Raw genomic sequence first — 55,565 nt, forward strand, 5'->3', positions numbered from 1 at the left:
CATTTCATCATACATCGGCCCCTCCCCATACTTAGACATATCCTCCATTGCGTTTTCAAAGCTTAGACCAACCTGAAGCATGCTTGAAAGCTGCCTTAGGAAGTCCGGTGCAGTCCGCTCTATTTCCTGAGCCCGTTTCTCCTGCTGTACAATGACATATGTGAAAAGTCCAGGAATTATGAAAAAAGGCAATATCAATATGGACAATGGAAGGTTTAGGAGAGTCATTTCTATTGCTAAAGCAATTTCTGAAATTATTAAAAAAATTATCAGAATAGCTAAAACTTTACTTGCATCCGTAAAAATAGCTCCACTCAACAAAAATTCCTGGAACTTGGACAAATACCTTTCAGGAACAATATTGTCAATGAAAACTACTAGATTGTCAATTATTTTAAAATTCATGAAATAATATTAATTTTTAATAAATATAAAGACTTGGTTACCTATTAAATCAATTTTATTATAGGAAAACAATATTTATTCTTGAGAGATTATGCTTACCATCATTAAATCATCTTTTAAATATCTCAAAGAATGCCCTTAATGTAATCAATACAGGATAAATCTCCAATCTGCCAGTCAACATGTTAAATATGCCAACAACTTTCAATGGCCATTCCAATGCTTGTGAAATCTGCCCTATTTCAAGGCCAACATTACCCTGCATCGAAACTGCAAAAAATAGCGAATCGAATGTGTCGTGACCGTACAGGCACAATAATGACCATGTAATGAGAATGAACAGCAGGTAAATTGTTATGTAGTTTCCGCTTTGCTCCACAACATCGTCGGAAAGCTTTTTTCCCTCATGGTGAACATGAACAACGCTTCCTGCGGGAGACCATATCTCACGAAGGTTTCTGTATATCCCCTTAAAAAACGCAATGATTCTCATCAATTTTATTGCACCGACCGTGGATCCGTTGGAACCTCCCATGAGCATCAACACTATTAATATGAATATTGTAAACGGAGGCCATCCCCCCATCACGGTTGAGCTTTGAATGCTTGCTCCGGTTGTGGTGATAGCCGAAACCACAACAAAGAGATTGTCCATTGGAACTATATAAGATGTGAAATAAATCAACAATGATGCAGCCGCTATCAGACAAATCATCACCTTAAATTGCATATCCCTAATTAAAGATCTTCCACGTGTCTTTATAAGATTATAATGAACCAAGAAGCTTGTTGCACCCAGTATCATCAGGATTATGGTAATGAAATAGATGATGTCGCTTTGATAATATCCCATATTCGCATTCTTTACGCTCATTCCACCTGTTGAAATTATGCTGAACGTATTGCAGATGGAATCAAAAAGAGGCATTCCCGCAAGACAATACAAAACAATGCCGAAAACTGTGAAAATGGAATATATCTTGAGTGTCTGTTTTATTGTGGCCTTGGTGGATGGCTTAATGCGGTCCTCACGGGCTTCGGACCGATATAATTTTGAAGAAGCCGCACTGGATTTTGTTAGAACAGATATGATCATGACAATGATTCCCAAACCACCAATCCATTGCTGGAAGCCCCTAAAAAATAGCACACTGTGAGGCAGACTCTCCACATCTGGATAAATTGTAATTCCACTTCCAGTCAATGCTGATACGCTTTCAAAAAGGGCATCGATGAAGCTTATGCCAGTTATAAAGTAAAGAATCAAACCGCAAACCAAACCTGCCCATAACCATGAGAGAGTGGATACAATCATTGCATGCTTCAAACGCATTTTCTTGATGTTTCGCCCCTCCAAAAGCATTATGCATATCAGGCCGAGTATAATTGACATCAATGAAGGAATCAGATAATATGGAGCATTGAATTCCAGATAAATCAAGTCTATGATTATTGGAACCAGACACAACACCCCTATTCCAACCATTAGTCGACCCATATTCTTAGCAACAATCAACAAATCCTTTCTGTTAATGTACTTCACGGCATCACCCGATTCATCAATTATGTAACTATTGAATAAATCAGTATATAAATGTTAAAGTAAAGAAAATATTACTATAATTATTAGAAAAAATAAATAAAAATATAAAATATGCCTAAATTAATATACAAAATAGCATATAAAAACAATCTTTTAAAATTAGCAGATAAAACAATGAAAAAATAGTTATACAACCTTATCCAGACAAATCAAAAATAATTTCGAGCAGGGTCATGAAATAATATAAATGAACATCATCGGAAAACACACCACTGCCCAATACTTGTGAGGTCACATAAAGTAAACGAATGCTACAATTATATAGATTGGCCAAAACTTGAAGAACTTTTTCTTGTCTTTGGCTCTAATGAAATATTGTCCCCAAACAAATCCTGCAACTGGAAAAATGAACCAAATGAACAATGGGAAAGCGCCAAATCCTCCAGCAGAACCTATAAAATCAGCGAAGAATAAATTTGAAATTGGCAACCCAAAATCAAAACCTCTTGTAAATGTTCCGATTAAGGACATTACAACTGCAATCACGATCATCCATTTGTTTGAAAGTTTAAATTTATTTAATACCCCCATTAAAACAAATGCTAAACCGGCAAACGCAAAAATGTCAACACAAAACAATAATAATCCATCATCAGTTGGGAAAACACACCATCTGCCTAAAAGAGCTCCGCAAATGAAATTAGGTATGAAAAATTCAAATACATTTACCAAAAGGCATAGGAGATATAATATTACACCTCTTCGCATCATAGTATTCCATTGGCTGTGTCTCGAATATACTATCCCAACACCCATACAGAACATAAAAACTGGAGCGGCACAAGGCCTACCTAAAACATTACCAAATACAAAATTATAATCATAACTTAAAGAATTGTTGAATCCCTTAACTACCATTAAAGTATGGAGAAAAATCATGAATATGATGGATAATCCCTTTGCAATATCTAGCTCCACCTGCCTTCCTGTATTGACCTTCTCCTCAGAAAACAAATCCAACAACCAACACTTATTCTATCAGAGTCAAATACAAATAACATTGTATAGTTAATATTGAATATGGTGGTTTCTCTTGTTTCAATTGCCAAGTTATTATAAACTGGTTTTGAAATTCTTGAAAAATCAGATTTTATCCAACGAATAATTTTCACAAAATGCCAATAAAAAAAATGTTACTGATAGGATTATATGCAAATAAATAGAAAGATATCTATATGACAGGCAAAGAGATTTCAGAATACACAACATTTCCAAGAACTTTCGAAAAATACAGATGGTACAAGCCCATACTTGTTTTCATAATAGGTGCAATAATATTCTTAATACTCAGTTTAATATTAACTGCCGTTTTCTCTGCAATATACGGAGATAACATTATGTACCAACTCATGCATGGCGGATATGAAATCATGAACACCGAAATAGGCGAAATCTATTCCCATTTGGGAGTGGCCATCATGATTCCATCTTTGTACCTTGCAACTAGAATTGTTAAGGACAGACCGTTTTCCTCATACTCATCTTCACGTGGAGGATGGAACAGAAACCTATACCTCAAGGCATTTATAATCCCATTTATTTTATTCCTTATCGTGGGAGTTATTGAAGCCGCAATACTGGGCAATACTGGAGATTATCATTTCTCAATACTGTTTTTTATAATCCTTCTAATTGTAGTGCCGCTACAATGTATTGCTGAAGAATACGTGTTCCGTGGACTTATTATGCAAACATTCGGGTCATGGTTTAACATACCGATTTTGGCAGTGATTCTCCAAGCCATAACCTTTGGATTAACCCACGGATACAATGGCATAGGAAACATTGGAATAATAATTTCAGGTCTAGTGATGGGATTTTTAGCATGGAAATCCAATGGTCTGGAAGTCAGTTCCGCATTCCATACTGCAAATAACCTATCCCTCAGCTTACTGGTCATGTTTGGAATTCAATCCACAACATCAACCATACAAATGTCTGATTTAATAATTTCAACCACTGGCACTGTAATTTTCGGCATATTACTTTATTACATCGGAAAGAGAAGCAACTGGTTTGGTGAAATTCCAGAAAACCTTCAGGAAGACGATTCTTAAATAATAAGTGATAATATGAACAATTTTTATAGATTTGAAAACGAAAATATGGACTTCCCATTTTATAACGGAATTCCAATGCTTTCATCAAAGGACTGGCTGTTCCTATTGGCAGGAGTTTTAGTGTTTATCGCAACCCTTATTATTCCAGCAAACATTGATGACAATACCACATCATTGATTTTATGTCTGTCAGTGCTCCTCCCATTAGCTTACGTATGCCGGGGAAGATTTGAACTGTTGTTCAGAAAGCCTGAAAGAAAAGACATCAAAATAATCATTGCATGTTTGATTGCCTATTTCATATATTCCATAGTAATGGGCATCTTACTTGAAAATTTGGGATTGGCTCCAACCACAAACGCTGCAGTAGAATCAAACATGGATCTTGTTTTCTGGATTATGACATTCATACAGCTGCTTGGCGAGGAATTGTTTAGGGTATCCATATTCTTAATCATGATGCATGCACTCTTCAACATAGCATCCAGAAAACTTTCCATCATATTAAGTACAATCGTAGCACTCCTGATATTCGGTTTGATGCATGTCAATACCTATGGTGGAGCATTAGCGCATATAATATTGATTATAGGACTGGGAGGCATCTTCTATTTCTACGCTTACCTGAAAACAAAAAACGTGATTTTGAGCTACATCATTCATATTTTAATCGATGTAATAGCTTTAACTCTACCAATTTAACATTTATGTTTAAAAAAAAAAGAAAGATTAGGAGAAATTATTTTCTCCTTATTTGATTTTGATTTTTACTTTTTTGGTAACTGCCTTGTAGTATTTGTTGCCTTTGAATTTGATTTTAGCTTTGAATTTACCCTTTTTGGATAATTTCTTGATTTTAAATACCGCTTTTCCTTTGGCATTTGTTTTCGCCTTGAACTTTTTGCCTTTGACTTTCAAGGTAACTTTAACATTCTTGATAGCCTTCTTACCAGATTTGAGTTTTATTTTGTATTTTTTAATCTTTTTAGCTTTCTTGAATGTTTTCTTTTTGGCAGTTAACTTGGATGCAGCTTTACCCACAACCACTTTAGCAGCAACACTTGATTTAGCATATGTTCCGTCACCCTTGAATACAATGTTGGCAGTGTATGTTTTCGGATCCAAACCGTTTGTTGACAATTTGGCAACACCATAGGCATTTGTTTTAACAACTTTTGTTTTTCCGTTGATTATGATACTGAGACTTCTTGACTTGACCAGTTTACCGTTTTCATCCTTAACTGTTATTGTCAAGTAACCGTTACCATTGTAGGTTGTGGTCACTTGCGGTGCAAAAATGACTGTTTTCAATAAGGACGGATCTACAGGAGTGTTTTCAACCACACTAAATTCTTTAGTTGTCTTATTGGAATTAAATTCCTTATCACCAAGGTAAATTACAGACATATTATAATTTCCGATAGGCAATGAAGATTCATATACTACTTTACCGTTGTTGACTGGAAGGTAGACAGTACTGTTATTCAATTCAATCGCAACCAAACCATCAGCGGTTTCGTTAACATTAACAGTTACAATAACATTGTTTCCATTAACAGAAACGTTTACATCAACAGTAGTGTTTTTCAATGATACATTTTGACTAGTGATGCTAAATGAGCAAGTAGCATTTGCAGCATTGAATTTATCATCACCAAGGTAAGTCACATTAGCTACATAAGTTCCGGCTAAATATTGGTTTTTGAATACAGCCACACCATCGACAACAGGAGCATAGAATTTATTTCCAGAAATAGCAATTTCAACGTAACCTGTTGCATTTTTATTGACATTAACAGTGATAATTACATTGTTTTCAACAACTTGTGAAGTTACCTCAAGATTTGCATCAAGTTTAGTGGTATTTTCAACCACATCTACTGATCTAGTTGTCTGATTAGCATTGAACTCACCATCACCAATATAAGTAATAGTCATATCATAATGACCAACAGGCAATACATACTCTTGAGTTACTTGACCGTTGTTTATTGGTAGATAAATGATATCGCCATCCAATTCAAATGCAACCAAACCAGTGGCATTCTCATTGACTTTAACAGTTACAGCAACATCATTTCCATTAATTGAAATATCAACATTCAGGGTAGTGTTTTTCAATGATTCCTCTTGCTCAATCACAACAAAGGTAGTTGTTGTAGTATTGGAATTGAACAAATCATCACCAAGATAAGTCACATTTGCAACATATTGTCCTGGAATGTATTTGTTTTCAAATTTAGCAACACCGTCAACGACAGGCACGTAGAACTTCTTGCCTGCAACTGCAATCTCTACAAAACCTGTAGCTTGACTATCAACTTCAACAGATATGGTTACTGTGGTCTCATTGACATCAGATTTTGCATCAATTGTAGTGTTAAAACTGCGGGAAAGTTCAATTGTTTCATTGTCCATACTAAAGTCATAATTATCATCACCAGAATACATGGCAGTTACATTATATGTGCCAAGTGGCAAGATGGCAGAATAACTAATGAATTCATTATCGCCAGTCAAATCATAATAAGTGTATGTATCGTTGATGGATAACAATACGAATCCTGTAGCGTCAGAAGGAACATTTATGATGACGAAAATCTTATTGCCATCAACATAAACATCCAATGTGATGTTTGAATCTTTTATTTCAGGCTGTTCGATAGTGATTGATTTTGTTGCCTCGGCAGGATTGAATTTTTCATCACCAATATATTTAACATTAACACTATAATTTCCAGGGCTTAAGACTGTTTTATAGTAAGCAAAACCATAATCCACTTTAACATATGCTTCAGTTCCATTAATGTCAATTAAGGCAAACCCGTTGGTTTCAGCATCGAGACTGATGAAGAGTTCAACTGTTCCTTCATTGATTCTGCTTGTCACATCAACAGTAGTGTTTTTAAGAGCAGGTTTTTCAATTGTAAAGCTTACAGAAGTTGAATTTGATTCAAACTCATCGTCACCTAAGTATTCAACATCAATTACATGATAACCTTCATTGAAATAACCGTTAAATACAGCTTTTCCGAAGAAAACATCAACCTTGTAGGTGTTTCCATCAATTGTGAATGCAACTTCACCGGTTGCATATTCATCGACCTCAACAGTGATTCCGGCATTGTTTCCGTCAATGCTGACGTTTTGAGTGATTGTAGTGTTCTTCTTAACCTTATCGGTTACATTGATTGTTGTGCGTGTGCTGTTTGCATTGAATCTGGAATCTCCTGTGTATGTTACCAATACATTGTGTGTTCCTGCTTCCAAAACAGTGAAGTGCACAGCTTCACCATTAACGATTGGCACTAAAACTGATTCACCATCTATAATAAACGCAACAACACCTGTTGCACTTGGATTGACTTTAGCGGTTAAGAACACGTTATTGTTTGCCATTTCAGGAATGATTTCAATTGAAGTGTTCTGCAATGCATCATCATTTGACTTTGTAGTGTAGAATGAAACTGTTCTGTTAACGGAAGTAAAGATATCTGGCTTGTCGGTTTGGTAAGTAACATTTACAACATGATATCCTGGTTCAAACTGACCTATGAAAGTTGCAATACCGTTTTCAATAGGGACGATGTTGCTGCCGAATAAGATGCTACCAGTTACATTGGAATCCATTTTAACAGTGATGTTCACATGAGATTCGACAACAGCACAGTTGACTTCCATTTTTGGAATAATCTTCTCAACAGTGAATGTTTCAACAATACGGCTTTCATAAACAGTATCGTTTTCTTTGTTGACAATGATTAAAGTGTAATCTCCACAATCTAAACCATTAACGATCAATTCCCCATTATCAATTGTTCCGTTTTCAACAGACACATTATTAGCATCTAAAACACTGTATGTAACAATGGTTTTATTGGAGATGTTCAATTTAACTTTGAAATCCTCACCATAAGTAATGCTTTCTGGAGCTTCCACGTCGATTTTTGAGTCATATTTGAGCACAAGATAATATACCTCATCCTCATAGCTTCTCAGATAATGTGAAGTAGGAATATACTCTGCGATTACCGGATAATGACCAACAGGATTACTTACTTCAACTGTGTAAACCCTCTCACCAGCAACATCTACTTTAAGAACTCTCAAACCATTAATAGCCACTATTAAAGTACCTTCAGTCACACCACCATAAATTGAATCAAGAACAACAGTGACGTTTCTGCTTTCACCAATATGATAATTTTCAACAATCACATTCAAAGAGGTTTTTACTGGAAGGATAGTGAAACTGCCATTTATTTTAGGATATACATGATCATTCTCGATGTAAATAGTGTAATTATATGTTCCAGGTTCAGAGACATTTAAAAGAGTGTTCAGTTTTAAATTAGAATATCCATTAGGATCAGGATTCAAAACCATACTCTTACCATTGGACAACTCAAAGATGATATATTTCATTTTATCCAGATAAATTACATTGCCGAAGGTGTCAACTAACCTTACAGAATAGTCACTGACATTGCCATATACCATTTGATCAGGCAATCCTTCAAGGTGCAATCCAGCAACGAATTTAACAGTTTTAGTGAAAGACTTGTCGGCATACTTGAGGGTTATTCCAATAGGATTTTCATAGTCATAACCTTTTTCGGGAACAACATATGTAAGCTGATTATCCGGGACAATATAAATATTTCCAGTTACATTTTCCTTGATTTTAATATTGCTTGTGGTATTGAATGCAAACTCAATCCCTGGCAAGCCATAATGATTCTCATCAACAGTGATAACTTCATTTTTAGAATTGACGTATTCATTATTTAATGACATTGAAATGCTTGATGTAGTCACGGTTACATTCAGGAAGTACCATCTGTCCGCTTCAAGGTCACCAAGGACACTAGGTTTTTCATTGTAATTGGTCCAGTCGTTTCCAAACCAGTTGTCATTGAAATCAAAACCGAATCCTCCCCCTATGTAAAATACAGGTCCAGGATTATTTGTTAGGATACAGTCATTTACTTTAATATCCCCCTTATTAAATTCGGCCACACTTCCTAAAATATTTGCTCCATTTTCAAATACTATTCCACTCATTGAGAAATGAGCTGCATTAACCTTGAACATTCTTGTTTGGCCTTTTGCATCGATAATATGGCCTTGACCTAGGATAGTGATTTTTTTGTTAATGAGGATACCGCCATTATCTTTAATATTTGCATCGGTCGCTTCAGTGTAAACATAATCTTTTTCGAGAATTAATTCTCCTCCTTCAGGAGTATTGTCGATTAACCTTTGCAAGTCCGCAAATGTAGCATTTTTAACTGAAATGGAAGTCATCTTTTGAGCAAATGTATACTGCAAATCATTAGCATGTTGTAAAACCACAATAGGATAATATCCTGTGTGTGCATCACCATAACTAAATGTGGCAATACCATTAACATCACTTACCTCAGAAGAAGTGAAAACTCTGTTTTTAGTGCTTAAAGCATACAAATCAATTTTCACAAAAGGAGCATACTCTGATTTAAGGGAATTTGTTTTTTTAGCCCAATATCCATTTCCCCAAAAGGAAACATTATCAAAGTCGACTGTTGCGTTATCTTCAGCATATACCGCATTGACATAATTATTTCCGCCTTTCAAGGCAACCTGCAATTCCTGATTATCCCTATCATCCTTTACAATGACTATTTCAGTTGCATTTGCCTTGTTGTCCATGAAATAAGAATCGCTAATACTCATACTCTTTGTGTCAAGATTACCATCACGGTCCTTATTACTGAGATAAATTGCACCACCCCTTTCAGCGACATTTAATGTGAAATTAGATGAAAGAATATTCATTGGATTTACTTCAAAGTAAATGGCGCCCCCCATCTTTGCCTCATTGGCTGAAAAGTAAGAGTTATTAATTACATTATTATAACTTAAACGGTTGTATATTGCACCACCCAATGTTGCCCTATTGTAAATAAACTTGTTCCCCGTCAAGGTTACATCACGACAATCGAAGCTGTATATTGCACCCCCATTTTCAGCAGTGTTATTTATGAAAACACTATCTTGCAGAGTTGTCTTTTCACCAATTATGCCGAAATTATGGAAGTATAATGCACCGGCATCCTTATCAGCACGATTTGATTCGAATGTACAATTGACTATTTTACCTTGGTAATTACTGAAGTCAACTGCACCACCACGATAAGCGTGATTGTTTCTAAATTCTACATTTTCAATAGTACCATAGCTGCCCTTGAACTCTATCGCTCCACCATAGTTCTCATGGTTTCCGTTAATGAGAATCATGTTTTTAAGTGTAACATCACGAACACGATCGCCAAACTGGAATATTCTTGAGAATCCTTTTGCATCAATTGTATGGCCCTGACCATCAATGGTCAAATTATCTTTATTGATTAAAATACCCTGAACAATGTTTGTGTCATAGACTTCAGAGTAGACAAAGTCACGGGTCAAGTTTATGACACCATTAGCAGATGCATTGTTGACTAAACTTTGCAAGTAGTTGAATGCACCGAATGTTTCGAATTCACCAGGGACACTGAACGGCAAGGTATAACTGTCCCCATCAAAACTACAGATGAATGTATTGTAACCTTCATTACTCCATGACCATAATTTTTGATCATGCCTATAATCATATTTGACTTGGCCATTCTTATCAGTGCGGAATGTTGGAGTATAAGTGTCTAAAGTATATTTCGGATTCTCAAATTTAATTAAAAGCTTAATTTCTTTGTTTATTAATGGATTCTGGCAAATGTTTACATCATTGGTTTTTACAAAATTTGTACCGTTCCAGAATTCGCAGTTTGTAAACTTAACATTTCCTTGGGATGTGACCGCACCTACATAATTTGTAATAGGTTTTAATGATATGGTTAAAACACCCTCAGCACTGTTGGTCACCTCGCATTCCACTTTGGATTTGATGTTGGTGAACTTACAGTTTTCAAATACTATATTGGTACCTTCCACAGCCTTGACAGCACCATACTCACCAGTGATATCTTCAAAATTACAGTTTTTAAATGTGATATTACATTTATAATTGGCAATTACGGCACCTCCGGTGATGTTTCTGAAGTTACAGTTTTCAAACACCACTACAGGAGTCCTGTTATACTTTCTCATAAAAGTATCATCGAAGTCATCAAGGATAAATCCCCCGTTGATTGCATTTATGAAATCACAATCCCTAAAACAAGCAAGAGTCTGTGTGTGAGTAATCTTACCTAGTGATGACAAACCTTTCGCATCAAATATTCCATTCGGACCTCCTTTAAAGTTACCTAAAATATAGACATTATAAAAAGCTTCAGGATTTCCTGAAAAAAGAGTTCCTCCATTTTTTATCGCATCCATTTTAGATGCAGGTCCACCTTTAAGAATCATAGGTTGTCCTGTTGAAATGGTATGGATCTGTCCACTATGATCAGGAAAGTCCATAAGGAATAAAAACCATGTATGATAACGGAATTGACCAAGTTGGGACTTAAAAGTCACAGAATCAAAAGTCGGACCAATATTTAAAGTCTCCGTACTTTTGAGATATTTATATTTAATTGGATAACCATAGTTAATGAAATAATCCTCATTTGAAGACAAAACATCCTCATCATCACTAGCTCCAAGCACATCTCCATTGCTTTGAGCTACACTATCACCATCAATTTCAATGCTTCCATTACTTTCCGCCTGACTACCAATAACCTCCTCGCCATCAGCTTCAAGCACTTCTTCAATATCATTTTCCGGTTCGGCTTCCGTAGCCTGAACCTCTATATCCTCCATGTCTTGTGAAGAGATTACCCCCACAAGGTTTGAATCATCAGTTTGTAATGTGGAATTATTGTCCGGGGCCTGTGTTGCGCTTACACAAGTAACGCTCAATAATATAAGCATTATCAAACCGATGAACATTACATTATTCTTAATTTGCATTTTTACACCAAATAAATATAAAAATTTATACAATATTATTTATTATTTTTATACTATTTATAAATAATTCAATATTTTAGTGTATAAAATGGCAAAATAATATACGAAAATCGGTAAATTGGATAAATAGATAAAAAAAACTAAACTAGAAAAATCATTGAAAAAAAAAATAAAAAAGTAGAAGTGGCCCAAGCCACATCAAATAACTTTAAGGATTTAGACAATCACTTTGGAAATGACATCCTTGTCCGCTGTAACTTGAGCGCATTTTCCGTCTTGAACGTAGATAAACATTGCAACGCCATCTGATTCGCTGTACATTCCCTCTTTACCATTGATTGTTTTTTTGACCATTCCATCCTCTGATTTCAATTTGTCTGCAGACAAGTTCTTGTCTCCGGTAAACATCACCTGAAGATTAAGCAAGTCCCCATCCTCATTCAGGTATTGATGATTGCTCAATGTAATCTTTGAATTACCAATGGAGTAAGTGTCGTCATCTTTTGCTATGTCCTTTTGTTCGCCGTAACCTTTTGGAACGTTGAATGTGATTCCATCGATTGTCACATTAGTATCTGCATCGAATGGAGTTATGTCCAATGCATCCAACATTCCCACATCATCGTCTGCTGCTGACAATGGAGCCAAGGTCATTATTGCAATGACCAATCCCATCACTAAAAAATTTTTTATATTCATAATACCACAATCAAATATTTATAATGTCAAATATTAAAGTTTTCTTATTTTACAGGATTTTATTTGAATTAAAAAATATTGAACAAAAAATTTATATTTACGTATGCCTAAACCTTAATATAATTAAAGGAGGTGACTTGATGGTAGAAAGTGATGCAGTGATAAATGGAGTTTTCTCATTCATCATTCCGGGATTAGGCCAGGCAATCGAAGGTTACAAGGCAAGAGGTTTGATCATATTCATAGTTGGAGTGATAATTGCAGCAATAATCATTTATTTAAATTTTGGCCCAATAGTACAGTATACCGTGTCTGGAATTTACGGACTTATTGCAGCATATGATGCATACAGATTATACTAATTTGAGTAATTAAATATTACTCACCACTTTTTTTAAAAAAAAATTAACAATATCACATAAATTTTACAAAAAAGTATTCAATTTACAATCTTACCATTAAAACATTTATATTCCACTTAATAAACTATTACATATCACATTTAAAGGTAATGATTATGATTAAATTTATGAGAGATTATGTTAATCCTTATTGGAAATATCTTCTTTTAGTCATACTGGTGGTTATACTGCAAGTATATTTCCAGATAAACATCATGCAGGAGACAAAAAACATAATCGATACAGGCATTTACAACAGAAACCTCAGTTTTATTGACAACACCGGAATCTACATGATGACTCTTACAGTGCTTTATGGAGTGAGCATGATAGCTTCATCATACTTGAGCTCATTCATTAGCGCAAGCGTAACCTGCGACGTTCGTGAAGGATTATTTGATAAGATTGTTTCATTATCCTCTTATGACTTCAACAAGTTTGGAGGCTCAAGTTTAATGACACGTGCAACAGCGGACACAACAAGAATCCAAATTTTCATGATAAATTTCCTGAGAAATGCACTTATCATTCCCGCCGTGATAATTGGAGTCATAATAGCTGCTGCAGAGATCGACTTGACCCTGTGCGGAATACTTGTAGTCGCTTTCATATTGACAATCGTATTTATGGAAGTGAAAAGTAGACAGAGCATTCCCCTATTCAACAAACTGCAGAAAAAGTTGGATTTCCTGAATTTGAAGTTCAAGGAAAAGATAGAGGGAGTTAGAACAATAAGGGCATTCGGAAAACAGAAATATGAAATTGAAACATTCAACGAATTGAATGATGAATTTAATGAAGATTCAGTAGAGGCTGAATTAAAGCTATACTACCTGACACCAGTTGCCCTGATTATAATGAACTTAGCCGTTTTATTGATTTACTATTTGGGGTCTGTCCAACTTAAGACAAAGATAGTTACAATATCCGACTTAATCCTATTTTTCCAATATGTGACCTATTTCATCACATCACTTGGAATTCTCCCATTCATTGTGGACACATTACCTAAAACAATTGTGGCAACCGAACGTATTGAAGACGTCTTGTATATGGATGAAAGCGTAATCAACCACCCCTCCGACGACATTTCCAGTGAAGACGAAGATGCGCCAGAGGTCGAATACAAAGAAGTCATTTTCGGATATAGCGGAGCAAAAAGCGTTATTGCAGACATCAGCTTTAAAGCCAAAAAAGGAACCACTACCGCATTAATAGGACCTACCGGTTCTGGAAAAAGTACCATAATGTATCTTTTAAACAGATTATATGACCCAACCTTTGGAGAAATACTTTACAAGGGAATTGACACCAAACAGCTGGACATTACCTACCTACGGGACAAAATTTCATATGCAAACCAGAAAACGCTTGTACTGAATGATACAGTCTATGCAAACATTGCCATGAACAACCAAAACCTGTCAAGGGAAAAAGCAATTGAAATGTGTGAATTGAGCAGATTCTCAGAGGTGTTTGAATTTTTACCAGATGGTTTAGACAGCATTATGGCACAAGGAGGAATGAACGTTTCAGGAGGACAGAAACAAAGACTGTCCATAGCAAGAACACTAGCCAAGGATGCTGAAATCTACATATTTGACGACTGTTTCTCTGCACTGGACTCAAAAACTGAATATATCGTCAGACAAAACGTCAAGGAATATCTTAAAGGCAAGACCATTCTGATGGTTGCCCAAAAGATCAGCACAATCATGGATGCGGACAACATCATCGTTTTGGACAAGGGACGAATTGTAGGTCAGGGAACTCATGAACATCTTTTAGAAACATGTGAACTATACCAAGAGATTTATGCCACCCAAGCATATTTGAAGGAGGATGAATAATATGGCCAAACACAAAAAGTATTCATATATTGAGCTTTTCAAGAGATTAAGCAATTACCTCCACAAGGACAGGAAAAAATTCATATTTGCAATTGCAATATTGGTTGTTGGTAATTTCTTGTTGGCCGTTACTCCAAAGCTAGTGGGAAACATCCTTGATTACCTATCACAATATGTATCTAGAGGATATGTTGGACTGAATGAGACCTATTTGATATTGTATATACTTGGAATTGCTGGATTGTACATCATGGGAAACGGAGCTACAATCATAGCAAGCAAAATCACTCTAATCATATCCCGCGACGTTTCAAAAGAGTTTAGAAAGGAACTTTATGAAAAGCTCAACAAGGTGCCTATAAATTATCTGGACACCCATTCGTCAGGAGACATCATGGCACGCCTAACAAATGACCTGATAACCTTTGAATCATTCATATCAAATGACCTGACAGATTTCCTTGTTCAGATATTGATTATAATTCTGGTATTCATCATGATGATTGTTGTAGACCCTTATCTGACAACAATATATGCTGTTCTGCTTCCAGTATCATTTGTCATTACAGGAATTATTACAAAAATCACCAAGAAGAACTTCAAACTCCAGCAGTCATCAGTCGGAGAACTGAACGGATTTATGGGAGACATTTTCTCAAACCATACTCTAATCAAGTCTTATAATATGGAAGAACAAACCAAAGAAAATTTCGACAAAATCAACCAGAAATTCCACAAGTCATATGTGAAAGCCAAATTCTATTCAGGTTTTATTTTCCCTATGACTCTTCTAATCAGCAAAGTAGGATACATCCTCATTAGTATGATTGGTGCGATTTTCATTCTCAAAGGCACATTGACCATCGGAGAGTTCTTGGCATTCATGCTATACGGACAGCTTCTGAACGGACCGCTTTCCCAGTTCTCAACTTCAATGAATCAAGTGCAATCAGGACTTTCATCCCTTGAAAGAATTTTCGAAATTATTGACGAGGAAGAGGAAACAGATGAAACACAACTTGCAAAACTTGATTTGGATAACGTTAAGGGGGAAATTGAATTTCAAAACGTTGAATTCGGTTATGTCCCCGAAAAACAGTTGTTCTATGATGTTTCATTGAAATCAGAACCTGGAATGGTGATGGCCATTGTTGGTCCATCAGGTGCCGGAAAGACCACATTAATCAATGTGCTGATGAGGTTCTATGACATTAACGGTGGAAAAATCTTGCTGGACGGCAAGGACATTAGAGAAATAAACCGGGAAGAATTAAGAAATGCATTTGGAATGGTGTTGCAGGACTCATGGGTTTTCAACGGAACAATAGCTGAGAACATCTCCTACGGAAAAGAGTGTGCCACCATGGAAGAGATTGTTGAAGTGTCTAAATTAATAGGCTGCGATTCATTCATTAACCTGCTGCCTAATGGTTACGATACGGTGATAAGCGAAGAGGATTCCCAATTGTCAGTTGGTGAAAAACAGCTTTTGGTGCTTGCAAGAACAGTATTGTCCAATCCAAAAATATTGATTTTGGATGAAGCTACTTCAAACATGGATACAAGAACTGAAAACATGGTAACATCAGCAATGGAACATATGATGGAAGGAAAAACCACATTCATAATAGCGCATCGCCTATTTACAATCAAGAATGCAGATAAGATTATCTTCATGAAGGATGGAGACATAAAAGAAGTCGGATCCCATGAAGAATTATTGAAATTAGATGGATTGTATGCGGAGATGTATAAAAAGGCATCATCCTAATCGGCTTCACATCATGTGAAGCCACAACCATCATTCAATTGTAATTACTATGTTGTTCAATCCCAATATCTGAGAATAACCTATTTTTTGTGAAACGCTATAAAAATTGCAATTTTAAATCGAGGAGTTCATCCTTCGCCAAATTAATGCCCATGCCAAAATACCTGACGGAAATTAGAATATAATCATCAATCAAACATCAGCACATAAATTGAAATTACACCCAATCATGACATCAAACTATCTTTTTGATGCAATAACCATTCTGTCAAATTTATGTATCGGAAACTCTATTTTAAAGTCCAACACTTTTAAAAGTGCTTCGGCACCCAATCTTGAATTAGGCATGAATGCATAGGTTGTATTTGGAATGAAAATCAATCCGCCAAACTTGACCTTATCGAATATGTCAAGGAAGCGTTTGGCAATCTCCTCATCCTTCATATCTGAAAGACTTTTATTTAAATATTTAACATTATATTGATATATAAACTAACTCAAAAATATTCATGAATTTTTAGCCATTTAATAAAATTTTATAATAAAATGAACATAATATTAACTATGAATCTGATTGACAAAGAATTTTTCAATAGAAACAAGAAACTACTACTGATTGCATTAATAATCGTTTTTGGATCTCTGATTGTTGGAAGCCTAATTGGGTATTTCGAGGCGGGAGACAGCTACGGGCAAATGAGCCAGATGATTGAATTTGCCCATGAGAACAACATCCCCTCCCCTATAAACAATACTGCAACCGACACAAGCGGCCTTGAATATTTCATCCACAACTTCTTAATCGACATAATGACCATGATTGGAGGATTCCTGTTTTCAATATTTTCCGTGATAAACGTGCTGCAAAGCAGTTTTATCGCAGGCCAGTTTATAGGCCAGGACTTCATATTCGGATTGGTTTCAACACTGCCTCATGGAATCATAGAATATCTGGGCACAGTGTTTGCTCTTACAATTGCATTCATCATAACCAGAGCGGAAATACGAATAATCAGAACAAGAAGTCTTGATGGATTGAAGAGGGATTTTAAAGATATACTCCTCTTATTGATACTTGACATAATATTTCTGGCGATTGCAGGATGCATTGAGGCTTATGTGACTCCAGGAATAGTGTCATCAGTCTTTGGAATATAATCCGAAAATAATTATTAGTTTAATTTAAATACATTAAATAAAGAAGATTCAAATTAATAGGTGATAAATATGGAATATGAAATAGAAGGCGGAGCATTCCCTGTCGTAATATGTACCCTTCAAAAGGGTGAAACCATGCTAGACGAAACCGGTGCAATGGCATTTATGACTCCAAACATGAAAATGGACACAAACACCGGAGGAGGAATTCTCAAAGGGCTTGGAAGAGCATTGAGTGGAGATTCAATATTTTTAACATATTATACTGCTAAAGAAGATAATGAAAGAATAGCTTTTGCATCAGCCACCCCTGGAAAAATCATTCCAATAAGACTGGATGGTAGAAAAACAGTGATTGGACAGAAAAACGCGTTTTTAGCATGTGAAAAGGGTGTTGACATCCAAATGCACTTCAGAAAAAAATTAGGTGCAGGACTCTTTGGTGGGGAAGGTTTTATCCTTCAAAAATTCACAGGAGAAGGAATGGTCTTTCTAGAGATTGATGGGGAAGTAATTGAATATGAGTTGGAACCGGGCGAAAGGTTACTTGTGGAACAGGGCCACATTGCTGCAATGGACGAAAGTGTTGATTTTGACATTCAAAGAATCAAAGGTGTTAAAAACATGCTATTGAGTGGTGAAGGTCTATTTTTAGCCACATTAACCGGACCTGGAAGAGTATGGATTCAAACTATGCCAATCAGCAGATTAGCTGAAGCAATAATTCCATTTATTCCAACAAAATCCGAATAGGACTATGAACAATTACATAATTATATAATTAACTTAAAAGAAAAATAGGTTTACAGCCAATTGGAGAAAAATCTAATGAGTAAAACTAGAGTTGAATGGATTGACTTTGTGCGTGCAATAGCAATCTTGACAGTCCTATATATTCATGCTACCGACGGCATCTACATCATATCCTCAGACGCAGTCATGAATTTTGGAGTCTATTCAAGAGCATTCCAATTTGCTTCACTGTTTATTGGACGTATAGGTGTTCCATTCTTTTTAATGATTACAGGTTACTTACTATTAAATAGAACATACGATGACGAACGTGTACGTAAGTTTTGGACTAATAACTGTAAGGGATTGATTATTGTAACAGTCATTTGGGCAGTAATATATGCAGTAAGCCTGCAATTCATTACAGTTGGAAGCAGCCAGGTCAATTTCTCAGAAGCAGGATCACTGTTCTTCAGCCACATGTGGTATATGCCAATGATTATCGGAATGTATCTTTCAATTCCTTTTGTTTCAAGCGCATTAAGCCATTTTGACCCGAAAACAATCAACCAGGCAACAATAGTGTTTGCACTTCTGGCATTCCTGTTACCATTCATCACACTTGTATTGGACATGCATGGAATCAAAAACGCAACAGTACAATATTGCCTAGGATTCAGTGGTGGAGTTTACGGAATCTACATAATTCTTGGATACCTGGTTAAAAAAGACCTGTTTAAGAAGTATTCATCCAAAAAGATGGGATTGCTTGCAATCGTATCATTCATTATATGCTTCCTATTCCAATATTATGCATACATAATAGGATACGATTTCTTCTTATGGTATGAGTTCCCATTCATCCTGACCGGTTCATTCGCATTGTTTGAATTGTGTTCCAGAATGAAAAAAGTCAAGGCATACCCTATTGTAAGTTTCTTGTCTAAATATTCATTTGCAGTGTTTTTAGTGCACAACCTGTTCAGATTACCTCTGCTTCCTGTTGTCGTTCAGATACCTGTAACAGAACCTGTAAAGGCAATTATTCTTTGGATTTTATTGATAATTCTAAGCTACATTGCAGTAGTGATTATTTATAGAATCCCAAAATTCGGAAAATACATATTGTACATGAGATAATTACATTATCTCTTTTTTTATTTCTTTAAAAGCTTTTTTTGCCTCAGGATTAGGGAACAATGGATAAATATGAAACATGCCGTTTCCTTCAATGAAACTGACATCCACACCGTCTCTCTTAAGGTTTTCAACATATACCTTAATGTCTTTGTAAAAAATTTCATTGGTCCCTGCAAAAATTAGAGTCCTTGGAAGCCCCTTATTGTCCCCATAAAGAGGGCTTACCCTATAATCTTTTGTGTCCAAATCCCCTGCCCAGGATTTGCCGATTTCCCTTAGGCCGACCTCTCCCAAAATTGGATCGTTTGCACTGTCATATGGAGGGTTGCCCAATGAGATATCCACCCATGGTGAAAAGGTTATTATTTTACTTGGTTGTGGAAGGCCAATTGTTTTTATATACTGACAAAATGACAAGATGAAGCCTCCACCTGCTGAGTCTCCCATCAATATCAATTTATCTTCATGAGCCAATGTCTCATAAAATTCAGTAATCAACTCCAAACTTTCATTCACTTTATGTGAAGGAGCGAGCGGATAAACAGGCAAGAATACACGAACGTTTAATTTTCGTGAAAGCTTGAAGCAATATAACAGATGCTGATAATTTATTTCATTAACGTATGCACCACCATGCACATACAGTACTGTTTTTTCAGCATTCTCATCCCCAATTGTAAAAACCTCCATGCCATTAAAATCAAAACTTTTGAAAATACCTTTAGGAGGCTTGTCATTGCTGTTCAATTTATCAGCTAAAAACCTGTTAATATCCTCCCGGATGTCCATATATTTCGGCTTGGTAGATTTTAAAATAGCCTCTTCCACTTTTGCAATAAATGATTTTTGATTAGACATGATAATTAACTCAATGGAAATTATGTTTTTGGAAATATTTAAATATAACTTGAGTTAAATTTTAAAAAAAGAAATTTAGTCATTAAAAATTAAAAAATAGCAGATGGAAAATCCATCCACCTCAATTATTTTCTACGTGACAATGGGATGAATGCTGCCACAAACACGGCGCAAACTAAAATAGCTATAGGAAAACCAGTGTTATCATTTTTGATTTTAGTTGTGTTTTCAGGCTTTTTGTTATCCTTTTTGACCACTTTTGATTTTTTAGTGATTTCAGTTATTTTTAATTTAGTGGTTTCGGTTACGTTTTCATCACCATTATCTGAATCCTCATCTTTTGGATCAACATTTTCAGTTGCATCATCTTCTTCAGTTGAATTGTCAGTTGATCCCTCATCGGTACTGTTGTCTGTTGAATTGCTCTCTTCTTGAGCAGGATTATCATCACTAGAATTTGTACCATCCTCTTGAGAATCATCATTTGAATTCTGACCGCCATCACTGGTTGTATCATCAGCATTTGACTTCTGATTATCATCAGGTTTTGCACCATCATCCTTACCAGTATCGTCTGCTGAAGAATCTTCAAGGCCATCCTCATCCCCAGACTTTAAAACATCATTTACAAGATGATTTGTGATAACAAAACCTGCCATTTCATCTCCTGTGATTTTAGAAGAATAATCCTCCGAAGCTGATTCAGTCACATTATAATTTCCTTCATCATCAACATTAAAAGTTGTTTTCCATGAATTTTTTGAACTTAACTCAGCTGAATCCACAACTTTTCCATCCTTAACAAGATTTACAGTAACATGGTCCGGTGCATCGCCACCATCCCAAACAACTTTAACGGAAATGCTGTTTGAAGCTGAAATAGCACCCACAGAAGTTATTAAAAAAATTGAAATAATCAAAATGATCAAGAGCCTTTTGTACATACTTTTGACCTCCTGAAAAAATAAAAAAAGAGGGTTTATTTATACTTGAGAGTATAATAAACCGGTTGCCCTACCAATGAAGAAAGCAATGTAGACACCTAAGATACCTAACAAGATTCCTCCGACAGTAGAATTCCATTGATTAATAAGACCTACAATCAAGAATAAAATGAAGGTAATAACTGCAATGAGAATGATAAATAAAACAACTTTAAGAGCACCAATTCTTGAAATGTCTCCGATAGCATCTCCAATAGCTAATGCATAACCTAAATCTTCAGTTTTAGCTAATCTACATTCTGCCATGAGTAATGCTAATGAGAATACAATAGCTAAAATGAATGAGATTATAGAAGATAACCAGTGTTGGAAGATTACAGCTAAGATAGCACCGATGATAATAGGGATAATCATGTAAACAATAATTACAACAAAGTATTTTACACCATTGATGAATTGTCTTACAAAATCAATTCCAGGAGCTGCAGCGCTTCTTTCAATACCATATTTAATAATGTCCAATTGATAACCTGTAATTACAAAACCAATTACAAGAGAAATGAAAATTCCGATAATTCCTAAACCAACAAGGGCGAAAATGTTTTTGGTAGCTGTACCTGCAGCAATACCCACGACAGTTCCGGAAATAGCGATTCCTAATATAATACCTAAAATAATATATAAAACTAATGCTTTGATGTTTTGAAATGGGTAAACCAAAGCATCACTTAATATTTCACCTAATTCCATTTATTTCACCTTTTTATTTTATAATTTACTCAAATAACAAGAGTCATTTATATTTATTTAAATAACAATATTTATATGTTATTTAAAAATTATTGAAAATTAATGTAATAATTTCATATTAACTACAAATTAAACAACAGATTTTAAAAAAAACAACTGAAACTATCACTTATTTTACAGTTATTTTAACTTTTTTGCCAGCAACTTTATAACATGCATTGCCTGCAAATTTAACAATCCCCCTGAATTTGCCTTTTTTGGCCAATTTCTTTATTTTAAAGATGGTCTTGCCCTTGCTGTTTGTTTTTGCAATATATTTTTTTCCATTAACTTTTAAGGTTAATTTTACTTTCTTAACTGCCTTACCCCTGCTGTTTTTCAATGAAATTTTGTATTTTTTAATTTTTTTAGATTTTTTAAATGTTTTCTTTTTAGCAACAATTTTTGTTTTTTCCTTATTGATTTTTATTTTAGCAGTTTTACCGGCAATATTGTAGTTTGCACCAGTTACTTTAATAACAAGATTCTTTTTACCTGCTTTTGCAGTTTTAAGCATTTTTGAAGTTAATGAAAGCGTAGCAACACCTTTTGAATTTGTAGTGACTGAACGTATAGCTTTGCCGTTTAGGACGAATGTCACTTTAACACCAGAAACCCATTTATTGGTAGAGTCCCTAACAATTACGGAATATTTGCCACCATAGTTAATTACATATGCCTTATTGCTTGCAGAAACTACCAAATTCTGTTTTTTAACATTGAAATTTACACTAACATTTGTTTCAGTATAATTTTCATGACCATTGAATGCCACACTACAGGAGTATGGTCCCACATCAAGATTAGGAATTTCAATTGTTGCATTTCCATTAACGACATCATAAGTGTATCTCTTATTGCCGATTACAACTGAAACGTTACCTCCATTAACTGCAACATCATTATATGAAACATTGACCATAATTTTCACAGTATTGCCATAAATAACATCAGAAACATTAATGATTGTTAAACGAGCAACATAGAAAACCGTTGCATTTCCTTTTAAGCAGATATCATGAACTCCTGAAGTTGCAAAATTATCCTTGAATGTGGAATTATCGATTAACAGCTTTCCACTGGATAAAATCGCACCTCCATCATTAGCCTTATTGCCTTCAAATACTGATTTTTCCATTGCCCCGTTTTGATTAAAATAGATTGCACCACCATAAAGTGAAGCTGAATTATTAGTGAAAATACAGTCAGCAAACTCTCCAAAACTGAATATGTAAATTGCACCGCCAGAATATCCCTCAGCAGAATTATTTGTTAAATTGCAATAGTTCATACATACATCGTCATTAGCGTAAATTGCCCCTCCACTAAATGTTGCAACATTATCCTTAAAAAGGGAATGGATTACAGTTCCATTTTTCCAGAATTCTATTGCACCACCTGTTCTTGCCCTATTGGCTACGAAGTTACATCCATCAACTTCAGAGGCGCCCTTAACATATAATGATCCGCCACTTTGTGCAGAATTACCTTTAAAATTGGAATTTTTAATTTTTCCATCCGTCCAAAAGTTGATTGCCCCACCTTCGGAGCTTGCACTATTATTTGTGAAGTTACAATCAGATACTAACCCCTCTCCGTTAAAATAGATTGCACCACCATAGCTGCCAGCAGTGTTGTTTTTGAAATAGGAATTGGAGACCGTTCCTCCTTGGGCGAAGTAAAGTGCTCCTGCGCTATATCCTGCAGTGTTGTTTAAAAATGTTGAATTCAATATGTTTAAACCCTGAGTGGAGTATATTGCTCCGCCATTTTCACTGGAATAGGCATTGATGAACTTGATGTTTTTTAGAGTAACATTGCTAGAGGTTATATTGAATATCCGGGCTTGTCCTGCCCCATCAATTGTGTGTCCGCAACCATCGATTAATATATTGTCACTGGTGATTCTAATTCCATCTTTGTAATCTGAATCACTGTAATTGTATACATAATCCTTAGTTAAGGTTAAATTCCCATAAGTAGGAATTTTACTGATATCATCATTCAAACCTGTGAAATTTCCAATTTCAGCAGTGTTTTGGTCTTCTTGTAAGATTGTATGTTCTGTTTGATTGGTGTCCACAGCACCCACACAGGCTAAACTGGTTAGGACAATCATGAGGAATATTGCAAAAACAGATTTAAATTTAATATAAATTCCTCCAAAATTAATTCAAATAGAAGTAAGGCCATAAATTAAAAAAAAGAAAGAAAAAAAGTATTAGATTAATAATACTTTCTAGATAAGATAACCGTCTTCATCCACCACTGGCGGGTTATTTCTAACGTCGTAAATACTGGCTCCTTCGTTTTGTCCGCTAACGATTATACCGTTTTCATCATAAGTATCACCGGTTTCATAATCATAGTAATAGGTATGTGATGAACCAGATGAACTGGAAGAACTGGAAGAACCAGATGAACTGGAAGAAGTACGGTTGTCATGAGCAATTGTACTTGCTGTTGAATTTGTTGGTGTGGACTCAGTAGATGAGGATTCACCTTCTTCAATAGTAATTGTTTGTGAAGCTGTGCATGGATTATACTTAGCGTCACCAGCATATGATACATTTACTTGATGTTGACCAGCATCCTCATTACTTAAAACTAAGAATGCTTTTCCTTGGTTATCTGTGACAACTGAATATTTTTCATCTTGACCGTTAGCCTGATATGTGAAGTTAACAACTTGATTTGCAAGCGTATTTCCTTGCGCGTCTTTTAATTCGATCTGTATTTGATCTCCATTTTTTAAATTAGATTGACTTAAAAAATTAATTTGTGTATTCAATTTACCATCTTCAGTAGTTGCACCTGGATGGAAAACAAAGATTCCAACGACTGCAATAATAATGATAATTAGAATAGCAATTATAATATTTTTATTCATTATTTAACCTCCAAATAATAATTTTTAATAAACAAGTATAAATATATTAATACATCGTAAAACTAAATTAAACAAAACATGTAAAAAATATTTTAAATGATGAAAAAGAAGTTAATAAAAGTAATTTAAATCAAACTTTTATTCCATTATACAATATATCTAAGAATTTTTCAGCATAGTCATCCCTTGGGACATTAGGACTTTCCTCATATATCCTATATAACACAAGAGACTGGAATGTCATGGAATAACACATCACTGCCAATACTCGAGTATCCACGGATCTAATCTTTCCTTTTTCAATTTGTAATTTGAAAAACTCATCCAGTTTGTCGAAAGCAGTGGTAGAAATCCTTGATACCAATTGATTCCTTTCAGGACCCTCCCTAACTTCTTCCATAGCTATTTTAATAATACTATAATCATCTTCTGAAAGATTTAAAAGGCCCATGAAATTGCTTTGGAGATATCCTTCAATTTCATCATCCTCATTAAAATCAAAAATTTCCTCAAATTTTTCTAGAAATAGTTTAAAATAGTGCTCCTTTGTAGTTTCCACCAAATTCTTCTTATTTTTAAAATTTCTAAAAATAGTTACCTCATTCACACCAGCTTTGGCGGCAATTTTCTTAGTGGTTGCTTTTGAAAAACCTTCCTCTTGAAGAATTTCTAATGTTGCCCTCATGATTTTTTCATCAGTGCTGCTGAATTCGCTCATATAAACACCCTATTATTTAATAGTTCACCAATATATAAATAATTTATACTAAACGAACCATTTAAATAAAACATATCAACGAGAAATCATGAATTTAAAAAAAAATTATGGAGGATTTAAAGGAAAAATTATCCCCCTCCAGGAATGGTATATTTATCGTTAACCCCGTAAAATATTCCGTCCCCTTTTCTTTTTTCAGTTACATTCAATAATGCATTATTGAATATGATATTTAACAATTTATATCCATCCTTATCAATGAAATCTGTCAATGAAGAATTATTCTCCCTTGCACGCAATGCATCTTTTTCAATGCCAAAGCATGATGCATACAACACTTGAATGGAGTTTTCCAAATCGGATTCCGGAGGATATTTTTCAGTCAAATCTTTTGATTTCAGATATTCCTGGAAGTTTTTCCATTCTTTTTTCAATTCCTTTCCTTTGCTTGTCAATTTGGAGTTTTGCAGGATATCTCTGTAATTTTCACCATCATATCCATTTTCATTTTTAACCGCATTGACGAATTCATTGAAATCCATTTCAAATTTGTTGGCAATTGAAGAGTTGTTGGTTTGTTTTGCCATGGATTTTAAGTTGAACTTTTTGCCCTTATTCATATTCTTGAGTAATTTAATGGCTAATGACTCTGAGGTTTTCAACTCCCCTTTATTGGCTATTCTGAGAGTTATCTTTTTCAGAACCTCCATATCATTAGGTGCCAATTTATTGCCCACTTCGTATGAGTCCTCCAAATCAATGTCGCATTTTATTTGGTCATTATTGATTAAATCAAGAACTGTAAGGGACAATGCATTAACTCCAATCCCATTGTTTTTTGAGAATAATATGGCTACCATCGGATATGAATCATCACTAGGAACATTCCTAATAGTTTCATCATACTGAGTTTTATTTAAGCCTAACATCTTGCTCACCTCATAAATATCTATTCATCATCATCTTTTAATGAATCTAGGTATGCTTCATGAATCTCTTGAGCCAATTCATCGTTTCCTTCTATTATTGGTCCAGTATAATCGCAATCTCTGCAAACGCATTGTGACCAATTTTGAGGAATAATCCAATCAACATTTCTAGATCCACATCTTGGACAAATTTTATGCATTCTCATTTTCGATTCCACCATAAATTTTTTTAAGAATTTTTAAAATTACACTTAATCATAAGTCTATTGAACACTATATATAAAGTTTTTTGAATGCAATTACACACTTGCATATTAAATCATGAATAAATAACAAATAGGAAGTTTTATTAAAAATAAACAAATTTAAAATAGATTTAAATCATGAAAAATCATTTAATCATATTTCCTCTCAAAATACAATATTCAAAAAATATTTAAAATTAAGAGAGAAAATATTAAAATAGTGATAAGTATGGATATTGAAAAAAAGTATAACGATACTGAATTAACAATCTCAGTTGGAGATCGCATTGATACAGTTACCGCCCCTGACTTTGAAAAGGAAATCCTTGATGAAATGGGAAATTTCAATTCACTGGTTATAGACTTTTCCAAATTGAAATACATTTCAAGTGCAGGATTACGTGTCCTAATTGCAACCCAAAAGAAATTAGCACCTGATAATATCCCAATGACAATTAAAAATGTTAATGATACAATCAACGAAATTTTTAAAATGTCAGGTTTCGATAAAATATTGAAGATAGAATGAATTCAATTTCATTACAACCAGAATTACTTGAACTGCAAAGACTAAATAAGTTTATTTTAAATAATCTTAAAAAAGAAAACCTCAAAGTGGATTTGATTGTTGAAGAAGTTTTCGTCAATATCCTCAATCATTCAAATGCTGATTTTGTTAAAGTCAATGTTGAATTTGAAGAACCAACACTGACCATAGAATTTATTGATAACGGAATTGAATTTAATCCAATCCTTAAAGAAAATCCAAAACCCCCTGCAACAATCGAAGAAACAACCGTGGGAGGACTTGGAATTTTATTAACTAAAAAGATGGCTGATGAGTTAGATTACAAATACGTTAATGGTGAAAATCACTTGAAAATTATTAAAAATGTGGAATAATGAATGATAAAATAAAAAAAGTGATGATTCCTTTCGTTTTAATGATGGTTTTTAACTTAGGAACATATTACTTGACCAATGGATTTGACTTTGCAGAGGGATTGACTCCCCATGTAGGAATATTGTTAGTTTCAGGACTGATATTTGGTCCATATGGTGCAATAGGTTCCGTATTTGCAAATTTTTTATGTGACCTGATAAGAGGATTTGGTCCAGTAACTGCAATATCTTCAGCAATTGCAGGTTTTGGAGTGTCATATTTGGCACATAAACTATGGTATGAAAAATATAATGGAAGACAAGAAATTTCAATTCCCAAATTAAACAATACTTCTAACGTGCGCCTATTTTTGGGAATTATAATTATTTGTGGAGTTTTATACGTATTAACTCATGGAAAATTGTTTTATTTATTATATCCGAACACCATACCAATAAATTATATAATTGAAATAAGATACTTCCTAAACTTCATCAATTCATCATTCATATTCGGGATAATTGGAATCTGGATTTCTAACAAGTTTGATTTTACCCACGTTCCAAAAATATCAAAAAAAGAATATAATAAAAAATTATACATCATACTTGGAATCCTATTGATTTTATCTTTATCAATAACATTGGTAATCGATTGGGCCACTCCTTTGAATCAGAATATTGCTATAATGGAATTGATCACTATTTGTTTGATATTATTCCTATATTTAACAAAGCCAATAACCGGGAATATAGTCAAATCAAAAAACAAATCAATCCCTGAAGAAATTATGTCCATATTTCTTTTGGCAACATTGATTTTAGCAATCTTTGGAATCATCATCGCAGGAGATTCGAAACTAATTATCGCATTTGATAAAATTCTCCCTTTAAACCTAAATGAAATAATCATTTCAATGATGGTGTTCATGGACATCATATTGTTGATTTTCCTTATCCCCTCAATAGCCGTTTTGAGACATGTTGAAAATAAGGTAATTAACCCAATCATATCATTTGCGGGAATTGAAAAATTCCTCCATGAAAATGAAAAAATAGAATCTGAAGGATTATTAGAACTTTATTCCAATTATATTAATGAAAAAACAGAGATCGGAACATTAGCTCGCTCTTATACTGAATTAATTAACTTCAACAACAATTATATTGAAAACATTCATGAGATTGAAGGGGAAAAAGAGCGCATTAAAGCTGAACTTGATATTGCAACAAGAATTCAGGCCGCAAATCTACCGACAGAACCCCTTGAAAATAATGATTATATTGTAAATGGATATTCAAAACCTGCCAAGGAAGTGGGAGGAGACTTCTTTGATTATTACCCTCTGGATGATGAGCACTTGGCCCTTATAATTGGAGACGCTTCAGGAAAAGGAGTTCCCGCAGCAATTCTTGCAATGATTAGTCAAGTAATGATAAAACAACACTTAAAATACACTAAAAGTCCTTCAAGAGTTTTATTCCTATTGAACAATCAATTAAGTGAAAATAATTCTGAAACCATGTTTATCACAGTCTGGCTCGGAATATATAATAAAACAACAAAAAAATTGATATTCTCAAATGCCGGACATAATCCTCCGTTGATTAAAGAAAATGATGAATTTACCTATTTAAACATCAATCCAGGAATCGCGTTAGGACTTTTTGAAGATTTCAAGTTCGAAGACCAAGAAATAATCCTGTCAAATGAAATCGTGTTATATACTGATGGAATTACAGATGCAATCACTGAAGAAAAAGAAATGTATGGTGCAGATAGGTTATTGAAATTCTTTAATGAATTTGAAAGTGACAAAGATCCGATAGGACCATTATCAAGCGACATCAACAAGTTCGCCAAAGATACAGAGCAATTCGACGACATGACATTATTATATTTAAAGATCAAAAATGATTAAAGTAGCCTACACAAATGTTGAAGATTTGAATTGGATTGAATCATACAAACTGCTGCCTGAAAGCAGAAAGGACAAAGTTGACAGATTCCGATTCGAAAAGGACAAGAAGCTCAGTGCAGGAGCATACATTCTTTTGGATAGCTTGCTTAAAGAAGAAAACATCACAAACCCAACTTTTGAAATTGACAAATACGGCAAGGCATACATATCCAATTATAAAGATATCTATTTTAATTTAAGCCATTCTGGCAAAATGGTCGCTTGCGCAATATCCGACAAAGAAGTCGGAGTTGATATAGAATATAATGACCCAACCATTGATTTAGATATAGCAAAGCATTACTTCTACAACAGCGAATATGAAAGCATAATGAAATCGCAAAATCCTTCAGATGAATTCTTCAATTACTGGGTTTTGAAGGAAAGCTACATGAAATACACAGGATTGGGATTTAACCTAGATTTGGATAGCTTTGAGATAATTATAGACAATGAAATAACCCTAAAAAATAAGAAACAACCAAAATTCAACCTATTTGAAATTGAGGATTACAAATTGGCAACCTGTTCAGAGTATAATGTAACAGAAATTTTTGAATACACTATTTAAAACATGTTGGACATATCCAACAAATCACTCTTCAGATGCAGGAACCTCTGATTCGGAATTTTTAATCGTGGAGTAAACTGCACCAATACCCAAAAATTGAGTCGCAAACATGAATAAATCCAGAATAATAACCCAAATATAATTTAATAACCAGTTTGGAAGGGCAATATTGCCTAAAAAAGCAAATAAACCAATCGCCAGAATAATTGCAGTATAATCCTTGGCATAATTTCTCCAACCTATTTCATCAATTATTTTCTTGATAGTCACTAAATTAAAAGAGGACCAGAAACTTCCAGTGTCTGCCAGCCTAGCTAATGCAATCTCCATGAAAAATGCAGTGCAATAAAATAGTATGGACCCTAAAACGACAAACACTAATGTATTGAACGGATCATGTGCAAACAGCATGTGAATCGTTTCGGGCAATTGGATTAACATCTCCTCCAAATCAAAAGTCGAAAACCCCAATGGAGAACATACAAAATTCAAAATAACTCCCTGAATTAAAACATAAACTGAAACAACAATGCTTGACTTAATTCCTAAAGTAACAATATCCTTAATTAATAGTTTAGGTAGCCTATAACCACCATGTATCCTGTCACGAGTGATTGACATCCCATAACCCCATATGAGCACAAAACATATTAACGCAACAACATAATTAAAAGAATGCCACTCAACGCCCTCCTGGACATAATTTAATACTAAAAACAAGAACAAAACAAACAGAAAAAACGGCTTGTTATATGTGCAATAATCCCAAACTTTTTTCATCCTAATTAACGGCATTGCCACCACTCAAAATATAATATTAAAATTAAAATAGATAAATTTAACGATTAAAAGCCATATGACCCATATTTTAGACTATATTCAGAGGCAATTCCCCAATGACATTGCCTTTCTTTGAAACAGCCACAGTATCTTCAAGCCTAACTCCAAACTCACCTTCCAAATAGATTCCCGGTTCAACTGTTATGACCATGCCTTTCTCAACGATTGTATCATCACGAGGAGAAAATCCTGGAGTTTCATGGATGTCAAGTCCCAAGCTATGGCCAGTTGAGTGAATGAACCTGTCACCATAGCCATAATCTGCAATTACATCCCTTGCAACCTTATCCACTTCACAACATTTCATTCCAGGTTTGATTGCCTTTATGGCCTTGTCATGAGATTCGGCAACAATGTCCCAAATTTCCTGCTGCTTTTCTGTATAAACCATGGTTCTGGTATTATCTGAACAGTATCCTTCAAAGATGCATCCCCAATCGATTAAGATTGGTCGGTCAAGCTTTTTGGCCTCTGGAATCGCATGAGGCAGACTTGAATTAGAACCACTTGTGACAATTGTGTCGAACGATTCCTTATCCGCACCGTTTTCAATCATGTAGCGGACAAGATCAAAGGCAATCTCTTTTTCAGTGTTTTCATTGTTGAGAATGTCCAATTGCAGAAATGACCTTTGGGCGATTTCGGTTGCCCTAGTGATTTTTTCAATTTCATCAGGAGTCTTGATCATCCTTTGCTTGTCAATGTATGTTTTTGAATCGATTTCAAAATCATCCCTGAACCTGACGAAGGTACTGAAAGGCAAGGTTGGCTCAATTGCAAGATTTTTAATCCCTTCTTCCTTCAATTCATTAATCATAACATCATAGGATTCATATTCCTTAATTTCAATAGAAGAATTGTTTTTAGCCAATTCCATATCCATTTTAGATGTATAAATAACAGGATTATCCTTAATTATACAAAATGCAAAGCTGGTTGGCTTATATCCTGAAATATACTCAACATTTGTAAAGCCAGTCAACAAATAAGCATTAAAATCATCCTTTTGCATATCATTTAAAATATTGTCAATGTGAAAGTCCATAATTAATATTAGAAAAAACTTTATATATAAAATTAGATATTTTAACATTATGTTTAAATTTACACTCAGTGAAATAAGAGATTTGATAATTGCATTTATTGTCATTTCACTTTGTTTTGCAATAGCGAACGTCGGAAGAGACGCTAATGCAATTTTATCAATCCTGCCAATTATTATGGTTGGTGTTGGAGCAGGTTTCATCCTGCACGAGCTCGGACACAAATTCATATCAATGAAATATGGTTACTGGGCTGAATTCAAATTATGGCCTCAAGGATTAATATTTGCACTTGTCACATCATTTTTCGGATTCGTATTTGCAGCTCCGGGTGCGGTATACACCTATGCAAACTATATGACCGATGAAATCAACGGTAAGATATCCATTGCAGGACCTATTGTCAACATTATCCTTGCATTGGTGTTTTTAGGAATTGCAACTGCAGTTTATCCTTCCGCATTCACTTCCGAGACTTCAGTACTGATATACATCATCTGTTCAGCAGGTTACTCAATTAACAGCTTTTTAGCCGTGTTCAACTTGCTTCCAATTGGAAATCTGGACGGATCCAAAGTATTTACATGGAACATTGGAATATGGATTGCCACAATTGCAATTGCAGGAATATTAACCGCAGCATCAATGACAATTGGTGTCGAAGGTATTGTTAGATTAATATTAGGATTTTAAAATGACAGAAGAACTCACATATTTTAAAGGGACACATAGAGTAATAGCTCCAAAAAGGACAATTGAAATCAACGAGGACAAGTTAAGGACTGTTGGAATAACCCGTATTGCCGACATTACCGACCTGGATAGAATCGGAATGCCCGTCTTTACAGCAATAAGACCAACTGCAGAAGACGGAGCGATAAGCATTTATGGTGGAAAAGGAATCAGCAAGGATCATGCCAAAGCTTCAGCAATGATGGAGGGATTTGAGAGATATTCCGCTGAAAAGCAAGAGGACGATGAAACAGTCATTGCAACTGTTGGCGAAATTGGCAAAAAGGGAGACTATATAGACCCAAAATCGTTAAACCTAAATCAAAAATTTGAGAAAAAAGATTTGAGTGACATGAAGCTGGAATGGAACATATCTCATGATTTGATTTCAGGAAATGAATATTATGTCCCTTCAAATGCAGTTTTTCATCCGTACATCCATGACAATTCAGTTGAAAGCCTATTCAAGTCAAACACCAACGGACTCGCTTCTGGAAATGTCTTGGAGGAAGCGATATTACATGGAATTTTTGAAGTCATAGAAAGGGATGCATGGAGCATTTTCGAGATGACTCATAAAAACTATTCCCAAATAAACATTGACAGCATAAAAAGTGAACTTATCAATGAAATAATCGATAAATTTGAATCTGAGGGAATCAAAATCAAGCTGATGGACTTTACTGCAGACATTAAGATTCCAACAATAGCTGCTTCGGCTGATGACACTGTGACAAGGGATGCAGGCCTACTTACATTGGGTATAGGAACCCATCTCGACCCGGAGGTTGCAATCCTAAGGGCATTGACAGAAGTTGCACAAAGCAGAGCAACACAAATCAATGGTGCTCGTGAAGACACTGTCAGAGCGGATTTCGCCCGTGAGGCAGGCTATGAGAGAATGAAAAGGATTAACAAGTATTACTTCCAGCAGGAAGATGACCAAATTGATTTGGCAGACATTGAAAATAGGTCCACCACCTCAATCACAAAAGACTTGGAGATTGTTAAAGAGGAATTGATGGCAAATGACATAAAGAAAATCCTATATACTGATTTAACAAGACCTGAGATTGACGTTAGCGTAGTCCGTGTAGTGATTCCCGAAATGGAACTTTATGCAATTGACCCTACAAGAGCAGGATACAGATTTTTAAAAGTTTGATACCATGGTAAAGATTATAATTTATACAGGACTGTCCCTTCCATTTGATGAGGCTCGTGAAATTCTAGATTCACATGATGATGTAGAAGTAATATACAGAAAGCCCATAAAAAGAGGAGACCTTGGCCATGACATTAAAGAAAATCCGGACATTATAGGAATAATCGATGGAGTTTTCCATCAAAATTCTGCCGTAGGCCATAGGGAAATCATTAATGTCATGAAAAAAGGCGTAAAGGTATTTGGCGCATCAAGTATGGGCGCACTTAGAGCCTCAGAACTTGACATCTTAGGAATGACCGGAGTTGGTTATTGTTATAACCAATATGCAAGTGGTGCAGTGGATTCAGATGATGACGTTGCAGTGATGCTTGATTCCGAAACATTGGAAGCATTGTCAGTTCCGTTAATCAGCATGAATTATGTCTTCACAAATGCAGTGTCTGAAAATATCATCACAGAAGATGAAAAGGATGAACTGATTCAAATCACAAAGTCTACTTTTTATCCAAAAAGGAATTACGCTCAGACTTTAGGCGAATCAAGTTTGGATGATGACACAAAGGGAAATCTTATTGATTTCATTCGCACATCAGATGACATTAAAAAGGAAGATGCAAAGGAATTGCTTGAATATATTAAAAAATATATTGAAAGTGAAAATTTGATATAGATAACATCAAATCTATTTATTGAAATGAACACCACAATTATTTTAATGAAAAATAGCTTCAATAAAAAAATAATCCATTAAAAAAATATGCATTTAAATTAACCGCCAAATCAATAATAATGCAAGAAAAAAATTTGCTAAAAATAGAAATAAAAAATGATGAAAAAATCTTATGATTCTTTCATTTCCAAATATTTTTTTAAGACAATATCCGGAGTTTCAATACTCTGATCGAAAGTAGTTACAAACTCATTAGGTTCAAAGTCATCATCAATTTTGCTAATATGAGATAATGAAATTTCGCCGCCATCAATTTTAAAGCCAACATCATCCGCCACAACAGAAATCAGATTGATTTCAAGTTCGGAAGCCTTTTCCAAAGTTTCATTAGCCTTGACCTCATACTTCAAGTTCAAAGTCTTATGAGGCATAATCTCATTGATTGTTCTTTTTATAACTGAATCCAATAACTCTAAAAATTTTACGGCAGGCGGTAAATTATTAGCCCACCAATAAGTGAGAACAGAGTTTAAAACAATATTGTGTTCAGAAAAATCATCATACAATCTTGCACGAACCTGAACACTGACATTGTCAACTACTTTTATCACCAATACGGGACTAACAGCCATTATACCACTATTCATCAGGAACTAATGCTTTGATTAAATCACTAGCTCTTACAAGACCTACTAAATCTCCTTCAACACCGATTACAGGAATTTGTTCAATGTTCAAGGTTTTCATTTTCTTAGCACAGTCAGAAACTTTGGTTTTTGAATTAGCCACTTCAACATTATCTACAGCAACGTCACTAACAACCTTATCGGTGAATTTCAAGTGATTTTTCTCAATGTATAACACTGAAGTACTATCCCATGACCATTTATCCCCTTCAGTTCCAACAGTAGAACTGTGTTCACTTCTTTCAGAGATGATTTCAATTTCTGAAATGAAATCGGTTTCAGTTAAAATACCTGATAATTTAGCGTCATCATCTAATGCTAAAACAGATTTTAAACCAAATTGATTCATAGTTTCAAAAGCAACATTTAATGGAGCTTTTTCCCAAGTTGTAGGGACAGTTGTAATCATATAATCTTCAACAGCATCATGCACATCAATTTTTGTTAAAGCCTTAGACACCAAATCAAAAGAGGTGATGATACCTACTAATTCGCCATCATCGTTTACAACAGGAACTCTTCTAACATTATTCTCCATCATAAGGCGAGCAGCATCAACTACATCGTCACCAGGATTAACAGTAATCAATTCTCTGGTCATTAACATTGCAATTTGTTCTTCATCAGGATTATTAATTAAATCAGAACGAGTTACTAGTCCTACTAAAATATCAGTATCTTCTTTAACAACAGGAAGAACTGCTTTGTTTTCTTTTCTCATTAAGTCTAAAACTTTTTCACGATTTCCAGGAACGGAAACACTTACAACATTTTTAGACATTGTTCTTTTAACTAACATAAAAACACCTTATATCTACAATAATAAAATGGTAAAATTAATGCACTACAAGCACTGCGCATTTGGCTGAATTTACAACCTTGTCTGCCACACTGCCCATAATAAATCTATCGAAACCAGATTTTCCAGAACTACCCATAACAATCAAGTCAACGACTTCTTCTTTTGCAACCTCTAAAATGACTTTAGCAGGTGAGCCTTCTCTAATGACATGAGCAATTTTGAGGTCATCTTCATTCAATGCATCAAATTCCTTAAGATTCTCTTCGGATCTTTCTTTTAAAATTTGATTTAACTGGTATACTTCATCATCTAATGGAAGCCCGTTAACAAAATTATTTTCTGTGACACTCACAGCGATTATTTCAGCTCCACTAACTTTGGATAAAAACAAAGCGTGTTTTTGAGCTTTTTTTGCAAATTCTGACCCATCTGTAGGGACCAATATTTTTTTATACATCATTAACATCTCCCATAATATATAGATTTATATCCATGATATTATATGCTAAATTTTTTGTTAATGATATATAATATATTTTTCGTTTCGGACCTATTTATGATATTTAAGTAAGGATTTTTAGAAAAAGACTTAAAAATTATACATTCAGCAGAATTTCCAACATCAATACTATTCTTTTGAATAACATTATTAATATTCAATCCACAAACGTTTGTTGTAGCCATTTTTAATAACTCTTTAGGGTTTATGTATTTCCTATAATAAACAGACATCAATTTTAATGTGAATTCCAACTCCCTAAGCATATTCGGAGAGTTTAACATAACATTATCCGTACCGATTAAAGGACGAATTCCAAAATCAAGCATCCTATTTAATGGAGCCACACCAACATTCAGGGTGGCGTTTGCCCTTGGACAGACGACAACATTCTGATTAGATGAAGCGACTGAATCAAGGTCATTTCCTTTTGGATTAGTGAGGTGAACCAACTGACTGAAACCAGCATCAACACCTTTTCCGATTTCACTCATCCTGTCCTCATTCAATGATTCTATTTGGTTTGATTCAGATTCCGCAACATGAATTGATGAAATCTTGCCCTGCTTATTGCACTCCTCAACAATCAGTTTGGCAACTTCAGGAGTGATTTCACCAAATCCGCTTGGGGCAATCCCATCAGCAATTTTTAAAAGTTTACGAATGGCAGTTTTTACTTTTGTTAAATCAGGATCGTCACCATAAAAGCTATCGTCACGACCCAGGATAATTGGCTTGATCGGCAAGTCTGCAGAAGCTTTCTTTAGAAGCTTGACTCCATGAAGACCGCCTTCCCGGTAGTCAATGAAATGTGTTGTTCCAGATTCGACCATTTCCTTCATGGATTTTCTCATAGCATCAATCAAATCATCATCGGAAGCATTAGAAAGGGCAACATGCTTTACTCCATGAGGCGGCTTGACCATTTCACTCAATGAAAGGCCATAACCTTCATCCTTGATGATTGAATCCCCAATGTGCATATGTCCATTTATAAAAGATGGGCAAACCACAGCACCATCAACATCAATTATTTTACCTTCACTAGCCTCTTTTCCGATTTCGATTATTTTGCCATCATCAATGACAATATTTTCCTTAACAGGAACCAAATCTTGCCCTTTTAATATAATTCCGTTTGATATAGTAAACATTAAAGGAAAATCTAATTTTTTTTATTAATATATTTTTGTATTCATTACATTTATTTAATCAAAAAATCAATATTATAATTGTGATGGCCATTAAATTAAATACAACCTCAATTTATTAGAACACGTTTTAACTTCATAATATGACCATTACACTTACTTTTAAACCATCAAGGTGATTTCAATTAACTCTCAGGAAATACGATACTTTTACAGGAATATAGTAAAAACAGGCAACGTATACAGAGTTAAATATAACAATAAGGACTATGGAGAGTTCAGGAAATTATCTGACGCATTATACGAAAGAGATGCACTATTTTTTTGTAACTTTGACTATGACCTGCTTGTTGAATGCGATTTGGAAAACAAGTATGAGAACATGGAATTGCCACCATTTCCCGAAAAAAGACCGAAAGGCAGAATCAAGGGAACCAAGGTAAACAAGACCGAAAGGGAAGGAGAAATCCTTTTTGACCATAAAAAGAGAAAATTCTTTATCAAGAAGGGAGAAGACATCATAGGCGATTACGACACCATGACCGAAGCGTTTTACTATAAGAAGCTTTTAATGGACAACCATTGGGACATGAGCGTCTTAAGAACACACATCACAGAAAGAATTGAAGTCAATATAACCATTGACCCGACAAAAAAGTACAAGGTCAAGCTCAACTTCTGTCCTAAGTGTAAAAGCAGGTTAAAAATCGGTGAGGAAGAATGCCCTTCATGTGGTATTAATATTAAAGAATATTTGTATAATAATTAAAAAAAGGATAGAGAAAAATTATTCTCCATCAGCATATTTGTTTAAAGATTTTACATTGATTTCACTATTTTGAACAGCTTCAATAGCATTTAAAACTGCTCTTGCTCCAGCCAATGTGGTAACGTATGGAATACCGAGCTCAATAGCTAGACGTCTGATGATATAACCGTCTTTTGCAGATTGCTTACCTTCAGAAGTGTTGATAATCAAATCAATTTCCTTGTTTAGGATTGAATCCCTGATGTTAGGTGATCCTTGTGAGACTTTCAATACTTTTTCAACATCAGCCAAACCGGTTGCATCTCCTGTACCGTCAGTTGCAACAACCTTGAATCCTAAAGTGGATGCTTTTTCCGCAATAGGTCTGATTTTCTTTTTGTCAGCCTCTTTAACACTCATGAATATTTTACCTTCTTTAGGCAATTCCATGCCTGCTGAAAGCTGTGATTTGTAAAATGCCATTCCAAAGTTGTCATCGATACCGATACTTTCACCAGTGGATTTCATTTCAGGTCCAAGAACTGTGTCAGATTCAGGTAATTTAAGGAATGGGAATACGGATTCTTTTACAGCCACATGGTCAATCTTGATTTCTTTTGTTAAATCGAAATCTTTCAATTTGGCGCCGTTCATAATCCAGGTTGCAACCTTAGCCAATGGAACTCCAATAGCCTTACTTACAAATGGAACTGTCCTACTTGCACGAGGGTTTGCCTCAATGATGTAGACCATTTCCTCATCTAGTTTGACTGCATATTGAATGTTCATTAAACCTTTGACGTCTAATTCCAATGCCAATTTTCTTGAGTTTTCACGGATGGTGTTCAATATATGTTCCGGAATGGTTTGAGGAGGTATCACACATGCGGAGTCTCCTGAGTGAACACCCGCTTCCTCGATGTGCTCCATGATTCCTGCAATGAATACATCTTCACCGTCACATAAGAGGTCAACATCCAATTCGATTGCATCTTCGAGGAACTTGTCAACTAAGATTGGGTGGTCAGGTGAGACTTTTACAGCCTCTTTCATATATTCCTCAAGCTCGTTGACATCGTAAACGATTTCCATTGCTCTTCCACCGATTACATAGGATGGACGTACAAGCACTGGGAATGTGATTCTTTCTGCAATCTCTTTTGCTTCTTCAAATGAGTTAGCAGTTCCATATGGTGCTTGGTGAATGTGTAATTTTTCAAGCAAGTCAGCGAATAACTCCCTGTCTTCTACTCTGTCAATGCTTTCATATGGAGTACCCCAGATTTTAACTCCTGCATTTGCCAATGGCACTGCAAGGTTGATTGAGGTCTGTCCACCGAATTGAACGATAACACCATCAGGTTTTTCCTGTTCGATGACTCCCATTACATCCTCAAATGTCAATGGTTCGAAGAACAGTTTGTCTGAAATGTCGTAATCGGTACTTACGGTTTCAGGGTTGTTGTTGATTAATATTGTTTCAATTCCTTCATCTTTTAATGCAAGGGATGAGTGTACACAGCAGTAATCGAACTCAATACCCTGACCGATTCTGATAGGTCCTGCACCTAAAATGACAACCTTTTTCTTGGTGGTTGAGGTCAATTCATTACCTTTGTCATAGCTGCTGTAGTAATAAGGAGTCTTAGCTTCAAATTCAGCTGCACAGGTGTCTACCATCTTATAGGATTGCTTGATATTGTATCTTGAAAGCAAGTTTCTGATGTATTCCTCGGTTTGGCCGGACAATTCAGCCAATCTCTTATTGGAACATCCTATTTGTTTTGCTTTTCTTAAGTAATCTTCATCATCTAATTTGTCAGCAGTCACATCATTTTCAAAGTTGACGATGTTTCTGATTTTGTATAAGAAGAAATTGTCGATTTTAGTGAGCTCACGGATTTTATCGATATCCATTCCGTCCTTAATAGCTGAATAGATTTGGAAGTAGATTAAATCTGTCGGATGAGCAAGGTCTTCTTCGGTGTATTCCACATATTCGAATCCGTCAAAGCCCATATCAAGTGATCTTAATGCTTTTTGGAAAGCTTCCTCAAAGGTTCTTCCGATAGCCATTACCTCACCGGTTGCCTTCATTTGAACTCCCACTTCACGGCTGATTCCTTTGAACTTGTCAAACGGCCATCTTGGGATTTTGATAACTACGTAATCGATTGCTGGCTCAAATGATGCAGGTGTTTCCTTGGTAATGTCGTTTTTGATTTCGTCCAACGTCATTCCTAAAGCGATTTTGGATGAAATTTTAGCGATTGGATAACCTGTCGCTTTTGATGCGAGTGCACTACTTCTTGATACACGTGGGTTTACTTCAATTACCTTGTACTCATCGGTTTCAGGGTTTAAAGCGAATTGAATGTTACATCCACCACGAATTCCTAAAGCTCGGATAATCTTGATTGAAGCGTCACGCATTTGCTGAATGGTTTCATCGCATAGATTTTGGATAGGAGCGACTACTACACTGTCCCCTGTGTGAATACCCATAGGGTCGATGTTTTCCATGGTACATACGATGATACAGGTGTCTTCCTTATCCCTCATTACCTCAAACTCGATTTCCTTCCATCCGAGAACGGACTCGTCAATGAGAACTTGGTTGATGAAACTCATGTCCAAACCATGGTTAGCGATTTCAATCAATTCTTCCTCATTGTGAGCGATTCCTCCACCGGTTCCACCTAATGTGAATGCTGGTCTAACAATTACAGGGTATCCAATGTCTTCAACAGCCTTGAGTGCGTCTTCAACGCTTTCAACAGCATGACATTTTGGAATTTTCTCTCCGATTTCATCCATTAAGTTTGCGAATAAGTCACGGTCTTCTACATCTTTGATTGTTTGAACGTCAGAACCTAAAACCTTAATTCCATCTAATAATCCTAAGTCTCCAAGACCTGTTGCAATATTTAATCCGGTTTGTCCACCCATTGTTGGTAAAATAGCATCAATTTCTTCTTCTTTTATGATTTTTGCAACAACTTCTGGAGTTAATGGTTCAGTGTAAACTGTATCTGCCATATCAATATCGGTTTGAATGGTAGCAGGATTACTGTTAACAAGCACAGTTTCAATACCTTCCTCTCTTAATGATTTACATGCTTGAGAACCGGAGTAATCGAATTCAGCTGCCTGTCCGATTTGAATAGGTCCAGATCCAATAATTAATACTTTTTTAATATCCTTATCAACTGGCATATATAATCCTCATTTAATTTTTTAATAATCATCCATCATTTGGCTAAACTCATCAAAAGTATTTCTTGTATCGTTTGGACCAGGTCCCGCTTCAGGGTGGTACTGTATACAACGTATAGGAAGTTCCTTGTGAGAAATACCCTCAGGAGTTCCATCATTCAAGTTAACGTGAGTCAATACTAAATCTGTTTCCTTCAAGGATTCCTTATCGATTGTGAATCCGTGGTTTTGGGAAGTGATGTATACTTTTCCAGTGTTCAAGTCTTTAACTGGCTGGTTTTCACCACGGTGTCCGAATTTCATCTTATATGATTTTGCACCGAAAGATTTAGCGATTAGTTGCTGGCCCATACAGATTCCGAAAATTGGCAACCTGTTGGATAACTTTTTCATAGTTTCAATGGTTTCAGATACCCTATCAGGATTTCCAGGACCGGATGTAATCATCAAACCGTTAGGAGAGTAATCCAAGATAGTTTTATAATCAGTATCATAAGGGAACAACAATACTCCAATATCCCTTTCTAAGAATGAGTTAATAATGTTCTTTTTAACTCCGCAGTCAATTAAAGCAACTTTTTTGTCGGCATCTTCATTGAATACCTTAATCTCTTTTGTGGATACTAATGGAACAACATCAATATCTTCAATGCTTGGCTGTGACTTTGCCATTTCGATTAATTTATCATCTGCAATGTCTTCAGTAGTAATTGCTGCTTTAAGGGAACCTCTTTCACGAATCTTAAGAGTTAAGTCACGTGTATCGATTCCACTGATACCGGGAGTTTTAAATTCTTTTAAAAAATCATCCAAAGTTTTTTGAGGTCCAAAATTAGAGACTTCACGACAGACCTCACGACAAACAAATCCTTCAACCTGAATCTTATCAGATTGGTACCATTTTTCACTTACCCCATGATTACCTTCTAACGGGTAAGTAGACATTAAAATTTCTCCTTTAAAAGACGGATCAGTTAATGATTCAGTGTAACCACCCATACCTGTAGAAAAAACGAGTTCTCCTAATTTAGTGGTTTCATAACCGAATGCTTCACCTTTTAAAACAGTTCCATCTTCCAAAGCTAATTTAGCTATTTTTACCATTAAATCACCATTTTAAGAAAATATAATTCTCTATCTTTAATATATCTTATTTTACTATATTATATACTTTGTTTTTTAGGTGATTAATTCAAAATTCGGTAAAAAAAAAATATTTAAAAAATTGAATATTATTTAAAAAAATAAGACAAAATAAAATTATTTATATTGTTAAAAATAGTATATTAACTAATTAAATCTAAAAGAGAACAGAATATGGGCAATACAAAAAAATTAGCTAAAAGACAATTGAAAAATCCTGCCGATTATAAGAGATTTAAGGAATTAATAAAGGAAACCAAAATATACAATGCTCCTGAAACACTGACCGGAGAATTGAGACCTTATCAAAAAATCGGCTATTCATGGTTAATCCAGAATATAAGATACAGGTTTGGAAGCATCCTGGCTGACGACATGGGATTAGGTAAAACAATACAGGTATTGTCCGCAATATTGTTCTATAAGGAAAAGGGACTTTTAGAGAACAAGTCATCACTAGTAATCGTCCCGCCCACATTGATATCCAATTGGGAAAATGAAATAAAGAAATTCACACCTGAATTGACCTACTTCATATATCATGGATCCAACAGGAGATTCCCACTAGAGAACTATGACATCATTTTAACATCTTATGGAGTCGTAAGACTTGATTTGGACATGTTTGTCGATGAACCGTGGTTCTTATGCGTTATCGATGAGGCGCAAAACATCAAAAATCCGAACACAGAGCAGACAAAAGCCATCAAGGAAGTTCCGACAAGGACAAAAATAGCTTTGACAGGTACTCCTATTGAAAACAGGCTGATGGACTACTGGTCAATATTTGATTTTGTAAACAAAGGATACCTATCAACAAAGGACGATTTTAAAAGAAACTACGTGATGCCTATTGAAAAACTTGATGATGAGGAGGCCTTGGAAAACCTCAGAACAATAGCCAAGCCCTTTGTAATGAGGCGTTTGAAAACTGATGACGACATCAAGAAGGAATTGCCTGACAAATTGATCAATGACGTTTACTGCAGCCTAAGCAAAAAGCAGATTAAGCTATACAATGCAATATTGGAGGAAATTTTCTTTGACATTGAAAACTCCAAGGGAATTCAAAGGAAAGGAATAATCCTTAAAATATTGACTGCACTGAAGCAGACCTGCAACCATCCCGCACAGTTTCTGGACATTAAAAAGCCGAAGATTTCCGAATCCGGAAAAATGGAACTGCTGGTCAACATTTTAGAAAACATTTTGGACAATGATGAGAAGGTCATAATATTCACCCAATACGTTGAGATGGGCAAGCTCATTCAGGAATTGATTTCAAAGAAATTCAAACAGGAAGTATTGTTCTTGCACGGTTCACAGACCCTTAAGGAAAAAACAGAAATCATTGACACATTCCAGGAAAATCCTGACTATAAAATATTCGTTGCAACACTGAAAACCGGAGGAACAGGTTTGAACCTGACTGCCGCAAGCAATGTGATACACTATGACTTATGGTGGAATCCTGCAGTTGAAAATCAGGCAACAGACAGGGTTCACAGAATCGGACAAAACAAGGATGTGATGGTTTACAGGTTCATCACCAAGGGAACACTTGAAGAGACAATCGATGCTATAAGCAAGCACAAGACCGACCTTGCAAGCAAATCCATCAGCAATGACGAAACATTCATTACGGAAATGAGCGATGAAGAGTTAAAAGAAGTTTTATCACTAAGATTGTGATATCTCTTCCATTTTCAGACTGAAATTTAGGCTTCTTGATGAATGGGTCAATGCACCTATTGAGATTATGTCAACACCAAGATTTGCATAATCCAACAATGTTTCATCAGTAATTCCGCCGGACACTTCAATCAATGAATTTTGACGAATATTGAGTTCATTCAATTTATCAAGCACTTCCTTAACTTCAGCAGGACCCATATTGTCAAGCATCACAATATTCGCACCGTTTTTCACACATTCAACAGCATCATCCAGGCTTTCAACTTCAATCTCTATTTTCTTGGAAAAGCTGGTGTTTTCCTTTGCTCTTAAAAGCGCTTTGAGAGGTGTTCCACAAGCGGCAATGTGATTGTCCTTAATCAATACCATATCATCCAACGCAAACCTGTGAGTATCAGCACCCCCAACCTTTAAAGCATGCTTATCAAACTTGCCTATTGCAGGAGATGTCTTACGAGTTCCGGCAATCCTGACGCTTGAGCCCTTAACAAGCTCAACATAATGATTAGCGGCACTTGCAACACCACTCATTCTCATTAGCAAATTAAGTGCAGTCCTTTCTAAAAGCAAAATTGTCCTTGCATCCCCTTTGCAAGAGAGCAACAAGTCTTTTTTAGATATTTTACTACCTTCAGCCATCCAGAATTTGACTTGAACTCCAAATTCCTCAAATAAATCTCGAATTATATTAATTCCTGCAAGAATCCCTTCATCCTTTGATATGATATATGCGTTTACAATCTTACCTTCGTCAACAACCGCATTTGATGTGATGTCTCCGAATCCCTCATCTTCAGCAAGCATATATTCAATAATTTTTTCCAAAAAATCACCTAAAATTTAATATGATTATGAATATATATTAATTTAAGAAATTAATAAAAGTGAGTATTATTATGGAAATAATTTTTTTAGGAACTTCATCAGCAGTTCATTCGAAAGAGAGAAACCATCCGTCAATTGCCCTTAAGGCCTTTGGCGATGTAATGCTGTTTGACTGCGGTGAAGGAACACAAAGGCAAATACTTTCCACAAAAGTAAGTCCAATGAAAATATCTAAAATATTCATAACACATTACCACGGAGACCACATCTTAGGCCTTCCGGGGCTGTTGCAATCAATGAGCCTGCATGGTAGAGAGACTCCCTTGACAATTTACGGCCCGAAAGGATTGAAAAACATTAAGAATGCCATCTACTCCTTAGGTTACTGTGCTATCGAATATCCGATTGAATTTATTGAAATAGACTCTGGAATTATTGAGGAAACCGAGGAGTATGTGATAACCGCCCAAAGGGTTAAGCACAATGTTCCATGTCTTGCATATTCGATTGAAGAGAAGAAAAAACCAAGATTCCTACGTGAAAAAGCCATTGAATTGGGAGTTCCTGTGGGTCCTGCATTTGGACGCTTGCACAATGGAGAGGAAGTTGAAGTTGACGGCAAAATCATAAAACCAGAACAGGTACTGGGCGAACCTAGAAAAGGAAGAAAGATAACCTATTCCGGAGACACAAGACCCTGTGAGGAAATGATCAGTCTTGCAAAGGACAGTACCGTGCTTATCCATGAATCCACTTTTATTGAAAAAGAAAAAAGCAATGCAGAAGAGCATGCCCATTCAACTTCAATAGATGCTGCGTACATTGCAAAGGACTCAAACAGCAAGGAATTGATTCTGACACACATCAGTACAAGATACAGCAAGGAATATGAAGAGATGATGTTGAACGAAGCCAAAGAAGTGTTTGAAAATACAAGAATGGCTAAAGACCTAATGGAAATAGAATTATGATTTTCCCAAACTTTAATGACCCCGCAACATATGTATTGTACCCCCTACTGGTAGTTATCATAGCATACATAGCTACAAGAGTCACAGCACATGCACTAAACAGAATGAACAAATATAAAGATGATATGACTGCAATATACCTCATTAGAGACATAATCACTGCAGTCATATATTTTGTTGCATTAATGATTGTTCTGCAAGTATTTGGAATCAATCTTGCAGGAACATTGTTGAGTGTAGGTATTGTAGGTATTGCAGTGAGTTTTGCAGCAAAAGATATCATTTCCAATTTATTTTCAGGAATAATGCTGATATTGGGAAGGAGCGTAAAAGTTGGAGATACTATTGAAATCAACGATAAAAAGGGATATGTTGAAAAGATTTCTCTTAGATCCACTGTACTCGTTGACGATTATGGAGTTAGAAACAACGTTCCAAACTCAACATTGACAAACAACGAATATCTCCAATTCAAAGATACTGAAATGTATAGGGTAGACATCTTTGCAGGAATGCCTCTGGACATTGATATGGTGAACTTTAGAGAATACCTAATCAAAAAAATGAAAAGTTATCCAGAAATTTCAGACAAACCTCAACCAGACGTTTATGGAAGAGAGATAAGTTTTAAACAAAGTAAAGTTAAAGTATCATTCTGGGTAAAAGACTTTAATGATAAAGATAAATATAAATTAATAATCATCAATGAAATTAGAAAATATATGGAAAAAGGTGAAAACGATGAATAGTCCACTTCAAGAAGAGATATTGAAATTAAAAGAAGATAAAAACGCTATAATCCTGGCACATAATTACCAACCAAAAGAAGTTCAAGAAATTGCCGATTTTCTTGGAGATTCACTGGAATTATGTATCAAGGCATCCGAAATTGATGACAAAGACTTGGTAATCTTTTGTGGTGTGGATTTCATGGCTGAAACCGCATTTATTCTAAATCCAGACAAAAAAATCGTCATACCAACTCTTGAAGCGGAATGTCCTATGGCACACATGCTTCCAGAAGAAGAATTATTGAAAGCTAAAGAAGAGCACCCTGATGCAGGAGTCATTCTTTATGTGAACAGTATTGCCGAAGCTAAACAACATGCAGACACATTATGCACTTCCGCAAATGCCGTAAAAGTTACTGAAAGCTTGCCTCATAATAAGATATTATTCGGACCTGACAAGAACCTAGGAACTCACGTTGCAGAAAAAATAGACAAGGAAATCATTCCAGTCCCAAAAGATGGTCACTGTTACGTTCACAGACTATTCCATGTTGAAGATGTGGAACTTAAAAGAGAGCAATATCCTAATGCAGAGATAATCTGCCACCCAGAATGTAATATTGAAGTTCAAAAAGCAAGCGATGTTGTAATGTCAACTGGAGGAATGTTAAGACACATTGCTGAAAGTGACAAAGAGGAATTTGTTATCGGAACTGAAGTGGACATGATTACAAGAATCAATTCAGAAGTTCCCGGCAAAAAGTTATATCCATTGCTTGAAGGGGCAATTTGTGAAACAATGAAATTGCACACCCTTGAAAAAATTAGAGATTCACTTGTCAACGAGGCTCCAGAAGTCACATTGCCAAAAGATGTTGCTGACAAGTCAAGAAAAGCAGTTCAACACATGTTGGACGTTTCAAAATAGCTAGATTACTAGCTACTCTTTTTTATTTTTTAAACTATCCATAAACAATTTCAAATCATCTTCAATTATTGAACAATCATCATAGTCCACACGGTCCTCTTTTGAATCAAAAATGACGACAGTTGCATTTTCTATCATGTTTTCCAACGGCAATACGTCAAATTCTGGAGTATAATACATATCATCGTCAGAACTAACGATTAACATTTCCGCCTTGATGTTTTTTAATTTATCCTCCAAATTATACTCTAAAACTGCCTCATTACGCAAATTGAAATCATAGATGTCTGTGAACAAACCTTCATCAACATAATCATCCATCAAAACATCAATCTCCTCATTGGACATGTTTTGAAATATTTTTTTGGAAAATTGATTTGAATATAACAATTTGTTTATGGAAACCATGATTCTGGATAATGAATCACTGTATAAATCTGAATAAAAATCGTCATTGGATTCTATAATGCTTTCCATACATTTGGAGACAACATAACGGTACCCATTTGTTTTATATGAACTTCCAGCAACCATTATGAAATCCATTTCATCAGGATACTCACAAGCCCAAGTGTATGCCTCATATCCTCCGACACCACGACTTATAATTCCAAAAACATGATCTATCCCAAATCTTTCTTTTAGAAACTGCCTTTTGAAATTAACACGATCTTTCATAGTGTATTTTGGAAAATTGTGCTTAAGATTTGTGGTGGAAGGTGAACATGAATCAGGGAATCCCAAGGAAGTGATTGAAATAAAATAGTACTCGTTAAAATCCAAAGGTTTGCCTTCGGCAGTGAGCTTATATAAATCATCTAAAGAGGAATAGTTACCATTAAATGTATGGCAATAAACAATTACATTAGTGATTTTTCCATCGTCATCAAATTTTGGAGTTCCTTTTGCGGAATATTCAACGACAACATCATTTAAAACTCTTCCAGACTCAAATTCAAACTCATCCAATGAGCATTTATCGTATCCAATGAAAAAATCGTTTGTAATTCCCATCATTTAAACACACCTTGTTGTTATTATAGTATATAATTAAACAAAGTATATAAAATTTGCTTGGTTTTAATCAAAAACTATAAATAAAGATTAATTAGTTTACATATCTTCCAAAAAGCTTGATAAAAATACATTCATTTCAATTTCCTCACGTGCTATGAAATCATCAAGCCTAATTTTTGCAACATCACTTTGGAAAGGATACAAATCTTCATCAAAATAGCTTTTAATAAAAAGGGAGCCATCATCAATTCTTGTCTGTTCCTCTAAAGACTCTTTCAGAAAATCCAATTGATCTTGAGACAATTCATCAACCTTATATTCAACAAAATATTTGTCCCCCTCATTGCCATAATCAATTATATTTACAATCATGAAATCACCTAAAAATCATCCATAAACTCATTCAATTCATCTGAAATATCTTCAAGCACGTTAAAGCACAAATGACCCAAATCAGAATCCATTATGATTAATTGAGCATCACGTATCATTTCAGACATTGGAATTCCGTCAAGTTCCGGAGGAAAATGAGGGTCCTGTTTGCAGGAAATGATTAAAACCTTAGATTTAATCTTGTCCAAGTCATCTTCAACGTCATAATTCATGCAGGATTCGTTGCAATATTTCAAGTCATAAATGTCAATTTCCATCATTTCATTGCCAAAACTTTCCAATTCAGCCGCAAGTTCATCATTTGACATGTCCCTTAATGCCTTTTTAGAAAGTCCAAAATTGAATTCCGCCAAGTTTGCCAATCTTAAAGTCCTGAGCAATGAATAGGTCATTTCTCCTTTTGCATAATCCGGATCGGAGGTGATTATTTCATCCACAAATTTTGAAAGGACATAATCATGGCCTGCAACCTTATAACTGCTTACACCGACAATTAAAAAATCAGAAAAATCCAGATAATGAATGGCTGAAGTCAAGCTGACAAAACCGCCCATGGAGTTTCCAATCATTCCCAAAACATGATCAATATTGAATTTTTCCTTAAGGAATTGCTTTTGGAAATTGACAACATCCAAAATGGAATATTTTGGAAATTTGCTGTTCAAGTTTGTAGTTGATGGAGAGCATGAGCCAGGAGAGCCCAATGCAGTAAGGGAAATGAAAAAATATTTGTTTTCATCAAAGGCATCTCCCTCGCCAACCAACGGAGCAATTTTCTTCATTGATGAATAATTTCCAAGAGATCCATGACAGTATAAAACCGCATTTTTTATTATGCCGTTTTCATCATAAGCAGGAGTTCCAAAAGTCATATACTCAACCTGAACCCCATTTAAGACCTCACCATTTTCAAATTCAAATGAATCCATAGTGTAATATTCATTTTTTCCTTCAAAATACTCATCATCGTAAATATAAATTCCTCCGCATAAATTCTGTATATTCCTTTGAAAAACAAATTATTTAAATTAAACTAAACAATGTTTATTGTGATGAAATATAAAATTTTAGAACACCCAAGTTGCGAAGATGCATATGACCTCGTTCAGGACGCATTGAGAAAACGAGCAACAATAATGATGTTTGCATGCTGCAAAGTTAATTATGAAGGTCGTGCATTAAGTGAACTTAACTGGGGAGAACGCATAATTATGATTAAACCGGATGGTGCATTTTTAATCCATCAAGAAAAAAAAGTCGAACCGGTCAATTGGCAACCGCCGAAATCAAGAACCAGAACATATATCAAAAATGAAAACCTTTTTTTAGAAAGCCACAGAAGAACACCTAAAGAGCTTTTAACCGCAGAGGTTAGAAAAATCCAGTTCATTAGTTATGCCAACATGGAAGACTTCGAAGAGCTCGAACAGGCAGGCTATGAAAAGGACATGAGCGACATGATTATGGAAAAGCCCCATCTCATTGAAGAAGGTTTCACACCTACCACACGAGAATACAGCGTAGAACATGGTTTTATCGACATACTTGGAAAAGATAAAGACAATAACCTGATGATACTGGAATTGAAAGCCCGTAAGGCAGGAGTTACTGCCGTGAAACAATTGAGAAGATACATTCAGGATATGGAAAATACCGAAAACGATTATCTAAGAGAAGTCAATGCTGAAAAGAAAAAGATTAGAGGATTGCTTGTCGCACCATCAATAATGGATGATGCATTAGAGCTAATCGAAGAAGAAGGCATTGAATTTGTCTCAGTAGAACCTCCTCGTGAGTTAAAAAGAGATAAAAAGGTAACATTAGATGCATTTTAGTCCAATGCATCCTCAATTTTTTTCAATTCATCTTGGAAATATTTTTTTGTAAAGTCATTGGCCGGAATAGAAGTGGTCACATGACAATCTTTTTCTAATTTATATATGAGATAATCTTCAGTTTCAAGTGAAAGAGTGTCTTCATCACTTAATAATTCTAATCCTTCCAATTCATCCATGATATTGTTGAATTCTGTTTTTTCAAGTTCAATAGCCTCATCCAGTTCCATCTCTTGCACTTTTGGATTCAATTGTAATGCGATTGCGACAAAACCATTAACAGTTTTATCTGAAATTTCAAAACGAGAATTTCTGATTTCATCCATAGAGAACTTAATGTGAGTCACTGTGTTTTTAGTGACAGGAATTTCTCTAGACAAACCAATTTGATTGATTTCATAATGGTTTTTCCAATCACCCACTTTGTAAACTGCATAATTTATATCATCAAGATTAATAATTTTTTCATCTGCCATATTATCACACTTTATTAAATATATTTTTATATTATAATTAATAAATGTAAATTTTAATGGAGGTCAAAGTGTGAAAAAATGTCCAAAATGTGGAAATCCTAGTTATGATGGTGCTCCTGTTTGTGGAAATTGTGGTTACAATTTTCCAAAACCAAAAGTTGTAGCCCCTAAAAGCGAGGATATCTTCCAACAAGAACCAAAAGTTGAAAAAGAATCCAATGATGAAGATACAATCAGTATTATAAAAAGTCATAAACTTCTTATTGGTGCAATAATACTTATAACATTAATCGTTATTTGCGGAATTGTCCTTACAGGATCAAATAGCAACTCCAACTCACCATTACAATCAGGCAATAATGGAATGTCATATGCCGATGGAGAGTTCTCATTTAAATATCCTGACAATTGGAAGGAAGTAAACGGAAGTGATGAAACTCACCCTGGAGCAAAATTCTTCCAAAATGACAATAATACCACAATTGAGTATTATAATGTTACAAGCAATGCAGATTCCGTAAAAGAGATAGCTCAAAGCATCATCACATCTGCACAAGGAAAAGGTGCTTATGTAGAACTTGTTGAAACAATAACCCTAGACGGTAGAAATACCTCAAATATTGTTTTAGAAGATGCTGATGGAGACTACACTCGTTATGTTTCAATGTTTAGCGATGGAATGACATATGTATTAAAAGTTAACGGAGATTCAATGAATACCGTTACTTCCGAAGAAGTAAATTCCATTATAAACACTGCAGATATTGCTTAAGTATGAAAATTTAATTTCATACTTTTTCTATTTTTAAAGATTATCATGACAAAAATCAAACTTGCTCTTTGTCAAATGAATGTTATTGACAATAAAAAGGCCAACCTCGAAACTGCCCGCTCAATGATTGCAAGCAGCGCAGAGGAAAACGCTGATTTTATAATTTTACCTGAAATGTTTAACTGCCCTTATTCAAATGACAAGTTCATTGAATATTGTGAAACTGAAAACAGCAGCCAAACATTAAAGAGCATTTCAGAATTATCAAAAGAGAATGACGTTTATATCCTGGCAGGATCAATTCCTGAAAAGGAAGGCAACAAATTATTTAATACTAGCTATCTTTTTGATAAAAATGGAGACATAATCGGCAAGCACCGTAAAATGCATCTTTTTGACATTGACGTTAAGGACAAAATCACTTTCAAGGAATCAGATGTCTTAACCGCAGGAGATGGAGTCACAGTTGTTGAGACAGAATTTGGAAAAATAGGCATTGGAATATGTTATGACATCCGTTTTCCAGAACTTGCAAGGATAATGGTTGAAAAGGGAGCATCAATACTATGCTATCCCGGTGCATTCAACATGACCACCGGCCCTGCCCATTGGGAACTGTTATTCAGGTCAAGAGCATTGGACAATCAGGTTTTCTGTATTGGCGTGGCACCTGCCCTTAATGAAAATGCAAGCTATCACAGCTACGGCCATTCAATTGTTGCAAACCCCTGGGGAGAAGTATTGTCACAAGGCGATGAAAAAGAGCAGATAATATTCTGTGAAATTGATTTGGATGAAATAAAAAAAATAAGAGAAGAACTTCCTCTTTTAAAGAACAAAAGGGAAGATCTTTATGAAACTAAATTATTTTAATTTAGCCAATCTTTTTTCGAAGTATGCTAATTTCTTTTCATTGTCAGCAAATACTTCACAAGCTGTTTCTATGACCCTGACCTCATTGTCATAATCATTGGATTTTCTATAGAGAACACATAATCTTTTATATGGTGCATCCTTAGTCTGTTTTGATTCTACGTAACTTTCATATCCTTTAATAGCCTTTTGAACGTTAGTCTTTTCCATTTCCTTAAGAGTACTCATTGGAATTAAAGATACAACCGCCTCACCAGACTCTTTAGCTTTTTGTCTTTTTTGAGCTTTTTTGATTGCCTTGTTACAGGATTTTTTAAAGTCCTTGTCACTTTCAGCCTTTCTTGCATCTTTGATTAATTTAATGGAATCGTCTGTTGCAATATCTCCTAACGCTTGAATGGCAGCTAATCTAACACCCCAATCTTCATCCTCCAAACATTTTGCAATTGAATCCAATTCCCCTTCTGCTTGGAGTTCTCCCAATGCACGAACTGCAACTTTTCTAACACCAAAATCCTCATCAGATGTTGCATCAACAAAATATGGAATAACTTTTTCGTCTTTGGTTTCTTTAAGTGCAAAAGCCAAGAAACGTTTGTCCTTACCCTCTGCATTTTCAAATTCATCAATTAATTTATCGACAGCCACTTCACCCATGTTTCCTAAAATTTCAGCAGCTTTGAATCTTACTTGAGCACTTTCGTCAGTGGTGGCTTTAATTAATGGTTCAATAGCTTCTTCATCAGTAATTCCAACTAATGACTCTATTGCTTCTTTTCTCACTTTAACATCATCATCAGATAAATTGTTAATAGCTTCTTCAAAACTTAAATTTGACATGATAATAATTAGATTTTAAGAATATATAAACATTTGAACTTTTCATTAAAAAAATAGGTTTTGATTGGTTGTTAAAAGAATTGGGAATATTGCCCTAAAAAAAGAAAAAGAAAATTGAAAATAGAAATTTTCAATTTAAATACAAGTGTATCCACCGTCTACAGCAATAGCTTGTCCAGTTACGTAACTGGATTTAGGGGATGCTAAGTATACTACAGTGGAATCTAGTTCTCCATCAACACCAGATCTTCCTACAGGCACTACAGTTTTTGTGTATGCTTTGTACTCATCGTTGTCAATGGTTGAACGAGTAAGTTCTGTTGGGAAAGTACCAGGACAGATTGCGTTTACAGTAATATTATATTTTGCCCATTCTGCTGCTAATTGTCTGGTTAAGTTTACTACTCCACCTTTTGCTGCTGCATATGGAGAGGTTGGTGTTGCCATGGTTCCTACTAAACCGAACATGGATGCAGTGTTGATGATTCTTCCGTATTTTTGTGGAATCATTGCTTCACGTGCAACTGCTCTGGACATCTTGAATGTACCTGTAAGGTCTACATCCACAGTCATGTTCCATTCTTCGTCAGTTAATAATTCTGCTTCTTTAGTTGCACCGTATCCTGCGTTGTTATGGAGAATGTCAATTCTTCCGTAGTGGTCCATGACTTCTTTAACACAGTTTTCTACACTTTCGGTATCGGTTACATCACAAACTACACCAATGCAGTCTACGCCGAGTTCTTTGATTTCGTCTGCTACTTGGTCTAATCTTTCTTTCCTTCTTCCGGTAACAACAATGTCTGCGCCATATCTAGCATATGCTTTTGCCATGTCTACTCCAATACCGGAGGATGCACCGCTTACGAGTGCTACTTGTCCTTTTAAGGAGTCTGTAAAATTTTATAGGCTTATTTAATTTTTATGTGTTTTTGTGTCCAGTTTTGCATTTGGAAGTCTAAAAAGG

The 55,565-nt window shown here is 35.1% G+C and carries 50 protein-coding genes and 2 pseudogenes; 23 read left to right on the forward strand and 29 right to left on the reverse strand.

Annotated elements, in window-relative coordinates:
• The 3 genes and pseudogenes from ILA26_RS06930 to ILA26_RS06940 all read right to left on the reverse strand — a co-directional run.
• A pseudogene (locus tag ILA26_RS06930) lies at nt 1-405 on the reverse strand (type II secretion system protein F); the annotation flags it as partial.
• Between the two features lie 109 nt (nt 406-514).
• Nucleotides 515-1,948 carry a TrkH family potassium uptake protein gene (locus ILA26_RS06935; protein WP_292895707.1) on the reverse strand — a complete coding sequence of 478 codons (1,434 nt, stop codon included), beginning with the start codon at nt 1,946-1,948 and terminating at the stop codon, nt 515-517.
• Nucleotides 1,949-2,239: 291 nt separating this feature from the next.
• Nucleotides 2,240-2,968 carry a heparan-alpha-glucosaminide N-acetyltransferase domain-containing protein gene (locus tag ILA26_RS06940; protein ID WP_292895709.1) on the reverse strand — a complete coding sequence of 243 codons (729 nt, stop codon included), beginning with the start codon at nt 2,966-2,968 and terminating at the stop codon, nt 2,240-2,242.
• A gap of 215 nt (nt 2,969-3,183) precedes the next feature.
• Between ILA26_RS06940 and ILA26_RS06945 the strand changes: the two genes are divergently transcribed.
• Together ILA26_RS06945 and ILA26_RS06950 are read left to right on the forward strand one after the other, a co-directional pair.
• Complete coding sequence (locus ILA26_RS06945) at nt 3,184-4,065, forward strand: CPBP family glutamic-type intramembrane protease (protein WP_292895711.1); 882 nt, start codon at nt 3,184-3,186, stop codon at nt 4,063-4,065.
• Nucleotides 4,066-4,080: 15 nt separating this feature from the next.
• Entirely contained in the window at nt 4,081-4,770 is a 690-nt protein-coding gene (locus ILA26_RS06950) for a CPBP family glutamic-type intramembrane protease (RefSeq protein ID WP_292895714.1), read from the forward strand.
• 48 nt (nt 4,771-4,818) lie between these two features.
• On the opposite strand, the gene ILA26_RS06955 is transcribed toward ILA26_RS06950, so the two are convergent.
• Together ILA26_RS06955 and ILA26_RS06960 are read right to left on the reverse strand one after the other, a co-directional pair.
• Nucleotides 4,819-12,006 carry an Ig-like domain repeat protein gene (locus tag ILA26_RS06955; protein WP_292895716.1) on the reverse strand — a complete coding sequence of 2,396 codons (7,188 nt, stop codon included), beginning with the start codon at nt 12,004-12,006 and terminating at the stop codon, nt 4,819-4,821.
• Between the two features lie 216 nt (nt 12,007-12,222).
• The gene (locus ILA26_RS06960) at nt 12,223-12,705 is read right to left on the reverse strand and encodes a hypothetical protein (RefSeq protein WP_292895718.1); all 483 of its coding nucleotides are present in this window, start codon (nt 12,703-12,705) and stop codon (nt 12,223-12,225) included.
• Between the two features lie 140 nt (nt 12,706-12,845).
• Here ILA26_RS06960 and ILA26_RS06965 point away from each other — a divergent pair, with 140 nt between their 5' ends.
• The 3 genes from ILA26_RS06965 to ILA26_RS06975 all read left to right on the forward strand — a co-directional run bounded on the left by ILA26_RS06965 (nt 12,846) and on the right by ILA26_RS06975 (nt 16,727).
• Nucleotides 12,846-13,067 (forward strand): hypothetical protein, encoded by a 222-nt coding sequence (locus tag ILA26_RS06965; RefSeq protein ID WP_292895720.1) that lies wholly within the window; start codon nt 12,846-12,848, stop codon nt 13,065-13,067.
• Between the two features lie 155 nt (nt 13,068-13,222).
• Nucleotides 13,223-14,956 (forward strand): ABC transporter ATP-binding protein, encoded by a 1,734-nt coding sequence (locus ILA26_RS06970; protein WP_292895722.1) that lies wholly within the window; start codon nt 13,223-13,225, stop codon nt 14,954-14,956.
• Between the two features lies 1 nt (nt 14,957).
• Nucleotides 14,958-16,727, forward strand: coding sequence for an ABC transporter ATP-binding protein (locus tag ILA26_RS06975; RefSeq protein ID WP_292895724.1), 1,770 nt, complete (start codon nt 14,958-14,960; stop codon nt 16,725-16,727).
• Between the two features lie 240 nt (nt 16,728-16,967).
• On the opposite strand, the gene ILA26_RS06980 is transcribed toward ILA26_RS06975, so the two are convergent.
• A complete protein-coding gene (locus tag ILA26_RS06980; protein ID WP_292895726.1) occupies nt 16,968-17,171 on the reverse strand; it encodes a hypothetical protein in 204 nt (67 codons plus the stop codon).
• Between the two features lie 120 nt (nt 17,172-17,291).
• Between ILA26_RS06980 and ILA26_RS06985 the strand changes: the two genes are divergently transcribed.
• From ILA26_RS06985 to ILA26_RS06995, 3 genes are all read left to right on the forward strand, one after another.
• The gene (locus ILA26_RS06985; RefSeq protein WP_292895728.1) at nt 17,292-17,885 is read left to right on the forward strand and encodes a stage II sporulation protein M; all 594 of its coding nucleotides are present in this window, start codon (nt 17,292-17,294) and stop codon (nt 17,883-17,885) included.
• A 69-nt stretch (nt 17,886-17,954) separates the two neighbouring features.
• Nucleotides 17,955-18,638, forward strand: a complete 684-nt coding sequence (locus ILA26_RS06990) for a TIGR00266 family protein (protein WP_292895730.1) — start codon at nt 17,955-17,957, stop codon at nt 18,636-18,638.
• Between the two features lie 75 nt (nt 18,639-18,713).
• Nucleotides 18,714-19,757 carry an acyltransferase gene (locus ILA26_RS06995; RefSeq protein WP_292895732.1) on the forward strand — a complete coding sequence of 348 codons (1,044 nt, stop codon included), beginning with the start codon at nt 18,714-18,716 and terminating at the stop codon, nt 19,755-19,757.
• On the opposite strand, the gene ILA26_RS07000 is transcribed toward ILA26_RS06995, so the two are convergent.
• From ILA26_RS07000 to ILA26_RS07035, 8 genes are all read right to left on the reverse strand, one after another.
• Nucleotides 19,758-20,615: an alpha/beta hydrolase gene (locus tag ILA26_RS07000; RefSeq protein ID WP_292895734.1), complete on the reverse strand. Its 858-nt coding sequence runs from the start codon at nt 20,613-20,615 to the stop codon at nt 19,758-19,760.
• A 125-nt stretch (nt 20,616-20,740) separates the two neighbouring features.
• Complete coding sequence (locus ILA26_RS07005) at nt 20,741-21,559, reverse strand: Cna B-type domain-containing protein (RefSeq protein WP_292895736.1); 819 nt, start codon at nt 21,557-21,559, stop codon at nt 20,741-20,743.
• 39 nt (nt 21,560-21,598) lie between these two features.
• The gene (locus ILA26_RS07010) at nt 21,599-22,309 is read right to left on the reverse strand and encodes a DUF4013 domain-containing protein (protein WP_292895738.1); all 711 of its coding nucleotides are present in this window, start codon (nt 22,307-22,309) and stop codon (nt 21,599-21,601) included.
• Between the two features lie 169 nt (nt 22,310-22,478).
• On the reverse strand, nt 22,479-24,467 hold the full coding sequence (locus ILA26_RS07015; protein WP_292895755.1) for an Ig-like domain repeat protein: 1,989 nt from the start codon (nt 24,465-24,467) through the stop codon (nt 22,479-22,481).
• Nucleotides 24,468-24,587: 120 nt separating this feature from the next.
• Complete coding sequence (locus ILA26_RS07020) at nt 24,588-25,238, reverse strand: Ig-like domain repeat protein (protein WP_292895756.1); 651 nt, start codon at nt 25,236-25,238, stop codon at nt 24,588-24,590.
• A gap of 130 nt (nt 25,239-25,368) precedes the next feature.
• Entirely contained in the window at nt 25,369-25,956 is a 588-nt protein-coding gene (locus ILA26_RS07025; protein WP_292895758.1) for a TetR/AcrR family transcriptional regulator, read from the reverse strand.
• Nucleotides 25,957-26,084: 128 nt separating this feature from the next.
• Nucleotides 26,085-26,885: a DUF2207 domain-containing protein gene (locus ILA26_RS07030; RefSeq protein ID WP_292895759.1), complete on the reverse strand. Its 801-nt coding sequence runs from the start codon at nt 26,883-26,885 to the stop codon at nt 26,085-26,087.
• Between the two features lie 20 nt (nt 26,886-26,905).
• Nucleotides 26,906-27,091, reverse strand: a complete 186-nt coding sequence (locus ILA26_RS07035; RefSeq protein ID WP_292895760.1) for a hypothetical protein — start codon at nt 27,089-27,091, stop codon at nt 26,906-26,908.
• Between the two features lie 268 nt (nt 27,092-27,359).
• Here ILA26_RS07035 and ILA26_RS07040 point away from each other — a divergent pair, with 268 nt between their 5' ends.
• Genes ILA26_RS07040 through ILA26_RS07055 form a run of 4 tightly spaced genes read left to right on the forward strand, consistent with a single transcriptional unit; the run spans nt 27,360 to nt 30,544 of the window.
• Nucleotides 27,360-27,659 carry an STAS domain-containing protein gene (locus tag ILA26_RS07040; RefSeq protein WP_292895761.1) on the forward strand — a complete coding sequence of 100 codons (300 nt, stop codon included), beginning with the start codon at nt 27,360-27,362 and terminating at the stop codon, nt 27,657-27,659.
• Entirely contained in the window at nt 27,656-28,033 is a 378-nt protein-coding gene (locus tag ILA26_RS07045) for an ATP-binding protein (RefSeq protein WP_292895763.1), read from the forward strand. The genes ILA26_RS07040 and ILA26_RS07045 overlap by 4 nt, the downstream gene beginning before the upstream one ends.
• Nucleotides 28,033-29,934, forward strand: coding sequence for a SpoIIE family protein phosphatase (locus tag ILA26_RS07050; RefSeq protein WP_292895765.1), 1,902 nt, complete (start codon nt 28,033-28,035; stop codon nt 29,932-29,934). Before ILA26_RS07045 ends, ILA26_RS07050 begins: the two co-directional genes overlap by 1 nt.
• The gene (locus tag ILA26_RS07055) at nt 29,927-30,544 is read left to right on the forward strand and encodes a 4'-phosphopantetheinyl transferase superfamily protein (RefSeq protein ID WP_292895766.1); all 618 of its coding nucleotides are present in this window, start codon (nt 29,927-29,929) and stop codon (nt 30,542-30,544) included. The genes ILA26_RS07050 and ILA26_RS07055 overlap by 8 nt, the downstream gene beginning before the upstream one ends.
• 24 nt (nt 30,545-30,568) lie before the next feature.
• Here the strand turns inward: ILA26_RS07055 and ILA26_RS07060 are convergent, their stop codons facing one another.
• On the reverse strand, nt 30,569-31,339 hold the full coding sequence (locus tag ILA26_RS07060) for a DUF4013 domain-containing protein (RefSeq protein ID WP_366514891.1): 771 nt from the start codon (nt 31,337-31,339) through the stop codon (nt 30,569-30,571).
• A 73-nt stretch (nt 31,340-31,412) separates the two neighbouring features.
• Complete coding sequence (locus ILA26_RS07065) at nt 31,413-32,438, reverse strand: aminopeptidase P family protein (protein WP_292895807.1); 1,026 nt, start codon at nt 32,436-32,438, stop codon at nt 31,413-31,415.
• Between the two features lie 40 nt (nt 32,439-32,478).
• On the opposite strand from ILA26_RS07065, the gene ILA26_RS07070 reads away from it, so the two are divergent.
• The 3 genes from ILA26_RS07070 to ILA26_RS07080 are packed head-to-tail and all read left to right on the forward strand — an operon-like array spanning nt 32,479 to nt 34,997.
• Entirely contained in the window at nt 32,479-33,120 is a 642-nt protein-coding gene (locus ILA26_RS07070; RefSeq protein WP_292895768.1) for a site-2 protease family protein, read from the forward strand.
• A gap of 1 nt (nt 33,121) precedes the next feature.
• Nucleotides 33,122-34,324 (forward strand): YcaO-related McrA-glycine thioamidation protein, encoded by a 1,203-nt coding sequence (locus ILA26_RS07075; RefSeq protein ID WP_292895770.1) that lies wholly within the window; start codon nt 33,122-33,124, stop codon nt 34,322-34,324.
• Nucleotides 34,325-34,328: 4 nt separating this feature from the next.
• Nucleotides 34,329-34,997, forward strand: coding sequence for a TfuA-related McrA-glycine thioamidation protein (locus tag ILA26_RS07080; RefSeq protein WP_292895771.1), 669 nt, complete (start codon nt 34,329-34,331; stop codon nt 34,995-34,997).
• 170 nt (nt 34,998-35,167) lie between these two features.
• On the opposite strand, the gene ILA26_RS07085 is transcribed toward ILA26_RS07080, so the two are convergent.
• The 4 genes from ILA26_RS07085 to ILA26_RS07100 are packed head-to-tail and all read right to left on the reverse strand — an operon-like array spanning nt 35,168 to nt 38,138.
• Nucleotides 35,168-35,629: a hypothetical protein gene (locus ILA26_RS07085; RefSeq protein ID WP_292895772.1), complete on the reverse strand. Its 462-nt coding sequence runs from the start codon at nt 35,627-35,629 to the stop codon at nt 35,168-35,170.
• Between the two features lie 7 nt (nt 35,630-35,636).
• On the reverse strand, nt 35,637-36,482 hold the full coding sequence (locus ILA26_RS07090) for a CBS domain-containing protein (protein WP_292895773.1): 846 nt from the start codon (nt 36,480-36,482) through the stop codon (nt 35,637-35,639).
• A 37-nt stretch (nt 36,483-36,519) separates the two neighbouring features.
• Entirely contained in the window at nt 36,520-36,942 is a 423-nt protein-coding gene (locus ILA26_RS07095) for a universal stress protein (protein ID WP_292895810.1), read from the reverse strand.
• A 41-nt stretch (nt 36,943-36,983) separates the two neighbouring features.
• Nucleotides 36,984-38,138 (reverse strand): amidohydrolase family protein, encoded by a 1,155-nt coding sequence (locus ILA26_RS07100; protein ID WP_292895775.1) that lies wholly within the window; start codon nt 38,136-38,138, stop codon nt 36,984-36,986.
• A gap of 172 nt (nt 38,139-38,310) precedes the next feature.
• Here ILA26_RS07100 and ILA26_RS07105 point away from each other — a divergent pair, with 172 nt between their 5' ends.
• Entirely contained in the window at nt 38,311-38,904 is a 594-nt protein-coding gene (locus ILA26_RS07105) for a zinc ribbon domain-containing protein (protein WP_292895777.1), read from the forward strand.
• 18 nt (nt 38,905-38,922) lie between these two features.
• Here ILA26_RS07105 and carB read toward each other — a convergent pair whose 3' ends face one another.
• Both carB and carA read right to left on the reverse strand, forming a co-directional pair.
• Complete coding sequence (carB, locus tag ILA26_RS07110) at nt 38,923-42,099, reverse strand: carbamoyl-phosphate synthase large subunit (protein WP_292895779.1); 3,177 nt, start codon at nt 42,097-42,099, stop codon at nt 38,923-38,925.
• A gap of 21 nt (nt 42,100-42,120) precedes the next feature.
• A complete protein-coding gene (gene carA / locus ILA26_RS07115) occupies nt 42,121-43,203 on the reverse strand; it encodes a glutamine-hydrolyzing carbamoyl-phosphate synthase small subunit (protein ID WP_292895782.1) in 1,083 nt (360 codons plus the stop codon).
• Nucleotides 43,204-43,416: 213 nt separating this feature from the next.
• Between carA and ILA26_RS07120 the strand changes: the two genes are divergently transcribed.
• Complete coding sequence (locus ILA26_RS07120; RefSeq protein WP_292895784.1) at nt 43,417-44,934, forward strand: DEAD/DEAH box helicase; 1,518 nt, start codon at nt 43,417-43,419, stop codon at nt 44,932-44,934.
• Here the strand turns inward: ILA26_RS07120 and nadC are convergent.
• Nucleotides 44,923-45,762: a carboxylating nicotinate-nucleotide diphosphorylase gene (nadC, locus tag ILA26_RS07125; protein ID WP_292895786.1), complete on the reverse strand. Its 840-nt coding sequence runs from the start codon at nt 45,760-45,762 to the stop codon at nt 44,923-44,925. The genes ILA26_RS07120 and nadC overlap by 12 nt on opposite strands.
• Before the next feature lie 71 nt (nt 45,763-45,833).
• On the opposite strand from nadC, the gene rnz reads away from it, so the two are divergent.
• From rnz to nadA, 3 genes are read left to right on the forward strand one after another with little or no spacing between them, the layout of a single operon-like run.
• Complete coding sequence (gene rnz / locus ILA26_RS07130; RefSeq protein WP_292895787.1) at nt 45,834-46,733, forward strand: ribonuclease Z; 900 nt, start codon at nt 45,834-45,836, stop codon at nt 46,731-46,733.
• Nucleotides 46,730-47,482, forward strand: coding sequence for a mechanosensitive ion channel domain-containing protein (locus ILA26_RS07135; protein ID WP_292895788.1), 753 nt, complete (start codon nt 46,730-46,732; stop codon nt 47,480-47,482). Before rnz ends, ILA26_RS07135 begins: the two co-directional genes overlap by 4 nt.
• Entirely contained in the window at nt 47,475-48,392 is a 918-nt protein-coding gene (nadA, locus tag ILA26_RS07140) for a quinolinate synthase NadA (RefSeq protein WP_292895789.1), read from the forward strand. Before ILA26_RS07135 ends, nadA begins: the two co-directional genes overlap by 8 nt.
• Nucleotides 48,393-48,404: 12 nt before the next feature.
• Here nadA and ILA26_RS07145 read toward each other — a convergent pair whose 3' ends face one another.
• The 3 genes from ILA26_RS07145 to ILA26_RS07155 all read right to left on the reverse strand — a co-directional run bounded on the left by ILA26_RS07145 (nt 48,405) and on the right by ILA26_RS07155 (nt 50,731).
• Nucleotides 48,405-49,409: an alpha/beta fold hydrolase gene (locus tag ILA26_RS07145; RefSeq protein ID WP_292895790.1), complete on the reverse strand. Its 1,005-nt coding sequence runs from the start codon at nt 49,407-49,409 to the stop codon at nt 48,405-48,407.
• Between the two features lie 96 nt (nt 49,410-49,505).
• Nucleotides 49,506-49,781, reverse strand: a complete 276-nt coding sequence (locus ILA26_RS07150; RefSeq protein WP_292895791.1) for a DUF5750 family protein — start codon at nt 49,779-49,781, stop codon at nt 49,506-49,508.
• 8 nt (nt 49,782-49,789) lie between these two features.
• Entirely contained in the window at nt 49,790-50,731 is a 942-nt protein-coding gene (locus ILA26_RS07155; RefSeq protein ID WP_292895793.1) for an alpha/beta fold hydrolase, read from the reverse strand.
• Nucleotides 50,732-50,854: 123 nt separating this feature from the next.
• Here ILA26_RS07155 and nucS point away from each other — a divergent pair, with 123 nt between their 5' ends.
• Nucleotides 50,855-51,637: an endonuclease NucS gene (gene nucS, locus ILA26_RS07160; protein WP_292895795.1), complete on the forward strand. Its 783-nt coding sequence runs from the start codon at nt 50,855-50,857 to the stop codon at nt 51,635-51,637.
• On the opposite strand, the gene ILA26_RS07165 is transcribed toward nucS, so the two are convergent.
• Nucleotides 51,634-52,113, reverse strand: coding sequence for a hypothetical protein (locus ILA26_RS07165; protein WP_292895797.1), 480 nt, complete (start codon nt 52,111-52,113; stop codon nt 51,634-51,636). The two genes, nucS and ILA26_RS07165, sit on opposite strands and share 4 nt — an antisense overlap.
• 70 nt (nt 52,114-52,183) lie before the next feature.
• Between ILA26_RS07165 and ILA26_RS07170 the strand changes: the two genes are divergently transcribed.
• On the forward strand, nt 52,184-52,885 hold the full coding sequence (locus ILA26_RS07170) for a PsbP-related protein (protein ID WP_292895799.1): 702 nt from the start codon (nt 52,184-52,186) through the stop codon (nt 52,883-52,885).
• 45 nt (nt 52,886-52,930) lie between these two features.
• A complete protein-coding gene (locus ILA26_RS07175; RefSeq protein ID WP_292895801.1) occupies nt 52,931-53,758 on the forward strand; it encodes a carbon-nitrogen hydrolase family protein in 828 nt (275 codons plus the stop codon).
• On the opposite strand, the gene ILA26_RS07180 is transcribed toward ILA26_RS07175, so the two are convergent.
• Nucleotides 53,750-54,598, reverse strand: coding sequence for a HEAT repeat domain-containing protein (locus ILA26_RS07180; RefSeq protein ID WP_292895803.1), 849 nt, complete (start codon nt 54,596-54,598; stop codon nt 53,750-53,752). The two genes, ILA26_RS07175 and ILA26_RS07180, sit on opposite strands and share 9 nt — an antisense overlap.
• A 135-nt stretch (nt 54,599-54,733) precedes the next feature.
• Nucleotides 54,734-55,465, reverse strand: a pseudogene (locus ILA26_RS07185) (SDR family oxidoreductase); the annotation flags it as partial.
• Nucleotides 55,466-55,565 lie beyond the last annotated feature (100 nt).

It is taken from the genome of Methanobrevibacter sp. (genome assembly GCF_017940815.1).
Classification (GTDB): domain Archaea; phylum Methanobacteriota; class Methanobacteria; order Methanobacteriales; family Methanobacteriaceae; genus Methanocatella.

Bases quoted from the DNA above. Each gene is read 5' to 3' on its own strand.
- ILA26_RS06945 (WP_292895711.1), top strand. From the start codon at position 3,184: ATGACAGGCAAAGAGATTTCAGAATACACAACATTTCCAAGAACTTTC.
- ILA26_RS06950 (WP_292895714.1), top strand. From the start codon at position 4,081: ATGAACAATTTTTATAGATTTGAAAACGAAAATATGGACTTCCCATTT.
- ILA26_RS06955 (WP_292895716.1), bottom strand. From the start codon at position 12,006: ATGCAAATTAAGAATAATGTAATGTTCATCGGTTTGATAATGCTTATA.
- ILA26_RS06960 (WP_292895718.1), bottom strand. From the start codon at position 12,705: ATGAATATAAAAAATTTTTTAGTGATGGGATTGGTCATTGCAATAATG.
- ILA26_RS06965 (WP_292895720.1), top strand. From the start codon at position 12,846: ATGGTAGAAAGTGATGCAGTGATAAATGGAGTTTTCTCATTCATCATT.
- ILA26_RS06970 (WP_292895722.1), top strand. From the start codon at position 13,223: ATGATTAAATTTATGAGAGATTATGTTAATCCTTATTGGAAATATCTT.
- ILA26_RS06975 (WP_292895724.1), top strand. From the start codon at position 14,958: ATGGCCAAACACAAAAAGTATTCATATATTGAGCTTTTCAAGAGATTA.
- ILA26_RS06980 (WP_292895726.1), bottom strand. From the start codon at position 17,171: ATGAAGGATGAGGAGATTGCCAAACGCTTCCTTGACATATTCGATAAG.
- ILA26_RS06985 (WP_292895728.1), top strand. From the start codon at position 17,292: ATGAATCTGATTGACAAAGAATTTTTCAATAGAAACAAGAAACTACTA.
- ILA26_RS06990 (WP_292895730.1), top strand. From the start codon at position 17,955: ATGGAATATGAAATAGAAGGCGGAGCATTCCCTGTCGTAATATGTACC.
- ILA26_RS06995 (WP_292895732.1), top strand. From the start codon at position 18,714: ATGAGTAAAACTAGAGTTGAATGGATTGACTTTGTGCGTGCAATAGCA.
- ILA26_RS07000 (WP_292895734.1), bottom strand. From the start codon at position 20,615: ATGTCTAATCAAAAATCATTTATTGCAAAAGTGGAAGAGGCTATTTTA.
- ILA26_RS07005 (WP_292895736.1), bottom strand. From the start codon at position 21,559: ATGTACAAAAGGCTCTTGATCATTTTGATTATTTCAATTTTTTTAATA.
- ILA26_RS07010 (WP_292895738.1), bottom strand. From the start codon at position 22,309: ATGGAATTAGGTGAAATATTAAGTGATGCTTTGGTTTACCCATTTCAA.
- ILA26_RS07015 (WP_292895755.1), bottom strand. From the start codon at position 24,467: ATGATTGTCCTAACCAGTTTAGCCTGTGTGGGTGCTGTGGACACCAAT.
- ILA26_RS07020 (WP_292895756.1), bottom strand. From the start codon at position 25,238: ATGAATAAAAATATTATAATTGCTATTCTAATTATCATTATTATTGCA.
- ILA26_RS07025 (WP_292895758.1), bottom strand. From the start codon at position 25,956: ATGAGCGAATTCAGCAGCACTGATGAAAAAATCATGAGGGCAACATTA.
- ILA26_RS07030 (WP_292895759.1), bottom strand. From the start codon at position 26,885: ATGTTAGGCTTAAATAAAACTCAGTATGATGAAACTATTAGGAATGTT.
- ILA26_RS07035 (WP_292895760.1), bottom strand. From the start codon at position 27,091: ATGAGAATGCATAAAATTTGTCCAAGATGTGGATCTAGAAATGTTGAT.
- ILA26_RS07040 (WP_292895761.1), top strand. From the start codon at position 27,360: ATGGATATTGAAAAAAAGTATAACGATACTGAATTAACAATCTCAGTT.
- ILA26_RS07045 (WP_292895763.1), top strand. From the start codon at position 27,656: ATGAATTCAATTTCATTACAACCAGAATTACTTGAACTGCAAAGACTA.
- ILA26_RS07050 (WP_292895765.1), top strand. From the start codon at position 28,033: ATGAATGATAAAATAAAAAAAGTGATGATTCCTTTCGTTTTAATGATG.
- ILA26_RS07055 (WP_292895766.1), top strand. From the start codon at position 29,927: ATGATTAAAGTAGCCTACACAAATGTTGAAGATTTGAATTGGATTGAA.
- ILA26_RS07060 (WP_366514891.1), bottom strand. From the start codon at position 31,339: ATGCCGTTAATTAGGATGAAAAAAGTTTGGGATTATTGCACATATAAC.
- ILA26_RS07070 (WP_292895768.1), top strand. From the start codon at position 32,479: ATGTTTAAATTTACACTCAGTGAAATAAGAGATTTGATAATTGCATTT.
- ILA26_RS07075 (WP_292895770.1), top strand. From the start codon at position 33,122: ATGACAGAAGAACTCACATATTTTAAAGGGACACATAGAGTAATAGCT.
- ILA26_RS07080 (WP_292895771.1), top strand. From the start codon at position 34,329: ATGGTAAAGATTATAATTTATACAGGACTGTCCCTTCCATTTGATGAG.
- ILA26_RS07085 (WP_292895772.1), bottom strand. From the start codon at position 35,629: ATGGCTGTTAGTCCCGTATTGGTGATAAAAGTAGTTGACAATGTCAGT.
- ILA26_RS07090 (WP_292895773.1), bottom strand. From the start codon at position 36,482: ATGTTAGTTAAAAGAACAATGTCTAAAAATGTTGTAAGTGTTTCCGTT.
- ILA26_RS07095 (WP_292895810.1), bottom strand. From the start codon at position 36,942: ATGTATAAAAAAATATTGGTCCCTACAGATGGGTCAGAATTTGCAAAA.
- ILA26_RS07100 (WP_292895775.1), bottom strand. From the start codon at position 38,138: ATGTTTACTATATCAAACGGAATTATATTAAAAGGGCAAGATTTGGTT.
- carB (WP_292895779.1), bottom strand. From the start codon at position 42,099: ATGCCAGTTGATAAGGATATTAAAAAAGTATTAATTATTGGATCTGGA.
- carA (WP_292895782.1), bottom strand. From the start codon at position 43,203: ATGGTAAAAATAGCTAAATTAGCTTTGGAAGATGGAACTGTTTTAAAA.
- ILA26_RS07120 (WP_292895784.1), top strand. From the start codon at position 43,417: ATGGGCAATACAAAAAAATTAGCTAAAAGACAATTGAAAAATCCTGCC.
- rnz (WP_292895787.1), top strand. From the start codon at position 45,834: ATGGAAATAATTTTTTTAGGAACTTCATCAGCAGTTCATTCGAAAGAG.
- ILA26_RS07135 (WP_292895788.1), top strand. From the start codon at position 46,730: ATGATTTTCCCAAACTTTAATGACCCCGCAACATATGTATTGTACCCC.
- nadA (WP_292895789.1), top strand. From the start codon at position 47,475: ATGAATAGTCCACTTCAAGAAGAGATATTGAAATTAAAAGAAGATAAA.
- ILA26_RS07145 (WP_292895790.1), bottom strand. From the start codon at position 49,409: ATGATGGGAATTACAAACGATTTTTTCATTGGATACGATAAATGCTCA.
- ILA26_RS07150 (WP_292895791.1), bottom strand. From the start codon at position 49,781: ATGATTGTAAATATAATTGATTATGGCAATGAGGGGGACAAATATTTT.
- ILA26_RS07155 (WP_292895793.1), bottom strand. From the start codon at position 50,731: ATGGATTCATTTGAATTTGAAAATGGTGAGGTCTTAAATGGGGTTCAG.
- nucS (WP_292895795.1), top strand. From the start codon at position 50,855: ATGAAATATAAAATTTTAGAACACCCAAGTTGCGAAGATGCATATGAC.
- ILA26_RS07165 (WP_292895797.1), bottom strand. From the start codon at position 52,113: ATGGCAGATGAAAAAATTATTAATCTTGATGATATAAATTATGCAGTT.
- ILA26_RS07175 (WP_292895801.1), top strand. From the start codon at position 52,931: ATGACAAAAATCAAACTTGCTCTTTGTCAAATGAATGTTATTGACAAT.
- ILA26_RS07180 (WP_292895803.1), bottom strand. From the start codon at position 54,598: ATGTCAAATTTAAGTTTTGAAGAAGCTATTAACAATTTATCTGATGAT.